Consider the following 57,671-nt stretch of genomic DNA (forward strand, 5'->3'; position numbering starts at 1 on the left):
AATCCTATCGAGAAGAAGTGGGCACAAGCTAAATTTCTACGCCAAGGATGGATGGAAAATAATCTGCCTAAACTATTTCATGATATGGGCTGTATCGATTTTATATTAAACTTACTATATCAGGAAGCATCTAAAATTAGAGGAGAAGATTTTAAAAAATTGGTAAGAGAAGGTAGAGGCGAGACTGGTGGTAAAACATATATATTTGAACGAATGTTTGCTTTAAGGAATAAGTGTGGATATAGCTTTAAGAGGGATACAAACGAAATAACAATAAACAATGCAGCTGTATTTAGATCATAGATCAATACAATTGTCGACTACTTAATTAAAAATCCAAAAACGTCTTCTAGAACCATAGAAAGCATGAGTATTGAAAATTTTTTAACAGATTTGGAAACTTGTGGGTTTGCACCAAACGCTACGAATACCAATGCTACGAATACCAATGCCACTAGTGCAAACTTGAGGTATAGTGTAAAAAATAGGCCTACACTTAAAAGAAAGAAGATTCCACCAGCTTTGAAGAAGCTAATTGATGAATGTTATAACTTGAAAGAAAATGATTCTGCGAATGCAAAAATTGCATTAACACGTATATCTTTTGAATGTACTTTAAAGTTTGTAGTAGAAAATACTAAGAACTCAAATGGTCAGTTTATGAAGGATTCGAGCTACTTTGATCCTGCCTTTAGAAAGGGGAGATTTACTAATTTCGAAGAGTTGAAAAAAAGATTTACTAGTCTCGTGATAGACACAGGTATCAAGACAGCTTTAAACGATTTTGATCTTCAACGTTCACATCAAATAATACATAATTATCATGTGGGCGCAATTCCAAATGATGCAAAGACTTTGTGTGATAACCTAGTAGTCTTAATCGATTTTATGCTAGAAGACGAATCAGTTCTGATAACCTCACTTGATATGAGTAAGTTATAAAATGTATTATTCTCCCTTAAGATATCCTGGAGGTAAGGCAAGGCTATCTGCTTTTATCGCTAAAGTTTGTATGGATAATGAAATTACAGGTCATTATGTAGAGCCTTATTCTGGAGGAGCAGCAGTAGCTCTTTTCCTACTTATGGAAGGTTATGTTGAAAAAATAACGATAAATGATAAAGATCGTTCAATTTATGCTTTTTGGCATTCAGTATTGTATAGAACAGATGAGCTTTGCAATTTAATTGAGAACGCTAAGCTTGATGTAGATGAATGGAGAAGGCAAAGAGAAGTTCAAAATAATAAAGCCGATTCAGATTTGTTAGATCTAGGGTTCTCCACTTTTTACCAGAATAGAACTAATCGTTCAGGGATTATTCAAGGTGGATTGATGGGAGGTATCGATCAACAAGGTAAGTATCCTATGGATTGTAGGTTTAACAAAGCCGACTTAATTAAACGTATAAAAAATATAGCTCAACACAGAGAAAATATAAACTTGTACGGGCAAGACGCTGTAGATTTAATTGACAAGATTGAGTTAGAGTCTGCCAATGATAACGTTATATTCTATTTCGATCCTCCGTATTATAATAAAGCTAGTACTTTGTATATGAACCATTATAAAGATGATAATCATAAGACAGTAAGGGATAAAATTAAATCGATAGATAAGATAAAGTGGATTGTATCTTATGATAATGTCCCTGAAATACAGCAATTGTACTCTTCTTTTGAAAGGAAAGAATTTTCATTTAAACATACAGCCCATACAACCAAAGTTGGCAAAGAAGTCATTTTCTTTAGTGATAACTTAATTCAGCCAAGTATCAAAGAGTATGAACCTTCTAAATTTAAAAAATCTAAAAAGAATAAAGAAATATTGTATAAGCTGGATTAGAGTTTAACAAAAAAGCAGCCTCCCAGACGAGCGCTGCTTTTTTTTATATTAAACCTAAAATCTATCCCTTCACATTCACCACATAACGCCCAACCACTTTACTCGACATAAAGCGATCTAAGTATTCCGGCGTTTGCTCAAGCGTAATCTCTTCGCCATAGCTCTCTAGATTAGGCAGTTTCATATCGGTGGCGACACGCTGCCAAATGGCTTCTTTATCAGCCAGTGGAATATACACCGAATCGATACCCAATAATGACACCGCGCGGGTGATAAAAGGTATCACTGACATCGAAAACTCAGCGCCGCTGGCTAAACCACAACTGGTCACTGCACCGCCAGATTTGGTTTGCTTTAGCAGGTTTGGTAAGTAGTCGCCGCCAATGGTATCAATAGCATTTGCCCACAGCTCACGACCGATAGGCTTGTTACCGATTTCATTGATGGTATCGCGATGACGCACTTCGCTCGCACCTAGTTCTTTTAGGTGCTCGCTTTGCTCTGGCTTACCTGAGAAGGCAATCACCTCATAACCCAGCTGACTCAAAATAGCGATGCTGATCGTACCGACGCCGCCTGTTGCACCAGTTACCGCGACTGGACCATCACTGGGTTTTGCACCCATTTTTTCTAGTTTTTGGATACTGAGTGCTGCGGTTAAGCCGCCCGTACCGTAAGTCATTGCTTCTTTTAACGTCAGCGTTTCTGGGCAGGGCAATGCCCAATCGGCAGGGATAGAGATCATCTGACCCAGACCGCCATCCGTATCCATGCCCAAATCATAGCCAAATACCAATACTTCTTGCCCTGCGGTAAACGTGCCAGATTTGTCGCTGACAACGACGCCTGCTGCATCAATACCGGGAGTATGCGGATATTGTTTGGTGATTCTTTTATTGCCCGATGCCGACATCGCATCTTTGAAATTTAACGAGGAATAATGCACTTCTATCAACAAGTCATTTTCTGGCAAGTCACTGACGTTGCGTTCTTGAATACTTTTGCTAAAGGTGCCGTCGGTATTTTCTTCGACGACTAAGGCTCTAAAGGTTTTATTATTAGACATCATATTATTCCTATTGAGGTTATTTGGTGTGTGTTTTTACTTGCACGTACATCATTTGCAACTACATCGATGTATGTAAGACCGTCATTTATGCTTTTAACAACACCTTACCATTCTTACTTGCCTGCAATTTACCATCGACGGCCTTGACGATATCTGCCAAATCAAATGTTGCTTCAACGGGCAGTTTTAAATTGCCATCGTTAGCACGTTCGATCAGCTCATCAATCAAACGCTGTTTGTTTTCAACGCTCATTTCTTGACTGATTTTGCTGCCCCAAAAGCCTTTAATCGTCGCTTGTTTAAAAATAATATGGGTTGGATCTAGTATCATTGGTTTGCCTGACATGATGCCAAACGATGCCAATGTGCCACCATGACCCAGTAACGCCAGCAGATCATTACTTGAGTCACCACCGATAGAATCAACCGCGGCACTGATTTTCTCATCACCAAGGATGGCTTTTACTTGATCGGTCCAGTCGTCATCTGAGGTGTTGATATTATGCTTGATACCCAGTGCGTCTAATTCCTTGATAGCATCGTCACTTCTCACGACATTAATGGTGTTAATACCACGCGCGGCGGCTAGCATGGCGAGCGATTTGCCGACCGCGCCATTGGCAGCATTATGGATCACCCACTGACCACTTTTTAGTGCTAAAAACTCAATCAGCATCAGCGCGCTGAGTGGCATCGCAATGAGCTGCGCCGCCATTTCGTCCTCTAAGCTATCAGGCATGACGAATACCATGTCTTTTGAGGCGACAAAATACTCTGCCCATGTCGCTTGCACGCTCGCCGCTGCCACGCGCTGACCCACTTTTAAGTCTTTGACATCCTGACCGACGGCATCGATAATGCCGACCGCTTCGCTACCACCAACCGCTGGCAGCTCAGGTTTAAAGCCATATTGACCGCGAATGGTTAATAAGTCATGGTTGTGGATAGAGGCGAGTACCATTTTGACTCGGACTTCATTGGCTTTTGGTTCAGGAATAGGCGTGTCACCTAAACTGAGGACGTCAGATGGTTTACCGAAGGTACTATAAGTTGCGCTACGCATAATCATTGCCTTTATTTATTTTTAGGTGGTGAGCAACAGTAACAAGTTTGTCTCCGTACCCTCAATGTTACTTTAGTTAAGGAATGTTATGCGTTGCACGTATCGCGTATAGTAAAGTATAAGTAGTAATGCATGATAAGTCACAGCGTGAACGTCTACTGAGAGGCTTTATCCTTTTCACTTATGTCGCCGACGATGACTGTAAAATCACCGTCTACCATCTCTGTGAGTAATGGCTCGCCTTTGTCATTGACGCGAAACAGACCATATTCAGCCGCTTCAAACGCCTCAGCATGACCTTCTTGAAAGAAGAACGCATTGGTCGCCAATTGCACACTGCCGTTACGGATGCGGTAATAAATGGGCAGCTCACTTTTAGTTAAATTTTCACGACTATTACTATCTGCTAAGCGGACAAAATGCCCCACATTATTGTCATCGATTTTCACAATGACATAACCGTCGCTTGGCTCATAAATACGAAAATCTGTATCAAGCTCGTCTAATTCTACATCTAGTTCTGAGCCTAATTCGTCTTGTGTTGAATGAGGGTGCTTTGGTCGCATGGCATCAAAAATATCGCGCTCCAGTGCATAGCTTAACGCCATATAATCGCCTTGCATAAAACCGCGTGGATCGATAGGTGCCAGCGCTAATAATACCGTTTTGCCAGTGGTGAGATGGGTTTCGTATTTGATGATGTTCATCGTCATTACAATCAATATCAAGGCTAACCCCAGTAGGGCAATCGTAATCGTAACGGCTCGTTTTTTTAGCCAATGCGTGGATGGTGACGTGTCATCAATCAAGCGCTTAGTTAAAATTTTATTTTTCATGAGTGGCGCTCCTGACGATCGTTGGCGCTCATTGTCAAATCAGTATCGTCGATAAGGCAGTGAGCGAAATAGCGTTTAATCAATAGCCAACGCCCCATCAGCATGGTCAGTCCGACGATTAGCATTGAGAGAGATTTGATTAGCAACGAAGTATCGAGCTGATAGTAATACCAAAATACATAGCTGACCAAGGCGGTGACGCCCAAACCTAACAGCACCCGTTGGCTATTGGCGATCGCAATGACAATGATAAGGCTGGTCGCTAGCAGTCCTGAGACGTAAATGGATATTATCCCAAGCAATACAATCGCACCACCAATGAAGAGTCCCGCTGCCGATAGTAATTTAACGTCGTAACGTTTTAGAATCAGATAAGCGGCATAAAGGCTGGCAAGTGTAAGCAACCCTTGCGCCAAATAGTAATTGTAGCGAAAAGTGTCGCCATAATAAGAAGCAAGACTATGACTATGTTCAGCGGCGATAAAGTACACAGAAACGCACAACAGTATCAGCGCGCTGGCGTAACCAATGGCTTTAATAATATCGAAAACATCCGCGCGCCATTTACTAGGTATACGCTGCAATAGAGAATAACGTGATAAGTTGCTGCCAGTCGTAATCAGCGCCAATAATCCCAAGCTAACCTCAAGTAGATGATAATAGTTAAGCAGATAAACCGTCAAACCTAGCGTCATTATGCTGCCCAATAGGCGATAGATACGGTTGGGCATAATGACCGTCATAACGGCTTGCACGATTAAAAAAAGCCAAACATCTATAGGATGTGACAAATTATTATCAAATAAAGCAAAGGCAATGTAGGCTTGCCCAGCCGAGCTAATAGCCAATGCTAGGCTACTGATAAAGATATTATCACGGCTTTGCTTGTTTCTAAACAGCACAAAACCTGCCGCGCTGAGTACTAGACCTGTAATTAACAAGGCAATCACGCTGTCAAAGCCATCGATGCCGAACAATAACAAAGACAGAAAGGCGATTAGAAACAGACTCGCTACAATACCGCTAAGACCAAAAAGTATTTGTATAAACCAAGGAATATCGTTTTGAGAGTGATTATTCGCTATCGTTGCCTTAGCGCTGGTCTCACCAGTACGGGCATCAATCATATTTCCATCAATCAATCCAAGCTGTTGCAGCTGTAAAAGGACATTGTCTGAGTATTGATTATTCATATCATTACTCATAATTGCCTCCTTTGACGACAGCACTTGGGAGATTGTTTTCGCTGTTTAAACGTGCCGCATGACGCAGCCAAACAACCGCTGCTGAACTCATGCCAATCAATAATAGGGCTAAGATGAGAAAACCACCCATATCAAAATTGTCTAAAAACAACTTACCCGCCCAAAACATCACCACGACAATGACAGAGCCACATAAATAGGTCAGCATTAATAGATTGATGCGATACCAATAAAATCGCCAAACCATAAATCCGCACCAGCTCATCCATAGCAGCAAAGCGATCAGCGTCATTAAAATATTGGCGTCATCAAAGACATAAAGAATGGCAAGGTAGGTAATAAAATGGCTGCTGAGTAAACCGACGACATAAGCGCTCCAATCCAGCTCGGACTTAAATCGGCTGAGTGTGACTGATGGTGGTTGACGGTCGATAAACACGAGCCACAAGTTTAGCGCCACAAAATTAACAGCGGCAAGCACGCCTATTTGTAAGACACCTTCATAGAAGTAACTGACAAAGGTAAAGTCCATAACGCCGAAATATAAGATGAGACCAGTATTGACGAGCCCAAGCCATAATAACCATAGCGCAGGGAAGCGGGCGATGATTACCCAAGGAATAATCAATATTGCCCAACCGAAAAACAGCTGCCACGTATCAGCACCCGTTTGATAAACCTGCCCGAATAGCGCCAATAAGCTACCCGTAATCACGCTGGCAATTAACAATAGCATCTGCCGAATAAGCTGAAACCGTCGCCTAAAAGACAGTGCAACGTACAAGGCAATAGTGACAACCAATGCCCCTTCGACCAAAGCGAACTTGCCCATTTTGCCCATATTTACCCAGTTATAGGCAATAAAAAATACCAGCGATAATACCAGCGCTATCGCCCCGATAATCAGCATGGCTTTATCAAAAAAGACCAGCCATGAGCGTTTGCTAGGATAGACTTGCAAATGAATCGCTGCATCGTTGGCATGCGTCAATGGCAGTATGCCTTGCTTGAGTAAATGCTCGATAGTACGCCGTGGTTGGCTCATAGCGTCCTCTAAATAAAAAAATGATGTTGCTTATCTTAGCTTTTTTGTGAGAGGCAGATGTACTAAAGTTTATAGTTTTTTACTCAATAAAACTCAATAAAACTCAATAAAGCTCAATACGACTGAGCAAATGCTTTTGGATGAGATAGGCGCAAATATAAGCGCTCGGCCACGCGACTATACAATCAAAATTTCATCAAGAGATCAGCATTATCAGCTTTATAAAAAGGAATTAATAGTGATATTGGTAGGTATTTATTCTAAATTTAGTGATTTTTATCATGGTCTTACTCAGCTATTACAAAAATAAGTAATTGCAAAAATCAAAAAAATGTACGATTTTGAATAGCGAATAAATCTGGTTTTGAGTGTCGAAAACACCACACTATTATTCATCAGCATCGGCTTAAAGATTCTAGTGAATGATTAGTTATTAATAATAGTCTTATAAATAAAATTCATCATATCTACTAGGGTTTTATTGCTTGATAGCATTGATTTCATTCACTTGACAGTGATAATTAGTGATTTAGAAACTGAGATTTGTAGTAATAAGACAGGTTTCGAATGAGCGGTAGTATATTGCTGATGAAAGGTAATAAGTAGCTATAAAAATTACTAAAATAATAGTAGTCTCATCTGATTTTTGGTCGTTGAAACTGCTTTGACTGCAAGCTTATTTTGCTTGTTAGTATCGGGGAGGAATTAAAACTTATTGACATTTGTATCGTTTTTAATTACTAATAGTTGTCTACAATATGACCAATAGTTAGTCAAAGTATTGTTAATAAACATAGTCAATATACGGATATATTAACTCGAATCACTACTATTTAGTTGATCTGCCCAGCCACTGACCAGCAAGGATAGCTATTATATGATGCGCACTCCTAATCACCTTTTGTCCTCTATATTTTTGCCTACCTCTCTTGCGCTCGCCATGTCTATGACTGGCTGTAGTAGCGATAAGTCTGGCACTGACAGCCAAGCAGCTGCCGTTGATCCTAATGTACTGGCTGATACTCAAGCGCTCGTCGTCAATAATGGCACTGAACCTGAATCACTTGATCCACACAAAGTATCGGGTGTACCAGAATCTACCCTTGGCCGCCAGATGTTAGAAGGTTTAACCAATACGGATGCCGAAGGTAAGACCATTCCAGCAATGGCAACCAGTTGGGAAAGCGAAGACAATAAAGTATGGACCTTTAAGCTGCGCGATGCTAAATGGTCAAATGATGATCCAGTAACGGCAGAGGATTTTGTCTACAGTATGCGCCGCTTGGTCGATCCAAATACTGCGTCGCCGTATTCAAGCTATTTGGTCGATGCCAAAGTAGTCGGCGCTGATCAAATCGTTGATGGTAAGGCTGGCATTGAAACCCTTGGCGTAAAGGCTATCGATGATAAAACTTTGCAAATTACGTTATCAGAGCCAGTGCCTTATTTCCCAGATATGTTGATTCATAATTCAGTCAAGCCCGTTCATAAAAAGACCGTTGAAGCCTTTGGTGATAAGTGGACAGCTCCTGAGAACATCGTGGTTAACGGTCCTTACAAGCCTACCCAGTGGCAAATTAACGACAAAATCGTTTTAACGCGCAACGCTTCTTATTATGACGATGCCAATACGACTATCGATACCGTCACTTTCCTGCCGATTCCTTCTAGTACGACTGACGTCGCACGCTATCAGGCGGGTGAAATCGATGTGACCTACAATGAGATTCCAACTGAGCAGTTCGCTTCGCTTAAAGAGCAAGTGGGCGATCAGCTAACCGTATCTCCTTATCTTTGTACTTATTATTACGAGTTTAATACGGTCAAGCCACCGTTCAACGATCCCAACGTACGCCGCGCTTTAGCCTTAGCTTTGGACCGCGATACCATTGCGGATAAAGTTATCGGTCAAGGACAGACGGCCGCTTATCAGTTGACACCCCCTGCCACCAATGGCGATATTGCAAATAGTCCAGAATGGTCGACTTGGGATCAAGAAAAGCGGGTTACTGAGGCCAAAAAACTGCTCACTGAAGCAGGCTACAGCGATAGCAATCCGCTGACTTTTGAGCTGCTATACAACACCAATGACAATCATAAAAAGACTGCGGTCGCGGCTACTTCACTATGGAAGCAAGCGCTCGGCTTCGTCGATGTGACTTTGACCAATAAAGAATGGAAAACCTATTTGGATACTCGCCGTAATGGTAATTATCAAATTGCGCGTGCTGGCTGGTGTGGTGATTATAACGAAGCGTCAGCTTTCTTAAATATTGCCAAATCTGACAATAGTGGCAACTACGGTAAATACAATAACGCTAACTTTGACAGTTTAATGGCGCAAACGCTGAAAGCTGGCGTTAGCCCTGAGCAGCGTGCCAATCTATACAAGCAAGCTGAAGCTCAGCTCGATCAAGATATGGGTTTACTTAACATTTATCATTACGTCAGCCCGCGTCTAGTAAAACCTTATGTCATTGGGTTTCCAACTAAAGATATATTAGACAATTGGCAGGTAAAAAATCTCTCAATTGCTAAGCACTAATCGTTTGACTGATCGCTGAATAATTCTATTGATTAAATGTCTGAGAGCGGTAAAAGCAGCTGGTTTCATTTATCGCTCTTATCAAATAACGCTGATAGCGTCATTAGTTTCATTTTTCACAGCCACTCTTATTAGGCGTGTTAGATGAAACTTTTGTTATTTATAAACGACGATTATCAATATTTTATTTAAAACCAAGTCATTGAATATTGCTAGTTGAAAGATAACTGGGCGTTAGGTTTGTGCTAGTTATCTCATTTTAATTTAGCTGAAAAATAAGCATCATTATAAAAGAGGCATTATGCTAAAACTGATTTTTCGGCGTATCTTAGAGGCCATTCCGACCTTATTTGTATTGATCACGGTCTCCTTTTTTATGATGCGTTTGGCGCCAGGCAGTCCGTTTACGGGTGAGCGTAGCTTGCCACCTGCGGTACTGGCCAATATCGAGGCCAAATACAATCTCAACGATCCTATGTGGCTACAGTATGTTAATTATCTAAAGCAGCTAGCGGTAGGCGACTTTGGACCGTCTTTTAAGTATAAAGATTATACGGTTAACGAGTTGTTGTCGCAGTCGTTTCCTGTCTCTATGGAGTTGGGTTTATACGCTTTTATATTGGCATTGGTCTTAGGACTTATCTTCGGTGTGATCGCAGCCCTTAAGCAAAACTCATGGATAGACTACGTACTGATGGCCTTTGCTATGACAGGCGTTGTGATTCCAAGCTTCGTTAAAGCGCCATTATTAGTGCTGGTTTTTGCCATTATTTTGCAATGGCTACCAGCTGGTGGCTGGAATGACGGGGCACTCAAAAACCTTGTATTACCAGTCGCCGCCTTAGCGCTCGCTTATGTTGCGAGTATTGCTCGTATCATGCGCGGCTCGATGATTGAGGTGATGAATAGCCAGTATATCCGAACGGCTAAGGCGAAAGGTTTGCCGATGCACCAAATAGTGATGAGGCATGCGCTGAGACCCGCACTACTACCCGTTATCTCTTATTTGGGCCCAGCCTTTGTCGGTATTATTACAGGCTCTATTGTGATTGAGACTATCTTTGGTTTACCTGGTATCGGACAGTTATTCATTAACGGCGCACTCAATCGTGATTATGGGGTAGTGCTTAGTTTGACCATTTTAGTCGGGGTATTGACCATTGCCTTTAATGCTATCGTCGATATTTTATACGCGGTAATTGATCCAAAGATTCAGTATTAAGGCGACCATTTAAGCGCATTATCATTCCAATACGGTTTGATAGGTATCATTCATTATTATTATGCTAAATAGATTATTAAAAGGACGACTATGAGCCTTACCGCAGACCAGACAACTGACCTAGCAGAAATAGGGGCTCAGGAAATCAAAGGCCGCAGCCTTTTGCAAGATGCTAAGCGCCGTTTTTATCGCAACAAGGCCGCCGTAGCCAGTCTTTTTATCTTGCTACTCGTGGCTGCCTTTGTCATCTTTGTACCGATGTTAGCACCTTTTGGCTATGCCGAAACCGACTGGAATTTTATGCAGTCCGCGCCAGCCATCGATAATAAGCACTACTTCGGTACTGATTCACTCGGTCGTGATTTGTTAGTGCGAACCGCAGTAGGTGGTCGTATCTCCTTGATGGTAGGCGTCGCCGGCGCTACGGTTGCAGTGATTTTCGGTACGATATACGGTGCAACGTCAGGCTATCTTGGTGGCAAAGTCGATACCGTTATGATGCGTGTATTAGAGATTTTAAGCGCCTTCCCCTTTATGTTTTTTGTGATTTTATTAGTCACTATCTTTGGTCGTAACCTTATCTTAATCTTTGTGGCGATTGGACTGGTATCGTGGCTGGATGTTGCGCGTATCGTTCGCGGGCAAACACTAAGCCTTAAGAGTAAAGAGTTTATTGAAGCTGCGCACGTAGGCGGCGTATCAGGCTTTAATATTATCTTACGCCACATCGTGCCCAATGTACTCGGGGTAGTGGTGGTTTATGCCTCTTTATTAGTGCCAACGATGATTTTGTTTGAGTCATTTTTAAGCTTTTTGGGACTTGGTGTTCAAGAGCCGATGACCAGTTGGGGAGCGCTGTTGCAAGAAGGCTCAAAAACCATGCAGGTAGCACCTTGGCAGATTTTGATTCCTTCAGCTTTTTTGGTCATTACTTTATTTTGCTTTAACTTTATTGGCGACGGTCTGCGTGATGCGTTTGACCCTAAAGACCGCTAAGAGGGTGACATCATGAAAAACCAAAGCATGAAGGATAAAAGCATGAAGGATAAAAGCATGGAGGGTAAAAGCATGGAGGGTAAAAGTATGGAAGATAAAAACATAGCAACTCAAAAGATTCATAACGCCGCCAACGCGCCTAGTGCTCCTGAGAAAATAGAGTCTAATACTAATACCTTTAATATAGGTACTGATTCAGCGCTCGATAAGCCACCTAACGCAGAAAACACCTTGTTAGCAGTCAAAGATTTATCGGTACAGTTCACGACCGAAGAGGGTCTAGTAACGGCGGTTAATGGCTTAAATTTTAACCTACATGAAGGCGAAACCTTAGGTATCGTTGGTGAGTCTGGTTCAGGTAAGTCGCAGACAGCGTTTGCTATTATGGGGTTATTGGCAAATAACGGTTATGCCAAAGGTTCGGTACGCTTTGAGGGTAATGAGCTACTAGGATTGTCACAAAAAGCACTAAATAAGATTCGTGCCGAGCAGATCGCGATGATCTTCCAAGATCCGATGACCTCATTAAATCCTTATATGAAGATAGGCGACCAGCTCGCTGAAGTATTGATTTTACATAAAGGCATGAGTAAAAAAGACGCTTGGGCCGAATCCATACGAATGCTAGACGCAGTTAAGATTCCAGAAGCTAAAAACCGTATTGGCATGTATCCGCATGAGTTCTCAGGTGGTATGCGTCAGCGGGTTATGATTGCGATGGCATTATTATGTCGCCCTAAGCTGTTGATTGCTGATGAGCCAACCACCGCGCTCGACGTTACTGTTCAGGCGCAGATTATGGTTCTATTAAACGAGCTAAAACGTGACTTTGGCACCACCATTATTATGATTACCCATGATTTGGGAGTTGTAGCGGGTATTTGTGATCGAGTGCTGGTGATGTATGCTGGGCGTACTATGGCGTATGGAGAAACTGAAGAGATTTTTTATGCCCCAAGTCATCCATATACTATCGGGCTACTAAAAGCGATTCCTCGTTTAAATAACGATATGGGCAAGCTTGAAACCATTCCAGGTAGTCCACCAAATTTATTAGATTTGCCTGCAGGCTGCCCTTTTTATGAGCGCTGTTCTCATGCGATGGAAATCTGCCTTGATACACCGCCACCGTTGGAATTTTTACCGAACGAGCGTCAACGCGCTTGTCATTGGCACCCTGAAACACCCGTTGATCACTCACTATATAGCTCAGCAGATATCGATGCCAATAATCAATCAGGGATGGAGGGCTAGCTCATGATGATACAGAATTTAGATAGCGCCAAAAGCAATAATCCAGCACCGTTATTGCAAGTAAAGGACATTCATACCACTTTTAATATCAAACAAAAAGGCACTTACTTTTGGCAGAAGCCTGTCACTCTAAAAGCAGTTAATGGGGTATCGTTTGAGCTATTCGCTGGTGAGACTTTAGGGGTGGTGGGCGAATCAGGCTGCGGTAAATCAACACTCGCTCGTACTATCATCGGATTGATACAAGCTGACTCTGGCAGTATCAAGTTTTGTGATGAAGAGATGGTGGGTGCGTCCAAAAAGACCATGAGATTAAAGCGAAAAGACATTCAAATGATCTTCCAAGATCCGCTGGCATCACTTAACCCGCGCATGACGGTAGGGGATATTATCGCCGAGCCTCTTCGCACTTATTATCCTGAAATGAAGAAGCCTGAGGTGCAAAACGAGGTACGCGCCATCATGAAAAAGGTGGGGCTACTGTCCAATCAAATTAACCGATATCCGCATGAGTTTTCAGGTGGTCAGTGCCAGCGAATAGGCATTGCTCGAGCACTGATATTAAAGCCCAAAATTATTATCTGTGATGAGCCAGTCTCCGCCCTTGATGTCTCGATTCAGGCGCAGGTCATTAATTTATTGCAAGATGTGCAAGAAGAGATGGGATTAGCGCTTATCTTCATTGCCCATGATCTTTCTGTGATTAAGCACATTGCTGATCGAGTCTTGGTCATGTATTTAGGCAACGCCGCCGAACTGGGTTTGAACAAAGCCGTATACGGCAATCCGACTCATCCCTATACCAAAGCACTGATGTCTGCTGTACCGCTACCTGATCCTATTGCTGAGCGTAACAAGGTCATTCAGTTATTAGAGGGTGATTTACCCAGTCCGATCAATCCGCCGTCAGGTTGCGTTTTTCGCACCCGTTGTCCACTAGCTGATGAAGAATGCGCACAGATTAAACCCGTGTTAGAAGGCACCATAAATCACCGAGTGGCTTGTTTAAAAAATAAGGTCGAGGTGGCTTAAAAGTGGTTTTTGGTTCATGGATATTGACTGTATTAAAAGCAGGCGGACTTATTGAAATGCTCTTAATACAATCTAATACTTTTACTCATTGGTTTTAAACGTCAGCAGTTAGCATCAATCAATCAGTTTCACCGATATCAAGAGCCATTTCATTAAGTAATGTTGTTAGCTGACCACGATGATGGGCTTGGGGGTTGATTTATTACGGGAGTAATTAGGAAGATCATTAAAGCCTCTTATCCAGATCCAGTCACTTATCATAAGATGACTCAACGTGCCTAATATCCAATCAAAAAATACCCTTTTATCTTCGCATAAAATACCTTCAGCAAGGCTGTGTATACGACCACGGATTTCTTAATTCATAGCGGCATGATGATTTACCATCAACTCACAGCAATGCTTCATCATGGCATTCTCATACTTTGACTTCTAGCTGGTTCAATAAAACTCAATACGACTGAGCAAATGCTCTTGGATGAGATAGGCGCAAATATAAGCGCTCGGCCACGCGACTATAAAGGCATATTTCCATGAGTGAAACAGCGTGATAAAGAACCCATCGACGAATCCTACATTGATCAGTAGTAATGCAGTTGAGATAATCGTGGACATCAGCAGTGCCATTAAAAAGGTAAAAATAAGCCGGTAGTACTTGCGCCGTGTGCGTATTCTGATGGTAGGGAATTTTGCCATAGTGTGGAGGTGTCCTACATGGTGATGGTGGCGTTTGATGAACGATGAACGATGAACGATGTTGCGTAGCGTCATGAGTCGTCATTACCAACCATGATATCGTATGTTGATAAGTGGATAAAATCGTTATTATCAATGGTGACATTCGTTATATTTTAATGACTGTTGTCTCATGCATTAAAATAAAAATTCCTGAAAAATAACAAACTAAAGATGATTAATTTTGCTACGATAAAATCGATTACAACCCACAAATAAGGCAATAAAATGACCGTGCACAAGCAGCGAACATTGGGCATCATCGGTGGTATGAGTTGGGAGAGTAGCGAAAGCTATTATCGGCTGATAAATGAGGGTGTCAAGGATAAGCTGGGTGGATTACATTCAGCAGATTTATTCATACATAGCGTGGACTTTGCGTTGATTAATAAGCACCAAGAGCAAGATGAATGGGCAGCGCTGGGTGTAATCATGGCTAGCAGTGCGCAGCGTTTGCAAGCCGCTGGCGTACAAGGACTCATGATTGCCTCTAATACAATGCATAAATTACTCGATGATGTGCAAGCCGTGACGCATTTACCCGTTATACATATCGCTGATACCACTATTGCCGCCATCAAAAAACAGAATCTGTCTAAAATTGTTTTACTGGGCACTGAGTTTACGATGACGGAAGATTTTTATAGGCAGCGTTTGGTGGATGCAGGGCTTCAAGTATTGATACCAGAGAGTGATGCACGAGCAGAGGTACATCGAATTATCAAAAAAGAGCTGTGCGTCGGTCAATTTAAAGACAGCTCGCGCCAGTATTATCAGCAGGTGATTAAAGATTTAGCGAATCAAGGCGCAGAGGGCGTCATCTTAGGCTGTACAGAAATTGGACTGCTCATTAAGCAAGCAGACAGCCCAATTCCGGTATTTGATACCACGGTGATTCATGCAGCGGCAGCGGTGGATTTTTTATTAGAGTAGCGCGGACTGATAAAAGCATTTAAGCCTATAACGTTTTGACCAAGCGCTCTAGTAACTCAATCGTGCGCTCTTGTCTGACCAAAGCGACGCCTTGTCCTGCCCATAAAGACTGATACTCCGGGTCAAGATTATTGGTCGCATGACCACGCAAAAATTTGGTCATCGCATTTAATTGTGGATAGGGCGGTAGCTCATGCGCGCTTTCAAATTGAGCAAAATCACGCAAATAATTATTTAATAAACCACGAGCCTGCTTACCTGAAAACAGTCTCGTTAAGCGTGTCTCAGTGCTGCGCTTATCTTCACTAGCGTCGAGTAATGCTTGCTTATAAATGTCATTAATGCCGCATTTATCTGTGGTCAAAAAAGCCGTTCCGATTTGCGCCAGCTCAGCGCCAGCCGTTTGCACCGCTTTGATATCTTGCCCAGTCATGATGCCACCTGCTGCAATTAATGGAATGTCGGTACACGCGCGCGTTTGACTAATTAGCGTCAATAATCCCAATGGATCGGTTTCACTTTGCGTGAGCCAGCCACCGCGATGCCCACCCGCTTCGACCCCTTGTACACATACCGCATCAGCACCAATATCGCTCCATGCTTTTGCTTCTAATGGATGATTTGCCGTCCCGATGACGCGCGTGCCTAGACCTTGCAGATGCTGAACTTGCTCGGCGCTAATAATACCAAAAGTAAAGCTAGCGACAGGAACAGGATTGTCATAGAGCACTTGTAGCTGATCGGCAAAACTTAGCGCTGGGCGTTCAGGTAGGGCACATTCGATATTGTTTTCTTGATAGTAATGACTTAGCCAAGCAGGGATTTCGGTATCAAAGGTGCTCGACTCATGCTCAGAGAGCACCATTAAATTAATCATAAAAGGGCGATCGGTGAGCGATTTAATGGTGTCAATATGGCTATGCAAAACCTCTGGCGGCGTCATGCCCGATCCCAATGAACCCAATCCACCAAAGTTACTCACTGTCGCTGCCAGCTCAGGAGTGGTTGCGCCTGCCATCGGCGCTTGCACGATAGGATGGGTTAAATTAAGGGTATTCAGTAAGGTCATGACTGGCGTCCTTTTGGTTTTGTTAGGTTTTTTATCTCACTTACTTTAACAGAGGTAAGCAATGAGTATGTTGGATAGTGTTTATTTAGTTGCTGAATATGGGGATGGATTTTGACTACGATTTTGTAGTTAAGATAGTTGACTATAAAACTGTAGTTAAAGCTTGTTAATACATATATTTGATATTATTAAATATCTAACCAAAGAAAGTTGAAATAAATAATGAATAAAATATCTCAAATTACTCGACGTGATATATTTGATATCTTAAAAATAGAGGAGATTTGGTGGGCAGGAAAGCTAGATGAAACGGAATTTTTATCTAGACTGTACGATTTAGAAAGTATGCCTTCTAGAGACCCCAGATTTTCGGATGCAGCAGGTGATATTTGGCAACACAGAATTAATAATGATGATTGGGAAGATAATTGGATATTTAATGATGAAAGATTTAATTTATTAAAATGTAATGATGCGTCTTTTTTAAATTTTTTATGTGAAATGATACACCCAGTGGTAAGAGGATATTTACACGAAGTGGATAAGTTTCATCGTATATTCAATGATAGCCTGAGTAATGATGGGTTTGAAATTATCGAGAGAACACGTATCTCTAATAGACCAGTTTTTAGCGGTAGAATGAAGTTTACAGGCAAATCATCGATCGAGAAAAAGGGTAACGAAATTAAAATTATTTTTAACGCTGATTACGTTTCTCAACAGATTAATTTAATGGAATCGTCAATTGAAACTTCTCCTTATCAGGCTATAGGAGTAGCGAAGGAGTTGATTGAAACTGCTTGTAAATCAATATTCAAAAGTAGGCAAGAAGAATACAATAAAAACTGGGACTTGTCTAAATTGATGAGAGAAACTACTAAACTGCTTAAAATTGCGCCTGATGATATATCTAATGAAGCAAAAGCGGCGAAATCAATAAGACAGATTTTAGGTAGTTTATCCGCAGTCGTTCAAGGAATTGCAGAGGTTAGAAACGAATATGGTAGTGGTCATGGTAAAGATAGTAGTTTCAAAGGTCTACAACCTAGGTACGCTAAGTTAGCCGTTGGAGCATCATCCACTTTAGCCATATACTTATTAGAAACAAATGAAATGAGAAAGGATTATTAAAATTTAGCCGTTAAAGTCATTGTGCTTACTTAAAAGATGAAAAATAGGTCAGCTCCTAAACCATCAAAATGATGAATTAGAAAACTGACCTATTTTTATAAACTTATAGCTTAAATTTAACGATTAATTCAACTGCAAAGAACCCTTCGCATTCATCAACAGCTCAACCACATCATCACCACTGATCACTTCAAAGCGCTTATCGATGGCTGATTCTTCGACACCATTATGTTTCATGCAAGCGCCGCAGACCAATACTTGACCGCCTTTTTCGATAAAGGCTTCTAGCAATTCGCCCGCAGGTTCAAATGGCGCGCCAATATTGACCTTATCTAATGCGTTCGGTAATGCCAAATGTACCGCGTCCACCATCAATATCACTGAGGCAGAATGACCTTTTTTAAGTGCTACGCCAGCCATAGTGAATGCTAAGGTGATTTTACTTGGATTTGATTCACTATTATCAAATAATGTACCGACATAATCCGTGGTGTTAGCCATATTATTCTCCTTATAAGACTATTTTAATTAGATAGTATTTAGTTGAGCTGAGCATGATGCTCACTACTATCCTAACATTTAATATATATATTTATATAATGTATTGTTAGGAAATAGTAGTTATAAGGTTAACTGATTGTGAATAGGTGTTTGTGACTTATGAATAAACTTAAAAAATAAATGCTAACTTTGCGGTGGCCATGGGCGATCAGCATCACTGACGATCCATTCTGCGACATAGCCAGTTGGCGGTAGTTGCCAATCTGCTTGCCCCAATGAGGCTAGTACATGTGCTGTTTCTATCACCTTACCTTTTTCAGTCACGCCCGTACGCAGTAGAGCAGAGGAGCAAGGTTTGCCCTTTACCCACATCGACTGCTCGATGTATATCCAACGCTCATCAAAGCCGACGATATGCGTTTTCATAGTGACCTTATCAAAAGCGCGAATCCGCTTTCGATATTGGATGGTGCTGCCAGCGACGACCAAACCCCAACGCTGCTTGAGCAGTTGGCTACCAAGCCCGCTACGCACCGCGAAGTCAGTACGACCCATATCAAAAAGGGTAAGTACGCGACCATTATTCATCTCCAAGAAATTATCAATGTCCGTCAGACGACAGCGAAAGCTAATCTCACTCGTATCTTTAAACGTTAAGGTATTACCTTTTTTGACTTGTAGCGCGGCGTGGGCGATGGTGCTGGCATAACGGATAAAGGGATACATAGTGCAATCTCAAAAGAGTAAAGGGTAAGGTGAGTATTCTTATTTTAGGGCTTATTAGATGCTACACCGATATGATTAAAATAAGCACTGACAGTTTCAGGTATCCAGTTGATATCAAATCTGGATTTTTTATAAAGATGCGGCGATTTGTCTTTATCAGAGCGATAGCGAATAAAACCTACATGCCCGCCATGCTCAGTGTCTAAAATAGTGACACTGTTAGACACATCGTTTGGCGTGGCGGTAAAACCAAGGAAGGGGTCGTCTTTGGCGCTAATTAACAATAAAGGCTTCGTCACTTTTATTAAATAAGGCAGGGCTGATGAGGCTTGATAGTAGTGATTGTTAGAGCGGTAGCCATGACGCGGCGCGGTAAAGATATCGTCAAAATCACTGATGCGATTGACCGCTTTGATCGAGTCAATCTCCTCTTTGCTGATGTCATTGGCTAAGGCTTTTTTGATAATGGGGTTGAGCAAATAAGGGGTGTAAATTCGATGGCTCAAAAAACTGTGCATACTAAGGGCAGCGGAGGACATATCGACGGGAGCGGAGATGACCACAGCGCCTTGGCAGATTGCTTTATCACCATATTCGCCCATGTATTTCGCCAACGCGTTACCACCCAGTGACACCCCAACTGCATAAATATTGGCGTACTGTTGACTTAGGTTTTGCAGCGCGTGATGCACCTCATCGGTATCACCCGCATTATAAAAAACTCGACCATTAGCAGGAATGCCGCCACAACTGCGGAAGTGCGCCACCACAAAGTGCCAGCCCTGAGCGTGCATCTGATGCGCCAAAGCACGTGCATAATGGCTGTCGCTGCTGCCTTCCATACCGTGAAACAGGACGATTAATGGCGTTTGCTCACGTCCGCCATTTTCTACGGTTTCGATAGAATGCGCATCATAAAAGTCATAAGCAATATCACTTTCATCCAACGAGTCTTTTTCGACCACACGGCGATAAGTGGGCGCTTTAGGGGCAAAAAACTTAGGAAGGATACTTTGCAGGTGCGGATTGGTCAGCCAAAAGGGCGGTTTAAAAGGCGCTGGAGAGAAGGGTTGGCTCGGTTTTGACGTTGGCGAATTTGAGGTTGGCATAAAGGTTTCTTATTTAATGGGCGTTAAAATCATCTTTAACAATCAGTGCCTTATCATACCCATGCCAGTTATCAAAACCAATAAGATTTAGTGAATGCTCAGTGAACGCATGATTACTCATTCACTTTTTCGATTCATCTAATACGCGCCCATCCATCGCCAGACGTTCTTTTAAATGCTCGATATCTGCTTCAGCAAGCGTCACGGTCAATGTCACTTGTTTACTATAAGCAACATCATCGATACTGCCATTTAAACTGTCGACCACATAGCGGCATTGCGCTTCGGTGGCAAATTCTGCCAGTATTTGTACTTGCGCCATTGGCACATAGGGCAGCAATACCATCTCATCGACTGCTGCTTGTGCTGAACCTGCATAAGCACGGGTCAAGCCGCCAGCACCGAGCTTGATACCACCAAAATAACGCACGACGATGATAATGACGTTACCGATCGCTTTATGCTGCAACACATTTAATATCGGTCGACCTGCCGTACCATTTGGCTCGCCATCATCATCAAAACCAGCACTGGTGGTGTTATTGGGGTCACCAATGATATACGCCCAGCAGTGGTGGCGCGCATCGGCATATTGCTCGCGCAGTTGTTCCACGTGAAACATTGCCTGTTCACGCGAGGTTACAGGATAAGCGTAAGCAATAAACTCGGATTTTTTAATTTCTAAGCGCGCAGTGACAGCACGTTTTAGCGTTTGATAGCTCATATTTCATCAGGTCTAGGTTGGATATGGTAAACTTGTCTAACTTTCACTGTCGTCCACATTGGGTACAGTGTTCATTTAATTTTTTATTATAGTACCACTTCTGACCCATGAAGATAGCGGACAAGCTCAGTGCGAGTGCTGGTGTCGTTAGCTGCTACGGTAAAGTAGGTATCATCAAACGAATGGTAGGCAATATATGCGTCTAGATAAATTTTTGAGTAAAGCCACTGAGCTATCGCGTAAAGAATCCAAAAAAATTCTGCACGCTGGTGAAGTAACGGTAAATGATCAGGTCATCAAAGACCCAGGCGTCCACGTCGATGTGGTCAATGACGACGTGATTTGGGCAGGCGAGCCATTATCGGTCGCTGCGGGCAGTCGTTATATTCTATTACATAAGCCTGAGGGCTTTGAATGTACGCTGAAAGTGAAAGAACATCCTATCGTCACTGAGCTGATTGCGGTACCAGAGCTTGGTAGCTTGCGTATTGCAGGGCGTCTGGATGTTGATACGACTGGCGCATTATTGATGAGTGATGATGGTAAATGGTTGCACCGTGTCACTAGTCCTAAACACGAACATGCCAAAATTTATGAGCTGACTTTAGCAGATGCGATGGATGAAGCAGCACAAGCTAATGCTGTCAAAGAAGTCGCTGAAGGTATTCTTTTAGAAGGCGACCACGAAGAAACTAAGCCTGCTGTGCTTGAGTTCATTGATGAGACGCATGCACGTTTGACCCTTGAGCAAGGTAAATATCATCAAGTAAAACGTATGATGGGTTACTTTGGCAATCGAGTGTCTGAGCTGCATCGCGCCAGTATTGGTCATATTACTTTAGACGGCTTGGAGAAGGGCGACAGTCGTTTTTTAACGCCTGAAGAAGTCGCTAAGTTTTAGATTTTTCATTTTAAAATAAATTTACAAGCACATCTTAAAAATTAGCAGCCATTAAAACTAAAAGTGCGCTGCTTTTTTTGTGCCTACTATTTCTGCCAATCATACTTCTTATTTATTTGTTTCAGTCATCATTAATACCTGGCTGTGTTGCCCATCTCTTAAAGCTGGGTAGCAGTTTTGCAAAATTCAACCGCTAAACCTTTGTGAAAGCTCTTGTTATGTTAAAGTCCATATAATTATTAATCTACTTTTTTGCATAATGTAATTAGCCGCTATTACATGCTTTTATTAAGAACCAGATAGGACTGTCTCTGTGAAATCATCTCTATTAAAATCTACCGGATTAATTGGTGCTATATTATTAGCAACCACAGCCTGTGCTCAGCCCATTGATACGACTGCTAATAACCAAAAAGCCAGCCAGAGTACCCAGAATGTAAAAGTGATTGGCACGGTTAGTAAATCTGTTGACAGTCGCTTGCGCCAATTGCTTACTCAGGCAGGGATCAAAACACAAATCAGCTCTATTGTGCCGTCCAACTTACCCAATATGTATCAAGTCAATTTGGCGGGGCAGTTGCCTTTGCATATCACTGAAGATGGCAAATATGTCATTCAAGGCGAGCTACAAAAGAATCCAAGCAAGCGTGTAGTCACCAAGACGCCAGCGCGTAGCACCAGTGTGCAGGCAGGCAAACCTGTCAGTGCGAGTGTCAAATCTGATATATTGGCAAATATGGATGCGCTGAAAAATATGAGCACTAAGACGCCGTTCTTTTATACCGCAGTGCCAGGTGTGATTTGGGGTGCGACATTGGAAGGCGTGCCTTTTTTACTATCGGATGATGCACAATATATTACTGATGGCGAGATATCTGTCATCGAAAACGGTCAATTCATCGGACTCGATGAGCAGTTTGAAAAGCGTAAAAATCAGTCTGTGTTTGCGACTTTAGATGAAAGCCAGCTGATTAATTATCCAGCGACAGGCCCTGAGAGAGCGGTTATTTATGTGGCAAATGATGTCAATTGTCCTTATTGCCGCCGCTTGCATCAACAGCTACCGATGCTTAATGCCAAAGGTGTGACGGTCAAAACCATTGGTTATCCGATATACGAGCAGTCCCCTGAGCAAATGCGTGGCATTTGGTGCCAAGGTGACGAGGGCAGCCGCCGTAAAGCTTTTGATAAAGCAATGTTGCAGGGTGAGATGACACCTGCACCAGCAAGTTGTAAAGCCGATCATGTAACGCCCAATCGTGAAAAAGCAGCAGGGCTTGCGGTGATGGCAACGCCTGCTATCTACCGTGAAGATGGCGTGTTGTTTCAAGCGAGCTTTGAGAGTCCAGAGTTTTTAGAATTTTTGGGTGTGCAGTAGCTCACATAGATGTTTAATCTTGCATAGATGTTTAATAAAGTTATAAATAAAAAATGTATTAAGAGATGATATTCCTTAATATTGATAAAAAAACCGCCACATAAGTAATCTATGTGGCGGTTTTTTATTACCTCTAACCGTTAGGGATAGCAAGTCTATTGTGGCAACACGATATCAACGATTTTCCAATCAATTAAGCCGTTACGCTGCATCTCTATTGTCAAAGGATAACCTTTCACCTGACCGCTAATAGTGAAGCAATTAATACCGCAATAGCCCAATGTTGGCTTGTCACTGTCAGACCCTTGCGCTACCTGTTGCTCCAGTTCAGCGGCTTGTTTTTCCATGATTTGCTGCATTTGGCTTTTGACCACTGCATCTACATCACCGCGCTGGATGATAAGATTTTGAATCAAATTTTTGAGATCGACTTGATTACTGGCGATTGCCCATGCGGCGGCCAGCTCTTTGGTCGCGGTGTTGGCCTGACCTTGGGTATCGATGACTTTTTCGATATTTTGTGGCGTGATAGCACCATCTACCGCCTGCGTTATAAAGCTATTGGCGGCTTGGGTCAATGGTTCGCCGCCCAACTCAGCGACCAATGGATAATTGGCCATAGTCGCCGTAAACTGACTGGTGAGTTGGTTTTGGATACTAGGTCGCACTTGCTCATAGTCGATCGCTGCGGCGATGGTCGCGCCGTCTTTGGCATCGTAGGCGTTTTTAAGCTGATAAGCGCTGTAATAGGGCGAGCCTGCATAGGCAGCGACGGCAATGACGATTAATAAAATAATCAGCTTCTTCATAAAAATCAAACCCTTATCGCAAAACAAAAACGTAATGATGGGCAAATTTAATACTGGTGAGTATAAATTTAAAACCCCAAAAATATAGCGATAAATATTAGCATGGCTGAGCCTTTTTAAGGTATGAAAACCTTTGTTCATTCCTTAATAAAACCTTTTTGTATGGCTAAGCGCACTATAGTGGATACTTTCCCTGCCTAATCGCTTGATAAATCACCATAGCATCTCCATAAATAGCGCAAACTTTTAATAATTGATTTGGCTAAGCAGCATCCCGCCGTATTCGCTTGTAAGATTCATAGCAGTATCACCTCTTTTCTCTCACTATTTATGATGTTTCATGTGAAACATTTGAGTGCCATAGTGAGTCGTATTAAGGTGGTGGTTGACTAGAACTACTGAATCGACTGTCCGGTGGACTGTAAAGACGATAGGAGAGCCCATGAGTAAGCGCGATTTTTATGAAGTATTAGGTGTGAGCAAGACCGCTGAAAGCAAAGAAATTAAGCGAGCTTACCGCAAGCTGGCTATGAAATATCACCCTGACCGTAATTCTGATGATCCAGATGCTGAGGATAAATTCAAAGAAGCATCCATGGCTTACGAAGTACTAAGCAGCGAAGAGAAGCGCTCTGCTTACGATCGCATGGGTCATTCAGCCTTCGAAAATGGTATGGGCGGCGGCGGCTTTGGCGGTGCAGGTGGTGGCAACTTCCAAGATATTTTCGGTGATATCTTCGGCAACTTTGGCGATATCTTCGGTCAGCAGCGTGGTGGCGGCGGTGGACGTTCGCGCCGTGGCTCAGATTTGCGTTATGTGATCGAGCTGACTTTAGAAGAAGCGGTACGTGGCTGTAAAAAAGAAATCAGTTTCACAGCGCCTGCGCCATGCGACACGTGCGATGGTAAAGGGGCAAAAAATGCCTCTGATATCGTGACTTGTCAGACCTGTCATGGACAAGGTCAAGTGCGTATGCAGCAAGGATTTTTTGCCGTGCAGCAGGCCTGCCCACATTGCGGCGGCACTGGTAAGCAAATCAAAAACCCATGCTCTGACTGTCATGGTAATGGCGTTAAAGACAAATCACGTACGCTAGAAGTGTCTATCCCAGCTGGTGTTGATGATGGTGATCGCGTCCGTCTAGCAGGCGAAGGCGAAGCGGGCGGCGCGGGCGTCCAAAACGGCGACTTATACGTTGAAGTACGCGTAAAACCGCACAACGTCTTTACCCGTCAAGGGGCTGATCTATATATGGACGTACCCGTTAGCATCACCGATGCAGCACTGGGTAAAGAGGTCGAAATACCAACCCTAGATGGTAAAGTGAAAATCAAGGTTGCAGAGGGCACGCAAAGTGGTAAGTTGCTACGTGTACGCGGCAAAGGCGTGACGCCAGTACGCACCACCATGAAAGGTGATTTGATTTGCCGTGTGGTTATCGAAACCCCAGTGAACTTAACTCGCGAGCAAAAAGACCTGTTGCGCCAGTTCCAAGATACGCTCGACGGTGATAGCAAGCATCAGCAGTCGCCACATAAGAAGTCATTCTTTAAAAAGATTGGTGACTTATTTGATTAACTGAGTTGTTTTAATCACTCGTTTGGTTAAATGACTAGATACAAAACCCCCAGTGTTTCATGTGAAACACTGGGGGTTTTTATTGACGCTATAAAAAACCATTCAGGTGGTGATATTTGCTAAACTTAGTATCATAACATTTAAAACCTTTCTTATTAATATAGAGCTTTTAGGGTAAAAATATGAGCCAACAGATAACAGCGCAAGAAAATACAAATAAACAAGCCATCAAAGTCGGGGTTATTGGTGCTGGTGGTCGTATGGGGCGCATGCTAATAGAAGCGGTACAAGATAACTCGCAAACGGCATTAAATGCCGCGATAGAACGTCAAGGCTCAAGCCTTGTTGGTGCGGATGCTGGCGAAGTCGCCGCTATCGGTCGCTTAGAGGTACAGATTGTCGATGATTTAAAAGTTGTCATTAATGACATCGATGTACTCATTGACTTTAGCTTGCCTGATGCTACTGAGCAAAATATGCAGATTTGTGCGGCAAACAATGTCGCGATGGTCATTGGCACCACAGGATTCAATGAGCAGCAAGAGCAAGTGTTGGCAAAAGCCAGCGAGAAAATTGCGATTGTCTATGCTGGTAACTATTCAACAGGTGTTAATCTGTCATTAAAGTTGCTCGGCATGGCCGCGAAGGCATTTGGCGAGGATGCCGATGTGGAAGTCATTGAAGCCCACCATAAGCATAAAATTGATGCGCCATCAGGCACAGCATATATGATGGCAGAAGCCGTGGCAGAAGCTCGTGGACAGAATCTAAAAGACGTCGCTGTTTATGGCCGCGAAGGACAAACGGGCGAACGCAAAGCAGGTACTATTGGTATTCATGCTATTCGCGGTGGTGAAATCATTGGCGATCATACCGTGATGTTTATTGCCGATGGTGAGGTGGTTGAAATTACCCATCGTGCCCGCGCGCGTATGACGTTTGCCGCGGGTGCTGTACGTGCCGCGACTTGGGTTATCAAACAAGAGGTCGGGCAATATAATATGCAGGATGTGTTGGGCCTAAATGACTAATGTTTGAGCCATCTAACGTAATTGAGGTTGATATGGAAAATAATGCCAGTATCACTATCAAGAATTTTAAAAGTTATAAAGAGGCGACTTTGCCGCTTTCACCTCTGACTTTACTGATAGGGGCGAATGCGTCAGGTAAAAGTAACGCTATCGAAGCCTTTCGATTTTTGAGCTGGGTGGCTGGTGGCGAGCGTCTATCTACACTCAAAAATAGAGTGAATGATAGTGATAAAGTCGTTCGAGGTAGTGTTTTTGATTTGGCACTAAATGATAAAAATTTTACTTTATCAATGGAGCTAAACGAGGCAAATTATAAAATTGATTTTATAGTCGACTTAGATGAGTTATATATTCTAGACGAATGCTTGTCATTGAATATATCAAATAATATACAGAAGCTTTATATATTGAGGGATGCACTGCTAAATAAAGAATACTTAAAGACTTTAGACTTGGAAAGCTTTATATATGAAAAATTCTTGTTAACAAATAACGAGGAGTACAATGTATTCATTACTCATAATAATAGTTTCATAGGTCTAAGTTCAATTAAGACAGAATATTCTAAAGATTTAGCATTTCTTCATACTCTTGTAGAGTTACATGACAAAATCTATCACAATAAGAGTTTTGGAAAGGATATTAAAGAATCTATAAATAATTTTGAAAACAATATTCATGAGATTGATAGTAAGTTCAGATTAACTCGTTTCTTTGACTTTCAACCAAGTAATATGAGAAAAGAGAGTATTGTGAGTAAGGAGCTTAATTATAACGGTTCTAATGTTGCTGGTGTCTTATCTCACACATTAGATAAAAACAGTGACTATAAAAACAAATTATTAAATTTCATTAAGCATATACCTGAACAAAACATTGTTGATATTAGATTTTGCGTAGATAGCAGACGTAGAGTTGAGTTCGTTCTAATAGAAAAATTTGGCAGAAACAAAAGAGAATGCCCAATGGATCTATTATCTGACGGCACTCTAAAAGTATTAGGAATAGCCGCAGCGCTATTATCTGTACCAGAAGGGTCAACCGTAGTAATAGAAGAGATTGATAATAGTATTCATCCTACGCGAGCTCATGAAATACTAAGTTTGCTGCGCCAGTATGCCAAAGAGCGTCAGCTTAATTTATTACTATCAACACATAACCCTGCGCTAATGGATGCGCTACCTGATGAGGCGTTGGCAGATGTGGTATTTTGCTATAGAGATCCAAAACAAGGTGATAGTAAGCTAGTCCGCTTGGGTGATTTAGATGATTATCTGGGTTTAGTCGCTCAAGGAACGCTTGGCGACTTAGTGACGCAAGGTATTGTTGAGCGCTTTGTTAAGCATCCAACCACGCCAGAGCAGCGTAAAAAACAAGCATTGGACTGGCTAAATCAGCTACAAGGAGCTGATTAAATGGCAGATATTTGTATATTGGACACTAATATAATATTAAATATATTAAATGTTCCGAGCAAGAGCCAAGATAGAGTTAAGGTTCTAGACGAATTTAAAATCTTTGCTGAATCAAATTGTCGATTTATTATACCGTTAGTAGTCGCGGTAGAAGTCGGTAATCATATTAGTCAAAATGGTGATGGAGATACACGCCGAGAAATTGCTAAACAGTTCGTTGATATGATGCAAAAAACGTTTGATGGTAGCTCGCCATTTGAGATTAGCAATTTTGACCTAAAGTTAGAATGGCGTAATTGGATTAATGAGTTTATTGTCAGAGCTGGCCAAAATAAAACTGCTACTAAACCGAATGAAGGTATGAGCCTGACAGATTTATCTATCATTAAAGAATACGAAGACATTCAAGATAAAAACAAAGCCCATAGAAATAAGCACGTGCAGGTATTTATTTGGTCACTTGATTCGGACTTAATACATTATGGTCACTCCTACTAAAGCAATAAAAGTAGTTCTACTAAGCGTTATTGTGTTCTCAACGCTCAATATCTCAGCACAAGCAGCTACTTTTCAAACCTACGTCATTCATACCTATGGTGGCGATGCATTATTGCCGTCAGTTCGTCAGCAACTAAATAATAGTCGTGACGGCGGTACAGTTACTACCTATCAAGACAAGTTAGTGTTGCATACGACAGCCGCTAACTATCAGGCGGTACAGCAGTTATTGACTCAGATTGACGGTCAGCCACAGGCATTGACGGTCGCTGTGCGTGTTGGCAACAATAGCAGCGTCCAAGGTAATATTCAGCAAGGGCAGGTCATTATTAGCAATCGTGGTATTCAAGGGTCAGGGATTATTCATCAGAGCAATAGCCAACAGCAAACAAATAATTTATACCAAGTACAAACCTTGTCAGGTAGTGCCGCCAGCATCAGTACAGGGACGCTTTATGCGCTGAATCAAACCTACGATGTAAATAGTTATACAAATTATAAAAGTCCCTCAGTACAGATTGTCATTCAGCAGCAGGTATTGCTACCAACGACGCAAGGCATCACGGTTACGCCAAGATTATTACCGACTGGTCAAGTCGAAGTAACATTGTCACAAGTTGAAGAAACACTCGCACGCTCTTATCCGTCTTCTCAGAAAAATAGTAATCATGCCATTCAAGGTCAACGATTAGACACGACCATTATTATCCCACGTGGTCAATGGGTAACTATCGGACAAATCTCTCAAAGTAGCCAAAATCAACGCGCAAGTTATGGTAGCAATCGTGCCATTGATAGCACTAAAAACACACCAATTTGGATAATGGTGCAGTAGCCTTGCATCGATTATTATTATCTTTGGTATAAAAAAGCGCGATACTGCTCATTACAGTATCGCGCTTTTTATCGATAATAATTTATTGCAGATTAGTCAACGTAGATCACTTCTAACGGTGGAAAACCATTGAACTCAATAGATGAATACGAGTTAGTATAAGCACCCGTGGTCAACCAAAAGATTTTATCACCAATCTCCAGCTCTTCTGGCAATTGATAGCCCGCTTCTTCATACATGATATCGGTCGAATCACAAGTAGGACCTGCCAGTACCACAGTGCCTTTGCTGGTTGACGTTTCCATCTTAGGCGTATAAACCGGATACTTGATGGCCTCTCCCAACGTCTCGATTAAGCCTTGGAATAAGCCCACATCGGTATACACCCAACGCGTTAAATCCGTGTGCGACTTACGCGAGATAAGCACCACATCACTGACCAATACACCTGAGCCGCCAACCAATGAACGACCTGGCTCAAGGATAATATCAGGCATGTCCTCTTCACTATAGTCATCTGTCAAATAACGAGTGATCTCTTCAGCGTAGACTTTTATAGGGTTCACTTCACTAATATAGTTGGCTGGAAAGCCGCCACCCAAATTGATCATTTGTAGCTTAATATTTTCTTCGTTTTTCATCCAGTCAAACATGTATTTGACCTTGGCTAGCGCATCATCCCAAGCGGCAACGTCTTTTTGCTGACTACCGACGTGGAACGAGATCCCATAAGGCACTAGACCCAAATCACGAGCTTGAATCAACAGCTCAATTGCCATATTGGGATGACAACCAAACTTACGAGACAATGGCCATTCAGCGGTCTCAGAGCCTTGTACTAAGATACGCACAAAGATTTTTGAACCAGGGGCGTGCTTGGCAATATTTTTTAAATCAGCTTCTGAGTCGGTCGCATACAAGTCAATACCTTTTTCAAAGGCGTATTTGACGTGCTCCGCTTTTTTAATGGTATTGCCATAAGAGATACGCGATGGCTCAACGCCGCAGTCTAGTACGCGATCAAGCTCATAGATGGAGGCACAATCAAAGTTCGAACCAAGATCAGCAAGCAAGTTAATCACTTCAACAGCAGGACTGGCTTTCATTGCATAATGGATTTTAGCATTGGGAAAAAACCCAACCATTTCATGATATTTGGTTTTGATACGGCTAAGGTCCACGACCAAAAATGGCGTCTCGCGACCTTCAGCAGCTTGAGTGAATTTCTGCCAGCCGGCAGGGTCAAAATATTGGTCAATTTTGATCATGGTCATGGTAGGAAACCTTTAATAAAGACAGTAGGTGTTAAAGAGTAAATGCTCGCATCACGTTATTGTCATTTCACGTTATCATCATCACGCATTCTACAAGTCAAAAAACCTTGTGTTCATACTGATTAAATGACGTAAAAATAGCTTAGATGATGAATGGACTAAGAATGGCTGGGTTGCGGCTGTTTATCCGCCATTTGTTCGCCTTGTTTTTCGCGTATTTTAACGATTTTACGCACTTTATCGCGAGCACGAGTTTGCTTGAGACGTGATAAATAATCGACGAATATGACCCCATTTAAATGATCCATTTCATGTTGGATACATACCGCGAGTAAGCCTTCTACTTCTTCATCGATTTTTTGACCATTCTCATCTAAGGCTTCAATGCGCACTTTGTTCGGGCGCTCGACACTGTCATAGACTTCAGGTACAGACAAACAACCTTCTTCATAGGGCTGTTTCTCTTCTACCAATGGTGTCACCTTTGGGTTGATAAAAACTCTAGGGCTATTTTTATCTTCAGACAGATCCATGACGATGAGCTGAATATGGCGATCCACTTGGCTTGCCGCCAAACCGATACCTTGTGCCTCATACATCGTCTCAATCATATCAGCGATTAAGGTTTTGATTTCAGCAGTCACTTCCTTAACAGGCGTAGCAATAGTACGCAGGCGCGGGTCTGGGTAATTTAAAATAGGGAGTAAAGCCATAACGCTCACCTCAATGATAGGGATAAAATAGGGTTGATATTATAGGATAAATGGGGACAAAAGTAATGCTTATCAATACTTTCGCACAATTATTGCTTTTTATCATCGTAAAAAATCAAGGAGGTCGCTTTTATTATAGGCATAAAAAAGCCCTGCAATTCGCAAGGCTTTTTGATTTATATAAGCTAGATTAGATGTAATATGACTTGCATAAGTAGAGTTGCTTTTTAGTAAATTAAGTCACTTCTGAGTCATTAAAGTCACTTGGGGCAGCTAAAACATTTGAGCAAAAGTGCAAAGTTATACGCCACGTTTGCTCATAATCATCTCATAGATAAATAACAGGATGATCGCACCGATTACTGAGAATATCAAACCAGTAAAGCCGCCATCAGCATTGATACCGATAAGACCAGCTAAGAAGCCACCTAATAAAGCACCGACGATACCCAATACAATCGTCATTATCCAGCCCATCGGGTCACTACCTGGCTTGATAGCTCGTGCCAATAAACCTGCAACCAGACCTACAATAATCATCCAAATAAAGCTCATATTATTCTCCTAATTTATTATCATTTATAATAGTTAATCAATTTTGATAAGCTCATTGTAAGCACTGTATAGACGTAAAGGTAAGCGCGAAATGTTACCAGTGTATGAGCTATGTGAGGAAAATCGTAGATTTGCTAATATGCAGGTAGAATAGGTAAATGAAAGGTTACAAAGGTAGTGAAGTCGAAAACACCGTTTATATATTAAGGCATTTTTGGATATCGACGCTCCCTAATACTGATACTCTCTAATATCGACGTTCCAATAGTCATCGTAAGTAATCAGAAAAATTTGATCATAAAAAAACGTTGCTCATTTATAATAAGCAACGCTCTTATTTGACACCAGAACTAAACCAGCTAGATTATTTGTTGCGTAGCTTTATTAAGTGGCTTTATTAAGTGGCTTTATTAAGTGGCTTTATTAAGTGGCTTTATTACGTAGCGCAGTTAGTAAGCGTTGATGAATACCTTCAAAACCGCCATTCGACATAATCACAATGGCGTCACCCGCTTTTGCGTGCGTGTCGATATGCTCGATGATAGCATCGATACTAGAGAGCACCTGTTGGTTGCCCATGTTAGGATTTACGCTATTGGCATTTTCAATCACTTCTTTTAAACCCCACTCCAGTCCTGTCGGCTCATACCATAAGGTATGATCGGCGAGAGCAGCAGACTTAGCCAAGCTGTCTTGATGGATACCCATTTTCATGGTGTTACTACGGGGTTCAATAATCGCCCAAATTCGTCTGTTCGCCAGCTTCTTCTTGGCACCGTCTAAAGTAGTAGTAATGGCTGTAGGGTGATGGGCAAAATCATCAAAGACTAAGATATCATTGACATCGCCAATCAGCTCCATCCGACGTTTAATGCCCGCAAATGCTGATAAAGCCGCGCACGCAGTTTTGACACTGACGCCGATGTTATAAGCTGCTGCGACAGCAACCAAGGCGTTATTCACATTATGCATGCCGCTCATCGACCAGTCGACGACGCCCGTGGCTTCTTCATCAGCAACATCAGCCGCAAAACTAACCGTAAATTGACCACCATCTTCGCTGATAAGTTCAGCTTGCCAATCACTACTATCTTTTGCGTGGGTATTATCTGTTGCATAGGTATTATGTGCCGCTGAATCCAATACGGCTGTCCGCCAAACGGGTGTCCAAACCCCTTTCGCCAACGTCTCCTCTAAGCTGGCAGTCGCTGTAGGCATAATGATTTTGCCCGTGCTTGGAATCATGCGCACCATATGATGGAATTGGGTCTGAATAGCCTCAAGATCCACAAAAATATCCGCATGATCAAATTCTAGGTTATTTAAAATAGCCGTACGCGGACGGTAATGAACGAACTTTGAACGCTTATCAAAAAATGCAGAATCATATTCATCTGCTTCGATAACAAAATAACCAGTATTTACCGAATCGTCATTATCAATTTTGTCAGCACCCAAATAACTGCTGTGAGCGAAGACGTGCTGTAAATGCTCGTCAATGGTATCAACCAGTGGCACACCGCCGATTAAAAACCCAGTGTCGATACCCGCATAGTGCAATATCCAAGCGAGCATAGTCGTCGTCGTGGTTTTACCGTGAGTACCGGCAACGGCTATCACATGACGCGATTGCAATACCTGCTCAGATAAAAACTGTGGTCCTGAAGTATAGCGTAGACCTGTGTCCAGCATATATTCGATGACATCCATACCGCGCTTCATGGCATTACCAACGACGACTAAATCTGGTGCTGGTTGTAAATGCTCTATCAGATAGCCTTGCTCAATGGTCACGCCCGCGTTTTCCAGTTGGGTGGACATCGGCGGATAAACGTTGGCATCTGAGCCCGTGACCGTATGCCCAAGCTCGCGCGCTAGCAATGCCAGTGAGCCCATAAAAGTACCACAAATACCAAGAATATGAATATGCATAGACGTTCCGTACGAGCTTAAATTAAAAGAATAAAAATGGAGCATTATCCCAAAAGTTACCGATATTAACCGTGGTGTATTCTAGGATACGCTCAACCTAATGATCATCAGTCTTGGCTATAATTAAAATATCATAAATGGTGACGGCGTTAACCGTGCTTCATGTACCAAACGTACTATTGACGCCCGCTTGCCTTATCTCTACTTTATATTGCTTCGACCCTATATTCTGTTACAAAAACAGCATAGGATCGCCAAATAGCAGCGTCGAAAACAAGCACTTATTGTAAAGTAAACACCGCATGATGACCAATAAAAAACGCCCAACAAGTAGGCGTTATTAAAAGGATGGTCTGGCTCATTGAGCATCACTATATTCAGAGCACCTAAAATTTAGAGCACCTAAAATTTAGAGCCTCTAAATGTTTATGCCGCTATTTTATTATTTGCGCGACAAGGTATAGTCATTGTTAGGTTTTTTATGTTCATCCATTAAGACAAGATGATTGTCTTGAATATGATACGCTTCAATGTTTTTGTCTTCATAGACAATCGTAATCATATCATTGTCTTGACGATAAACACCAGGCTCAAACAGGGGTGCATTCGGCATTTCGGGATTGTTATCTATACTGGTTTTTAGCACTGAACCATCAGCGAATAAATTCAATGTAATATCAGTGCTATCACAAGATTTACAGGGTACCATGCCACCATAATCGCCCATTAACGTGGCTTGTAATGTGCCATTACCCGGCTCTGAGCGTGTCAGCGATTGATGGGGATGTGCACCGTTACTCGATTGGGCAGCCGCAATCAGCGATTGTCCTTCTGACACTTTATCTAGCTCACTACCCGCATTTAATAGATTGGTCTCTGACAAGTTCTCTGCGCTAGCTTGTGCGCTGTTCTCTTCTACATGATCGATAGGGGCGACCTTAGTCGTCATACCTTTATCGCCGCTAGACGAGGTACTATCACAGCCGATGAGCAGCACACAGAGGGGCAGCGCTAGCAAACAACGACCACCGCGTTTGAGAATAGTCAGCGTGTTAGAACAAGTAGGCGAAAAATATATCATGGTCACACCAAAAAACAGTTTTTTAATAGTCATTCCAAATGATTATCGACACTATCGACAACTCAATACGTTGTCAAAAAGGAAAGATAATAGGAAGTATAAATGTTTAAATTAGAGTAGAAGACTACGAGACTACAAGTGCCATCTGAGGCTAGGCGGCGAGAAGAAGCTATCGGTAGCCTATCGCCAATCAGTCAACAGTGATGGATATTTAAAACGCTATTTTACCCATCAAAAGCAAATAAACTGTGTCAAGATATCAAAGGTTAAAGATATCTCTGTGGCCTTTTTGTTATGATAGGTTTAGCCATGAGCTAAGAATAATGGTTTAACATTGATAGATATGACGAACCAAAATTATCGGAGATATTTAATAGTGGCTCATTAAAGAACAGACGTTTAGTAATAAACACGCCTGTTCGTTTGGAAAAATGGATCTAGCAAAAACAAAGGGTATAGCAAAAAGCAACGTAGGGGCTAATTCGCTATCAAGCAAGACGGTTAGGGGCAACAGGTCGTAAAATGCGCCATAATATCAACCCGTGTACCACCAATAGCAGACTAAATAGAATCAAAGATTGTTCAGGAATACTTAGACCCATAAATGTCCACTCAACAGAGGCACATTCGCCAGAACCTGCAAAAACTTCTTTAAATACTTGCAAAATCGGTAGCGTATCTAACCAATAATCCAGCCCTGGACCACAAGAAGGTACTTGGTCGGCAGGTAGATGCTGTAGCCAAACATGACGTCCAGCCACGGCGGTCGCCCAACCGATACCTGCTAAGCTACCAAGCCACAATACCAGTCTAACTGCCTTAGATTTAGGGTTGAATAATGCCGCTATCAAAGCAAAACTGCCCATGATTATGAGGCCAATACGCTGAAAAATACACAATGGGCAAGGCGAAAATCCCATATAGCGCTGTAAGAAAAACAGCGCAAAACTCATACCTATTACGGCTATTATCACCAAAAATATTTGCAAATTGCGGTAAGTGGTCAGCTTTAGCATCGGGCAGTTACTCTTATAAAGTAGTCATCTATACACGTTAAGTGGCGGTTAGTATTTATTATTCAAAACTCAGCAATAAAAGCTCAGCAATCAAAACTTAGCGATATTGCTGTAAAAATTCCATAAAATCTTCAGTTTCGGCTTTTTCAATCTCAGCTTGCTGTAATATCGATTTTTCTGCCAACACTTCATATTTGGCTTGGGTGTTCGGACTAAGCGTTTGCTGTAATAAAGACTCACGATGCTGCTGCGCCAAGGTAAAGCCAAGCTGCCATAAGCTGCCTAAACGCTGACTATCAGAGTTTACTTGTGCTGAAATGGTTGATTCAGAGTGCCCTGCTTTGCCTTGCATTAACGCGACTGCTGCACGGTAATCGTTGCCGCCATAATGCGCATCAAGTAGCGCGGCAAGTGGTTGCATGCGTTCTAAATGCACCAGCATCCAGCTCTCAAGCAGTTGCTCTTCGCCGTTGTTTATAATGTGTAAGCCTTCGCGGCGACCTTCGTTTACCACGCGCTCAAGATTGATGGCTAAGGTCTCTTCTTCCTCAGGTAATAGATCAGGTGAGTCGCTCAGCAGACAGTACAGCGCCATGACCTCTAAGAAACAAGCGCTAGACAGACGAATACCGACATCGCTATAAGGGTCTAGATCGATTGCACGGAACTCAACATAGGCGATACCGCGGCGCTCTAATGCTTCGGTCGGTGTCTCGCCGCTCATCGCGATTTGTTTGGGACGAATAGGGCTATAGTATTCATTTTCTATTTGTAAAATATGATTGTTGATTTGGATAGGGTTGCCATCGGCATCATCTAAGCCAAGCTCGGCAAAGCTTTCGTGCGGAGTCTGAATCGCACGGCGCAGTCCATCGACATACTCTGGCAGATAGTTATAACGAATATCGAGCTGTTCTTGCACACTATTGGTATAACCAAGCTTGCCCATACGTAGGCTGGTGGCAGCAGGCTTATAGTAGGTTGAGTCGTTTAGCAGCTCTAAATCATGCTCACGACCAGCTAAGAAACAAGGGCAAACGCTAGGGCTAGCACCCAGTAAATACAGTACCAAACTGGTCAGACGCTTAAAGTTACGGATAAGCCCTAAGTACTTTTCATTTTTAAATTCTGTCAGCGTTTGCGCTTGTGCAGCAGGTATTTCAGCTTGCCAGACTTCAAATAATCCGTCACCAAAAGACAAGTTATAATGCAAACCTGCAATCGTTTGCATGCGGCGACCATAGCGAATACCAAGCCCGCTACGGTATAGCGTCTTGAGCTTACCCGTATTAGAGCTGCCATAATCAGCCAGTGGGATGTCTTCATCATTCGATGACAGCATACAAGGCATAGACAGCGGCCACATCAGCTCACCTTCAGGCATGGCTTGATAGACCAATACATGCAACTGACGCAGCATGTTTAGCGTCTCTTTTGGTGAGGTTTTAGGGTCAGTAATTAGCTCAAGTAGGCTTTCTGAATAATCAGTTGTGATAAACGGATGGGTGAGCTTTGAGCCAAGTTTGGCTGGATGCGGCGTCTGAGCCAAGTAGCCATCGGGTCTTACGCGCAGACCTTCTTTTTCGATACCGCGGAGCATGCCCGTTAGATGCTTGCTATCAAACCAATTAGGAATGTCAAAATTCACAAAGCTACTCGCAAAATTACTCATAATAGTCATCTATTGTTATTTATTATGGCGGCTCAAAACACGACTGGCGTTTGACCATAATGAAGGTAAATATTGGATTAAGAATGCCGTCAGTTTAGCTCAAAGCTGCCCTGAAAACCACGGACAATTACAAATACGATAAGCTTTACAGGCGCTCATTCATCTTGATTTTAATAGGTATTTCAATAAAAAATTTTATGCACAGCGCGTTACTTTTTTCTAAAAAACGCATAAAACAAGAAGCATCTACCTAGGAGATAGATGCTTCAAAAGTACGACGTTAAGCGGTTTATGATAGCGTTGACTAACGAGGAAGGTATCTTGATCAAAAGTCATGCGTCTCGCCAACTTAAATAGAGAAGGATGAGCCACAGCCACACGTGGTGGTGGCATTTGGATTGGTGACGATAAAGCGTGCGCCCTCTAACCCCTCAGTATAGTCAACGGTAGAGCCTTGTAAATACTGATAGCTTAGTGAATCGACGACCAAGGTCACATCGTCATTGTCAAAATTGGCATCGTCTTCATTCAGCTCATTGGCGAAGTTAAAGCCGTAAGAAAAACCTGAGCAGCCGCCGCCCGTCACATAGACACGTAACATCAGATCGCTGTCGCCTTCTTCTTCACGTAGACGTCGCACCTTTTGTGCAGCGCTATCGGTTAAGCTTAAAACAGTTGGGTCTACTGGCTGGCTGGCGCTTGGATTAAATTGGTTGGCTGATTCGTTCATATCTACCTCAGTTGCTAGGATCAAATGCGGTCGTCCAGTTAGGGTTTGCAATGAAATAGTTGCAAATAAAGATACGCACGGCGTTTGATTCAATTGGGTGCTGTTATTATAGCGCTGCTATTGGTATGACTAATGGCGCATTATAAATATGATATCTGTGTCATTACAACGATTTGGTTGATAACGGGCACTTATCTCATAGCAGTATATCATAATGGGGGTATTGATTCGTTTGTCAAGAGTGACGCTACTGGCTGAAGGTGGCTGATTAATACTAGCGGTTATTATCCCCATAAACTCATGCTAAGAGAAAGACTTTTTGTGCGAATAAACACTTGGTTTTGAAATAGTTATTTAATCGTTTGCCTATGGGGCAAGCGTTTGAAATAATAGCCGCCAGTTAACATGCCAGATGTGTGTTTTTTATTGCCTTATATTTATATTACTGTTGAGTTGAAGAGATTATATGATCGAATTTAAAGACGTTGGTGTTCGCCGTGATGGTCGTGAGTTGTTTGCAGGGGCAAGCTTCCAGCTACATCCGGGCCACAAAGTTGGCTTGACGGGCAACAACGGCACCGGCAAATCTACCTTATTTGCCTTATTGTTGACGCGAATGGGCAGAGGAGATACCGAGGTCACGCTTGATAGAGGTGAAGTCAGTATTCCTGATAGCTGGCATGTGGCGCATATGGCGCAGGAAGTTGGTGCTACGACGCAGTCTGCGATTGATTATGTATTGAGCGGTGATGAGCAGTGGTATGAGATTAATGCTTCTTTGAATGATTTGAGTAGCGTCAGTGATGAGCAGATCGGGGTATTGCATCAGCAGTTCGATGAAATTGATGGCTATCGTACGCCGACTAAAGCGGCACAAATCATGGCAGGTCTTGGTTTTAATACCAGCCAGCATGAATTACCCGTAGAAGGGTTTTCGGGTGGTTGGCGCATGCGTCTAAACCTTGCCAAAACCTTGATGAGCCGTGCGGACTTAATGTTACTCGATGAGCCGACCAACCATTTGGATTTGGATGCTATTCTTTGGTTAGAGACTTGGATCAATGCCTATACTGGTCTGGTCATCGTCATCTCGCATGACCAAGCCTTTTTGGATGCCACCGTCGGTCATATCTTGCATGTCGAACAACAAAAAATCACCCTTTATACTGGTAATTATCAGCAGTTTATTCGCACCCGTCACGAGCGTATGGCACAGCAGCAGCAAGCGTTTGAAAAACAAGAAGCGACTAAAGCACATTTGGATGACTTTATTCGTCGTTTCCGCGCCAAAGCCAGTAAGGCAAAGCAAGCACAGAGCCGTATCAAGCAGCTTGAGCGCATGGCTGAGCTGTCACCGATGATGGCGGACAACCCGTTCTCTTTCCGCTTCTATGAGCCAGCAAATATGAGCTCACCACTGATTGAGCTGACCAAAGCGGATATTGGCTATAGCGATACGCCACTTCTATATAATGCCAATGTGCAAGTGACGCCGGATACGCGTCTTGGCTTGCTAGGTATGAATGGCGCAGGTAAATCAACACTGATTAAAGCACTGGTCGGCGAGCTTGGCGTATTAACAGGGACGTATCGTGTTTCGGATACCCTGAAATTAGGCTACTTTAACCAGCATCAAATGGATATCTTGGATGCCAAGGCAACACCGATAGAGATGTTGCGTCGTCTAGCTGGTAAAACCTCTGATGCGATGCTACGCTCGTTTTTGGGTAGCTTTGACTTCCGTGGTGAGCGTATTGATACGCCGAGTGAGCTATTCTCTGGTGGCGAGCGAGCGCGTTTGACGCTGGCATTGATTGTTTGGCAACGTCCGAACGTTCTGGTACTCGATGAGCCAACCAACCATTTGGACTTACAAATGCGCCAAGCGCTGACCATCGCCTTGCAAGGATTTGAGGGAGCAGTGGTACTGGTTTCGCATGATCGTGAGTTGATTGCCAACGTCTGTGATGAGCTGTTTTTGGTACATGATGGTCAAATCGAGGAGTTCGATGGTGACATCAGCGACTACGGTAAGTGGCTGGCAGAAAAGCGTAAGCAAGAGAACTCATCAGATAAAAGTACCAGTAAGAAGAAAAGTAAAAAAGAGAGTAAGAAATTCGTTTCACGTGAAACGGATAAGGGTCAAGTGAGTAATAAAGCACCTGATCATTCATCAAAAAGTAAAGCGACGACGCCTACGCTTAGTAAAGATGCTCAGCGCAAATTGGCGGCTGAACAACGCAAACTCACCGCGCCTATTCGCCGTGAGATAGAAGAAATAGAAAAAGCATTGGCTAAAATTGATGGACAGCTTGTGACGCTTGAAGAAAAACTGGCTGATACGGATTTGTACGAAGAAGGTCGCAAGTCTGATTTGCTGTTATTACTTAACGAGCAAACGGCATTGCAGCAGCAGCACAGTGACAATGAAGAAAAACTATTACTTTTGATGACGACATTAGAAGAAATGGAAGCGGGTTTTGAGTAGAGAGCTGTTTGTTACAGTAAATAGTAGGTTTTGATTGTTTTTTAAGCTATTTTTACTTGATTGAGACAGTCACAAAAAAGGGAGAGCGCTGGCTCTCCCTTTTTTATTACGTTATTCCTTACGGTATTTACCATCACCATAAGACAGTATTTCCATCGTGGTCGTACATAACTGACAGTTTATTTGACCAGCAGCAGCTTTCGATAAATCCAAAATACGACCCCGAATGAAAGGGCCTCTATCGGTAATTTTTACGATTACACTCTGCTTTGTCTTCTTGTTGGTCACTTGTACCTTCGTACCAAACGGCAACGTGCGATGCGCAGCGGTCAAAGAGTTCATGTTGAAGATACTACCACTAGCAGTGCGTTTACCGTGGAACTGACTACCGTAATAACTGGTGTTTCCAGCAAAAACGGTGGTACTCAGCAATAGTGATAATGTGATAACCAAAGACTTGATTAAATAAGACATTTAATACCTTTAAGCAATTTATAAAATAGACAGATACACTTGCCTATGTTATTCATACTCCCTATGAGTATAAATAATATATTCATTTTACAACACATACTTTGTCATATTCTTACGGTTCTGTAAAAGAACTACCAAGGTCAAAACGCTCATTTATGCACGCTAGCTATTAAATACCAGTGATCTGTATGTAATTGTTTTAAATAATGATTTACATTGTTAATGGTATTTTTGGCTTGACTCTCTATTTTTTCCTTAGGGCGAGTGTTAAATTGATATGAGGTCTGTGGTTCTCAAAGAATAATAATGCCAGAATCATAGAGAAATATGCCAATGCAGTGACAAAGGCGAATCATAATGTATTAAGTGCCTCAAACAACTTAAACACTGCTGTTGTTCGGCACTATTACTGGTAATATTTGTATAACGGTATTGAATTTTTATATTACTATCATTATTAGATAGACTATCGTTACCACCTGTTATGTCGCAGTTGAATAAATTTCCGTACCATATCGTTTAAAATGGGCATACCAGTATCATTAACATGCTTTTATGTTGAGGACAAAAACATGGCAGAGAAAAATTACTATGACATTTTAGGGGTCAAAAAAGACGCGTCAGCTGCAGATATTAAAAAAAGATACCGTAAGCTTGTCCGTCAATATCACCCTGATGTGAGCGATGATCCAGATGCAGACAATAAGATTGCTGAGATTAATAATGCTTACGAAACCATTAGAGATAAAGAAAAGCGTGCCGAATATGACGCCATGCTAGACAATCCCTTTGCTGGTCAAAGTGGTGGTTTTGGTGGTCAATCTGCAAGTGGCGGGCAAGGCGGCTATCGCTGGGAAGATATCAAAGATCAGTTTGGTGAAGGCGAAGCTTATGGCGATGGTGGCTTCCGCTTCGATGACATCTTTTCGGCATTTGGTCGTGGTGCACGTGGTTCAGCTGGTGGACAATCGCAGCGTAGTGGTTTTGGCTCGCAAGATAGCAAAGGTCAAGATCAACATGCAGAGATTACGGTTGATTTGGCGTCCGTTTATAATGGCGACGACTACAGCATTAAGTTGAATGTGCCCGTTCGCAAGCCAGATGGCAGTATGGATTATGATAACAAAACGCTAAAAATCAAAATTCCTAAAGGCATCACCGATGGCAAGCAAATTCGCTTAGCAGGACAAGGTGCAGCGGGTAGTGGTCAAGGTAAAAATGGCGATTTATTTTTAAAGGTTAAAATTCGTCATGCGGGCAATATTCGTATCGAAGGCGCTGATGTTTATCAAACCGTCAATATAGCGCCATGGGAAGCTGCGTTGGGTGAAAAAATCAACGTCAGTACGCCAGCTGGTACGCTTGCTGTGACTGTGCCTAAGAACAGCAAGTCTGGTAGCAATTTACGTCTAAAAGGTAAAGGTATCCCTGCTAAGCAAGCGGGTGATTTGTATCTAACCTTAAACATCGTGAACCCTGATATCAGCACTGAGGCTGCGACCCAAGCTTATGAGCAACTAAAACAAGCCTTTGCCGATATCAATATTAGTCGTTAATGGCCACCAAAAATTACTCACATTGAAACACTGTAATAGAGATGAAGACCATACGATAACGATGAAATAAAGAGCAAACGAGGATAATAGCTATGAAACACTCGCCTGAATTTACCGACATTATCATGAGCTTGGATGAGCTGGTATCTGCCTGTGGCCAAGAGCGCCAATGGGTCATCGAATTGATTGAAGAGGACATCATCGAATATGATGTACCAGAACGTGAGCAGTTCACTGGTTATCAGCTGACGACAGTGCGCCGTGCCTCGCGCCTTAGCCGCGACTTTGAAGCCAGTGTTCCTGCGATTGGCTTGATACTTGAGCTATTGGATGAGCTCGAACAATTACGCCAATTTAAACGCCAATTAGACATGCAGACACCAGTGATTGAAATTGAAATCGATCCTTTAAAATAATTTATTTCCCCTTTATTCAGTACATAAAAAATCAGCACAAAAAAAAGGGTCTCTAAAATGAGACCCTTTTTTTGCAAATAATATATTTAGCGTTTAACGCGCATATTTTGGATCAGCTGCTGCGGTAAACAGTACATCCGTTGAAGAGTTCAACGCCGTTTCTGCCGAATCCTGTATCACACCAATAATAAAGCCAATCGCTACCACTTGCATAGCGATATCGTTTGGAATGCTAAATAAGCTTGCTGCCAATGGAATTAAGAGTAATGAACCACCAGCGACACCAGAGGCACCGCAGGCACTAATGGTTGCAACCAAACTGAGTAGCAGTGCTGAGGCAAAGGTCACTTCAATACCGAGTGTATGCGCGGCTGCAAGCGTTAAGACGTTAATCGTAATCGCCGCGCCTGCCATATTAATGGTTGCACCCAGTGGAATCGTCACCGAATAAGTATCTTCGTGTAGACCCAGTTTGCGGGCAAGGTTCATATTGACGGGAATGTTGGCAGCCGAGCTACGCGTAAAGAATGCGGTAATCCCTGACTCACGCAAGCATTTGAATACTAGCGGATAAGGGTTTTTGCCCGTTTTGATCAGTACAATAATAGGGTTAGCAATCAAAGCGATAAATAACATACAACCAACCAGTACCATCAAGATACGCGCATAACCTGCCAAAGCCGCAAAGCCTGTCTCAGCGACGGTGTTGGCGACCAAACCCAAGATACCAAAAGGTGCTAGGGCAATGACCCACTTCACCACTTGGGAGATGGCGTCAGAAAAATCACCGACCACAGTGCGTGTGGTATCACTGGCTTGGCGCAGTGCGAAACCGATGATAATTGCCCACGCTAAAATACCAATATAGTTGGCTTCAGCGATGGCATTAACTGGGTTTGCGACCAGATTTAGTAGTAGATTGGTCAGTACTTCTTTGAGGTTGGCTGGTGGGACTTGCTCAATCGTGGCGTTGACCAATACCAGTTCTGTCGGAAATAAAAAGCTCGCACCGACAGCTGTCAGTGCGGCTAAAAAAGTGCCAAACATATACATGATAAGCACAGGCTTGACGTAAACCTCATTACCGCTGCGATGCTGGCTAATGGCCGCCATGACCAACACAAATACCAGTATCGGTGCGACGGCTTTTAGTGCTCCTACAAATAAGGTACCCAATAATCCTAAGGCAATACCGATATCTGGTGCCAACCAACCTATCAATACGCCCGCTATCAAACCGATAATAATAAGTGGTACTAGACCAATGCGCTTATACATCGCAAAAAATGAATACATCCTTACCCCGACAATCTAATGAATAATAAAAGAGATCAAGCCATTTTATGTTTTTTGCTTTACTAGTCTCATACTCGTATAAAGGTAAGATTCGTAAAACAGAATAAAAATGGGTAAAGTATAACCAAAAAAAGGGCAGTTAAGCCCTTTTTTTATTTTTATACCTATCAATTAAGGTGATTGGTTTGTTATGGTCGTTTTAAAGAGACCCAACATTAGCGTGCATATTTTGGATCAGCAGCGGCAGTAAACAAGACGTCTGTTGATGAGTTCAATGCGGTCTCTGCCGAGTCTTGCAGCACACTAATAATAAAGCCAATAGCCACCACTTGTAGCGCAATATCATCAGGAATATTGAATAAACTGGCCGCCAAAGGAATGAGTAGTAATGAGCCACCAGCGACGCCAGAGGTGCCGCCAGCACTAATTGTAGCGACTATACTTAGTAGTAATGCTGAGCCAAAGGTCACTTCAATACCGAATGTATTCGCGGCTGCAAGGGTTAACACATTAATCGTAATCGCGGCACCTGCCATATTAATAGTGGCGCCTAATGGCAGGGTGACTGAATAAGTATTTTCATGTAACCCTAATTTGCTAGCAAGGTTCATATTGATAGGAATGTTGGCAGCAGAGCTACGGGTAAAAAACGCAGTAATACCAGATTCGCGTAAGCAGGTGAATACCAGTGGATAAGGGTTTTTACCCGTTTTTAAGTATACGAGGAGAGGGTTAGTCACCAAAGCAATAAACAACATACAGCCTATCAGTACTAGCAAAATTCGTGCATAGCCCAATAACGCAGCAAAGCCAGTATCAGCGACGGTATTGGCGACTAATCCCAAAATACCAAAAGGTGCTAGCGCGATGACCCATTTGACTACTTTTGAGATGGCATCTGCAATGTCATTGACAGTGCTGCGAGTCGTCTCGCCAGCTTGTCGTAGCGCAATACCAATAATAACGGCCCAAGCTAATATACCGATATAATTAGCATTGGCTAGGGCAGCAACTGGATTGGCGACGAGACTGAGTAATAAATTGTTCAATACTTCTTTTAAGTTTGCTGGCGGTACTTGCTCGATGGTCGCATTCACTAACGTCAATTCGGTTGGGAATAAAAAGCTGGCACCAACAGCGACCAAAGCGGCTATAAAAGTGCCTATCAGATATAAAAACAGCACCGGTTTTACATAGACCTTATTACCGCTACGATGTTGGCAGATAGCAGCCATCACTAAGAAAAACACCAATATAGGGGCAACGGCTTTTAGGGCACCTACGAACAGAGTCCCCAAAATACCTAAGGCAATACCCACACTTGGCGCCAGCCATCCTATCAAAGTACCTAGTATTAAACCGATAACAATCAGCGTTACCAATCCGATTCGTTGGTACATCGCTATTAATGAATGCATTTTTACCCCTTTAGTCCATTTGGAAATAAATATTAGCTTAACAACCGAAGGATGTTAGCATTTTTTGTGATAAGCGCCTACTGACAGATTTTATAAGGCAGTAGGCAATAACGTACTTATAAGCCTCTAAGAATTTTAAAAGTCAAAATTTAAGCACAAAAAAACGCCATGACTGGCGTTTGATTTTGTAATAGAAGATTAAACTTTGAAATGGGTAAGCTCATACCCTAATTGCTGGTAGTGCTTATATTTAGCGCGTCCTGCCTCAGTGCTGACTGCATCAGGTTTGATAAGCTCTAAAATACGAGTTGGCAATGTATTGCTGGTAGCATTTATAAAGTCATTAACGGGACGTATCGTAGTATTGAGTACGATCCCTTTAAAATCGGCTGGCATATAGCTGGCAAGCAACACTGGTGCTAATAATTGATTATTAATATCAGTATGAACACCGTCAATATCAGCGCTTTCAGGATTAGAATCTAAAAGGCGTTGATGCGGTATAAAGCTCGTATCGTCTTGTGACCAAAGGGCTTGATCAAGCGTCGACAGCAATGCATCGTCTTTTTCGATAAGAATCAATAACGACTGGCTGCTCTTGTTGAGCGCCGTCTGGGCCAGCTGACAAATAAAGCCCAAGAAATCTTGAGCTTTATTCTCAGTTAATACATAAAAGCTAACTTTCATAGAGTGGTTTTCATTGAGTAATGATTCATCAATAGATTATGCCATATTTGCACTATTTTTTAGGTATTGCATGAATAATGGCACAGGACGACCAGTCGCGGCTTTGTCTTGACCTGAAATCCATGCCGTACCAGCGATGTCTAAATGCGCCCATGCTTGACCTTCTTCGATGAAGCGCGATAAGAAACAGGCAGCAGTCACAGCGCCAGCACCTTTACCACCGATATTTTGAATATCAGCAATAGGCGAGTCAATCTGCGCTTGATATTCGTCATCCATTGGCATGTGCCAGATTAGATCGCCTGATAGGTTACTGGCGTTTTCTAAGTCAAACAACACATCTTCGTCATTACTAAAGACTGCCGAGCGTACATGACCCAACGCGACCACACAAGCACCAGTCAAGGTTGCGACATCAATGATGGCTTTTGGCTGATAATACTTCTGCACGTAGCATAAGGTATCGCACAATACCAAACGACCTTCAGCATCGGTATTTAGAATTTCAACGGACTTACCATTCATTGCTATGATGATATCGCCAGGGCGCGTTGCCTCTCCTGATGGCATATTTTCAGCACAAGCTAGTGCACCGACGACATTAATCGGCAGACGCGCTTCACATAATGCTTTTAGGGTACCGAGTACCGCAGCAGAGCCACCCATATCAAATTTCATCTCATCCATCGCCGCACCCGGTTTGATTGAGATACCACCTGAATCGAAGGTCACGCCTTTACCAACAAGCACGATAGGGGCATTATCGTGTGCACTTTGGGCATTGTCTTCGCTATTCTGTTCAGCATTTTTAGCGGCTTTTTTGCTAGCAGCTTTGGTTGGTAATTTATCAGCCAAGGCTTTGAGACCGCCAGCTACTTTTGCGCTGTTGGTAATGGTTTTGTTAGTATCACCATCAGTATTGACGCTAAAATTAGACTTGCCGCGATACTCCATGAGTACCAACTTACCTTCTTTGGTTGAGCCTTGCGCGACCGATAAGAAGCAGTTCATACCCAGTGCTGACATCTCGTCTTCGCCAAGTACCGTTACTTTTAAGAGGTCAGGATAAGTGGCTGCCAATTCCTGTGCTTGCTCAGCCATATACGCTGGGAAACAGATATTACCCGGCTCATTGGCGACATCACGGGTCAAGCTTTGACCAGTAAAGACCGCTTGTGCAAAGTCTAACGAATCTTCTAAAGACGACTCTGCCAATAAGTAGATATCCGTTAAAACAGGCGTTTGCTGCTCAGATTTGTACTTGTCAAAACGATAGCTTGCTGCCAGTAGGCTCAGCGCAAATTGGCTAAACTGGTTTTCCTCTAAGCTATCACCTAACGCCACAGTGATAGAGTCGACGCGTTTTTGAGTGCTCTTATAAATGGTATTGGCAATTTTTTCTAGAACGCTATGACGCAATTTATCAACATTACCCACACCGACCAATAATAGCTGTACTGGATTTTCTTTGGCGGTTTTCTTATCACCCGCTAGCGCATAGTCAGCAACCGTTTCACAAGCTTTGCCGTTAAAGTGTGATACTTCAATCAATTGTTCAATACGGGTTTGATAATCGCTCAATACTGACTCAGCTAAGATGTTTTTCTTATCATCGATTAAGACGACAAGGCAGGCCGCGTCTTTACTTTTGGCTTCTTTTTTGAGAATTTTTTGCGTATGAGTTTTTGGCAGTGTTTGGGTTAATTTAATATTCATATATTTATCCTTATTGGGGTTATGACATTATAGTTATGACGTTAACGCTATGAAAATGGCAGATTTTTTTAATTGCTGATACCTGTTAAATTATCAGATTGTTTGGCCAATCAAGCAATCGCAATAGTGTAGCATATTGCGAGGTGAGTGCGCAGTGAGCAAGGTTTAGGTCATGGGTTTGAACCATTTATTAGATATTAACTAACTCATCGGTTGCTACTAAAGCGGCAAATCTATCTTGCAGTGCTGCCATCGCGGTAGCATGCATGATATCAGCGCTGATTTTCTCTTTTTTATAGTCAGGCAGGTCGCGAGTGGCACAAGCATCATGGCAAACAAAACTGTCAAAGCCTAAATCAAAGGCGGCTCTCACGCTTGAGCTAACACACATATGACTCATAAAGCCTGCAAAAATAATTTGCTGTTTTTGCGCAGCTGAAATAAGCGCTCGAAGCTGGGTATCATGAAACGCATTGGGATTTTTTTTGACGATGACGGTTTCGCTATCCTTTGGTTGTAATTCAGCGATAATCTCGACGTTAGATGATAAGGGGTCAAAAACGTTGCCATTATCTGCGCCGTGATGGGCGATATGAAAGATAGGGACGTTCTGTTTACGAGCTTTGTCTAGCAATAGACGCGCATTTGTAATGGCGTTCGTACCAGCTTGCCCCAATGGCATCGCACCATCGACATATTCGTTTTGATAGTCAATAAAAACCACGGCGCAATTTGACCAATCGAGCGTATCAAATTGACCGCCAGCAAGTTCAAGTAAAGTAGAAGGGGTAGAACCGAGTTTATTTGTCATTAATATTCTCCATTGGGCGAGATAATTAGGAATTTTTAGTTTTCTCAGTTTAACAAGTAATCCTAATGGTGCGAGGGCAGTGATACGAATGACACACAAAGGTTTCCAAATGACATCAAGTAAAAGCGTTATGCAAAGACTTAATAAAAAGGCTTTTTAGATAAGACAAACTAATGAGTTAAATTCTAATTGTTCTTTTCATATCTTATCTATTATTAGTGAGCCATACAGCGTTATAGCAAGAGGGGTGCAATATTTGCAAACACATTTCACAGCCATTTTTGAGCAAAATATGCTAGGATTAGCGGTTATCTTTACCGCTAATTTTTACAGCATGTCGCTAACCCGTCTCGCAGATATTTTCATATCTTTTGCCGTTGCTTTTAGGGCTGTTTAAGTATCTGATTGAGCAGCACGGTCTTGTATTTCTATTGTTCAGTTATCGGTATCCGCTATTGTATTTAGAGCTATCCATAATTGTCAGTGTTTGCCAATAAAGCTGCGATAAATCGTGCGACTATCAACCTTTTTAAAAGAGTGCCCATTGTGATATTACGCCGCTATATTACTCAACAAGTTGCCTCAACGACCGCATTGGTTTTGGGGTTTTTAGTGGTGATGATGCTGGGCGGTCGTTTGATCCGTTACTTTGGTATTGCCGCAGAAGGCAATTTAGATATCAGCTTATTATTTACCATCATTGGTTATAATTTGCCCTACTTTTTAGAGCTTATCCTGCCATTGGCATTTTTTATCGCTCTCATGCTGGTATTCGGGCGGCTGTATGTCGATCAAGAAATGGCAGTGATTAATGCCAGTGGGGTGTCGCGTGGTAAACTTGCCCGTTTGATGACGCCGTTAATATTGGCATTGTTCGTTGGAGAAGCGGCTTTATCTATCGTTGGTAAACCGTGGGGCGTACGCTCATCGGAAAGTGTCTGGCAACAGCAAGCATTGACCAGCGCTTTTGATTTAATTCGTCCCAATGAATTTATTAGTAGTGGCAATTATCATTTGTATGTGGGCAGCTTGAGCGATGATAAAAAGCAATTGCAAGATGTGATATTGATTCAATCTGAGCCTGAAAAAAAGGGCAGTGCCGCTAAAAACAACACTGCTAAAGAGGCTGCCGTCGATGTTAAAAACACCATCGATCCAGAAACAGCTGAGCAATTAAATATTTCAGATATGCCAAATATGCCAACGGCGATTACTAATAATACCAACATCAGCAAAGATACTATTACGTTGGCTAAGCGTGCCGAGCAAGTAGACACGGGTAATAGCGGTGTGACCCAATTGGACTTGTTCCAAGGGCGGCGTTATGAAGTCGGTGCTGGCAGTCTGAAATACAATCAAGTGGGCTTTGATCGTTACCGCATTACTTTGACCGAATCCTCAAAAGAAGTCATCACCGAAGATAATATCGAAACGCAAGCGATTGGACCATTATGGCAAGCCGCGTCGGGTGGTACAGCAAGTAGTGGCAACTCGCTGCGTGTGGCACAAAGTGAGCTTGGCTATCGTTTGGCATTGCCGTGGTTGATGATCATTGCACCAATGCTCGCTGTACCACTGGCGCAAGTACGTCCGCGTCAAGGTCGCTGGTTGCGCCTATTCCCTTCTATTTTATTGTTTGTCAGTTGTGCGCTGGGTATTATTTCACTCAAAAATGCTGTTAGCAAAGGCAGTGTGAGCGTTTGGGCATATGCTTGGCTCATTTTAGGGTTTATGGCATTGGCGCTTTATATGAATTGGGGCAGCCGTGTGCAGCATCGACTACGCTTTCGCAAACCGAAGAACACGCCTTTAACGGTTGCCGATCATCAGAGCAGTGGCTCACAAGGAGGGCAGTCCTAATGAGTGTCTTATCTTCTAAACCATCTAATCCTGACTCGCAAAACGCTCATGCTAAGTACGCTCGCAAACCTGCCAAACTAAAAGTGCTGAGCCGTTACGTCAAGCTGAACGCTTTGCTCGCAATCGTCGGAGCTGTCATAGGCTTGTGGGCATTACAGCTGGTATTCTCTTATTTGTCTGAGCTGGATTCGTTAGATGATAGCTATACGATGGGCGAGGCGATTAAGTATATTTTTTATCGCTCGCCTTATTTTTTAGAGCAATTTATTCCCACTGGCGCATTGCTAGGTGCAGTGGTCGGCTTGGGCTTGCTTGCCAATAAAAGTGAGCTGGTCGTGATGCGTGCCGCTGGCGTCAGCGTTTATCGTATCGTCGGTTGGGTATTGCAGCCTGCTTTGATTTTTGTGTTGCTCGCATTGATTATCAATCAGTTCGTGCTGCCGCACTCTAATCAATTGGCAAAAGAAATCAACGACGAAGACAGCAGTTCATTGGTCACATCGGTACGCGGTTATTGGACGTTGCAGCCACGCTTTGAGAGTACAAAAGACGGCAGTGCCAAGCCAGATGGTAGCGATATTTTGTATATCGATTATGCTGATGTGCAAGGTAATATCGGCGAAGTTAAACGCTGGCATTTAGACAATAATGGCAATCTGCAAACGGCCATTCACGCTGAGGGTGGTAAATATATTGGTCGTGAACCTGTTAATCCTGCCAGCAGCAAACCGAGCGAGCAATATCGCTATGAGTGGCAGCTGAACAACATGACCAAGCTGATGATTAACCAAGGCTTTGAGAGTAGCCAAGCCATCTCACCGTCAGATACCTTAAGCCTGCCCTTTGCCCCTGAATCGGTATATCTGCTTACCCGTAAGGCAGAGGATTTATCATTGACTCAGCTGTATGAGCATCGTCAATTTATGCGCCAACAAGGCACACGCTCGTTAAGTCATGAGCTGGCTTTTTGGCAAAAACTGCTCTCACCGCTATCGATTTTATCGCTGGTGATTGTTGCCTGCTCATTCGTCTTTGGCTCACTGCGGACGCATAGCTTAGGCTTGCGTATCGTCGTAGCATTATTGTTTGGCTTGCTGTTTAGTTATGTGCAAGACTTGGTTGGCTTTGTCTCATTGGCGACTGGATTTTCGCCATTATTAATGGTGATATTACCGATTATCGCCAGTGCGATATTGGGTGGCTATTTGCTCAAACGGCAGATGTAATTTTAGAAATTTAGCCATAAAAAAAGCCCGCTAGATCATGACGATTTAGCGGGCTTTTTGTTTACGCAGCTTTTAATACATAAGCTTTTAAAGCTTAGTCTTTGGTCGCCATGGTAATGGTATAAGTTTTACCTTGTTTGATCTTTTCGCTGTTGCCAAACACTTCGGTAAACGAGCGCTTCATAAACTGACGCAAGCCATTGATCGTCACCACGTAAAAACGCCCACCTTTACGCATGCGTGCATAAGCATCGAGGAAATACAGATAATGCTGCTCCTTACCTACTTTGGCTGGTAAGTTCGACATCACAAGGCTAAAGTCTTTGTCTTTTGCTACGTGATTGAAGCCATTTGATAAATGCACATCGACGTTTTTTAGACCGTTTTTCTCACAATTTAGGCGTGCATATTCTACCGCCATAAAATCTTTATCAATCAAAGTATGCAGGCCGTTTGGACATTCACGCGCTGCCGTCATACCGAGTACGCCATAGCCACAGCCCAAATCGATCGAGTCGTCATCCGCTTCAAAATCAATATAATCAAGCAGCATCAAGCTACCATCATCTAGCTTTTGCGGTGAAAAAATCCCCCACGTGGTCGCAAAATCAAATGGCTTACCCAGTACGTCTTGGCGAAAATTAATGTCTTCGCGCCAATGTTGGGCGTTTTTTAATAGGTCAGCAGGTGGTCTATGGCTCATGAGATTCTCGGATAATAGATAAGTAAAAGGCGGTGCGTTGCTCAGTTATGCAGCGTGCACATCATACGCGTATTGTAGCGAGAAAAGGGTAGGTTTGCAGCATGCTATTGTGGGAATTATATGGAAGCCATCACCTGCAACAGCATAGCATTACTATCAGGGCGAAAAATTAGCTTGATTCAGGTATTCTTGTTGAACTGTAATAGTAAAAATATAGAGAAATTCAGGGTGCACCCATCGCATTTTAGATAAGTTAATGTCTAGCATCAGTGTGTATTTTACAAGAACCAATATAAGATATAATTGTAAAACCGCACAAAAATAGGGTTTTATACATACCCCAAGGAAGATTTTAAATATGTCGGAATCTTACCTTAGAACACATTAAAGGGATGCACTATGAAAAAAATATTTCTAGTTTTTTTACTATTAAGCCAAGTTAATCCAGCATATTCATATAGTGATGGTGAATTAAGCGAAAGAATTAAGGCATTAAACTATACCTTTATGCTTCAGTCTAGCAACTTTTTTAGCGAGGTTGATAAGCTGAATAATTTAGCAGAAAATCCTGATGCAAATCCAGATAATCTTTATATGCTGTATATAACATCTTCCCAGTCACTATGCATATCAGTACTATCTTTAGAAAAGACTCAGAGTCTTATTCAAGAGAACTCATATGACATAGAAGATATTTTAACGAGGGGTGATATAAAAAATATCAACGATACAGCAGATATATTCAATAGATATTTAGAGGAGTTTGAGTTAGATCATCAACAGTGTAAAGACATGGTGCCAAGCGCTTATCAATCTATTATTAATACTTAAAGTAATAATAATAGAATCACGGTAGATAATGCATTAATTCACCACATACTTATTTGGTTCAAATGATAGATTATGCTATGACTACTCTTCCTGCTAGATTTTTTTAAGTTTAGCCTTGGTCTATGCCACTATTTAAAAGATTGGCTAGACTGAATATTTGCAGTTTGGTTTCAATCAGCTGAAGCTTAGATATGGTTTTTCAAATATTATATAGACAATCCCCTTCAAGGGATTGTCTCTTGCGAACCTAACGAAGCAGTGCTTCGTTTTAACGATTTTCACCCACGCGGATGATGCTCAGCATGCAATTTCTGCAGTCTCGCGGTCGCTACATGGGTATAAATTTGCGTGGTGGACAAATCACTATGTCCTAATAGTAACTGTACGCTACGCAAGTCTGCGCCATGATTCAGTAGATGGGTGGCAAAAGCATGACGTAGGGTATGCGGTGATAGTTCTTTATCGATACTGGCAACTTTGGCGTATTTCTTAAGCAAATACCAAAAGTTCTGCCGTGTCATATAGCCACCTTGCGCGGTCAAAAATACCGCTTGGCAATTTCCTGATTTCAAATGTGCAATTAAATCACCACGAGCATGCGTTAGATAATCTTCTAGCGCATCACTGGCATATTCGCCGAGTGGTACTAAGCGCGTTTTATTCCCTTTGCCCGTGATTTGCAGCCAGCCAGCGTTTAGATTCACTTGCTCTAGTGAGAGGTTAATCAATTCGCTCACCCTTAGACCGCAGGCGTATAGCACCTCTAACATGGCTTTATCACGCAGTCCGAGCGCGGTGCTGGTATCGGGTGCGGCAAGCAAATTATCGACATCAGCTTCGGCTAAGTCTTTTGGTAACGGTCGTCCTAGCTTTGGGCTTTTGATACGCTCGCAAGGATTGTCTTCACGCAGATTACTGGCAATCATCCACAGATAAAACTGACGCAAGCTTGAGAGCATGCGTGCCTGAGTACGTGGGGTTTTGCCTTCTTGAGTAAGGGTTGATAAGCAGTGCAGCACGTCATCAGGCTGCCAGCGTGTCAGGGCAATAGGATTGGTCAGCTCGCAAGAGCGCAGGTCGCGGACATAAGCATTACGAGTACGCGTCGCTAGACCACGTGCCAGCATGGCTTGGCGAAACTCAGTCACATAACTAGGTTCGTCATCTACTGCCAGCGCCTTAGGTTGGCGCTGTTGCACGGCACGATCACGGCTCATAACTCAGTACTCGGTGGGTGAATGTTAGATAAGCGTTAGACACCATAACGAGGTAACTTCAGCACTGCGAGCGACATATAGAGGATCCGTATCATCTTGGCTGCGACCATGCTTAGGTTGGGTGTCCAGACGATATTTTACGGCCAATCCAGCATCGGCAAACAAGCTTAGTAACTCATCACGGGTGCGCAGTTGCAGGTGCTCAGCTAAGTCCGACATGATCAACCAAAGCTCTCCGTGCTTAGCTAAGTGCTGTTTGGCACCTTGTAGAACGCCACGTAGCATCGCGCTCTTGGCATCATAGACGGCGTACTCAAGAGACGAGCTTGGCTTAGCAGGTAACCAAGGCGGATTACAGACAATCAGATTGGCGAGTGGTGCATCAGTCGGATACAAATCGGCTTGCTGCAGTTGTACGGCAGGTAATTCTAAGCGTGTAAAGTTCTCATTGGCACAGGCCAAAGCACGTGGATTCAAATCCGTTGCGATCACTTGTGGAACACCGCGCTGCGCTAAGATAATAGCCAGCAATCCCGTTCCGGTACCGATGTCATAGGCGACATCATGGCTCGCTGGTAGCGGTGCATCGAGCAATAGCTGTACATACTCATGACGGGTTGGTGCAAAGACGCCATAATGCGGGAAAATTGATAAGCCTAAGCTGTCTATTGGGACACCTTTTTCGCGCCATCCTGCTGCGCCAAGTGCGCCTTGCAAGTCACGAAACGACAACACACAAGACTCATCCATCGCCTTATCTAACGGGCCAAAAGCGGCTGTGCAGGCTGCACTGACATCGGGCGCGCGGCGTAGCTGGCTGACATAATTGGCATCGAGCTCTAGTAGCAAACGGCTCAATATGCGCGAACGCTGGGCTTGCAGTTGGCGCTGCTGATGAAATAGATTGGGTATTTCTTTAGAGTTGCTTGAATCAGGTTCTATTGTAGATTTAGCCGCTTTTTTTGCTTTTCGCAGCTCAGAGCGCTCATTGGTACGATCTATGCGACGACCGAGCGCTTGTAGCAACTGGCGTGCATTATGAAAATCACCGCGCCATAGCAGTGAGCTGCCTTCGCACGCCAAGCGGTAAGCATCATCTGCGGTCGTTGTATCATCGACCAATACAATGCGCGCAGGTGGCATATGATTGCTTTCAGACAACCAAAGCGCATTGCGTAGAGTTTCGTTTTCTTGCCATTGTACATACTGCTTTTCTGTTTGTAACACGTAATAGCCTACCTTCTGTGAATGATAGTTTGCTTAGAATGCAAAGATATCTTTATATTGTTTATTGCGCTGTCATTGTTTTACTGTGATTAATGCCTTGCTGTGATCAATGCTTTGATGCGTTAACCTGAGTACATTTAAGCGCTTTTTTTCTTAACCAGATAACGATAAAGCGTGGCGCTGATTGGTGCATCCTCATCGCCAGCGACCATTATTTCATCGGGATCGACGTTTAGATTTACATTTTCAGCAAGCGTTTCTTGCTGCACAAGCTCATGTCCCAAATGACGACAAAAATTAGGAATGTCACGAGTGGTGGCTGGGTCGGTGGCGAGTATTTCAATCACCTCGCCAGCATCAGCGTTACGCATGGTTCGATGCAGCATCATGACTGGCTCAGGGCAAATCAGCCCTTGAGTGTCTAAATGATGATTGATCGTCGTTTGTATGGTAGAAGTGCTCATAATAGTCATTTAAATCGATAGTATAAGGTAAAAGTTTTTTGCGTCATTTATAAGTATGCTTTACGCTTCTTCAGCGATGTCAGTGTCTTTTTTTGCTTCTAGAAAATTAAAAAAGCGTTTAAAGCTCACTTTAAATAAAAACGCCACACCTAGCCAACAAGATAAGCCTAACCAGGCGGTATCAGCGAATAATAAGCCACCAACCAATATGATGGTCGATACGCCAATGCTCATGGCAATCATCGACGCTTGGTTTAAGCGATAACGATAAATCACCAGCGCATCATAAATAGTAATAGGAATCGTAAGCGCAACCAAGGCATAAGGCAAGTTATAGAAAAGTTGATAAAGCAGTTGATTGTCATGAAAGGCTTTGATACTGGCAATGGTGCCAAAGACCATAAAGGCGAGAATAGCGGCATAAATGAGATAAATCGCTATTTGATTCGCTCGCTGTGCGCCTTTGATACGGGCGATGGCAAGCGGCGTAAAACCATGTTGCGATTTGTTTTGCAGGGAGTGGTCTGAGACAGTGGTCATAATAATCAGGTATTTATCCGTGTAGAGTGACGATATGTCAGAATTGGCAGTGTTTTAATTAAGAGTGCTTTAACAGCAGGTTTATCGCTGATTTAATCGGCTTTGATAGCGTCGATGGCGATACTGCTACTGGGGTCAGCGAAATAAGTCGACATCAAAATGCAGGCAGAGATGTCGTCAATTGGGTCGCGTTCATGCTTAATCCAACCATTATCCCACGCGATCTCACGCGCTGCCACTGAGGTTAGGCGCTCATCACACAGGCTCACGACCACTGGTAGATG

The 57,671-nt window shown here is 42.7% G+C and carries 54 protein-coding genes and 1 pseudogene (1 of these 55 running past the window's edge); 23 read left to right on the forward strand and 32 right to left on the reverse strand.

Annotated features, from left to right (window positions below):
• From ACP7AE_RS06030 to ACP7AE_RS06040, 3 genes and pseudogenes are all read left to right on the forward strand, one after another.
• Nucleotides 1-303 (forward strand): annotated as a pseudogene (locus ACP7AE_RS06030) (hypothetical protein); the annotation flags it as partial.
• A 63-nt stretch (nucleotides 304-366) separates the two neighbouring features.
• Nucleotides 367-942 carry a hypothetical protein gene (locus ACP7AE_RS06035; protein WP_426241963.1) on the forward strand — a complete coding sequence of 192 codons (576 nt, stop codon included), beginning with the start codon at nucleotides 367-369 and terminating at the stop codon, nucleotides 940-942.
• 1 nt (nucleotide 943) lies between these two features.
• Nucleotides 944-1,843: a DNA adenine methylase gene (locus ACP7AE_RS06040; RefSeq protein WP_426241965.1), complete on the forward strand. Its 900-nt coding sequence runs from the start codon at nucleotides 944-946 to the stop codon at nucleotides 1,841-1,843.
• 61 nt (nucleotides 1,844-1,904) lie between these two features.
• On the opposite strand, the gene ACP7AE_RS06045 is transcribed toward ACP7AE_RS06040, so the two are convergent.
• The 5 genes from ACP7AE_RS06045 to ACP7AE_RS06065 all read right to left on the reverse strand — a co-directional run bounded on the left by ACP7AE_RS06045 (nucleotide 1,905) and on the right by ACP7AE_RS06065 (nucleotide 7,061).
• Nucleotides 1,905-2,909, reverse strand: coding sequence for a YhdH/YhfP family quinone oxidoreductase (locus ACP7AE_RS06045; RefSeq protein ID WP_201540981.1), 1,005 nt, complete (start codon nucleotides 2,907-2,909; stop codon nucleotides 1,905-1,907).
• A gap of 88 nt (nucleotides 2,910-2,997) precedes the next feature.
• On the reverse strand, nucleotides 2,998-3,975 hold the full coding sequence (locus tag ACP7AE_RS06050; protein WP_426241968.1) for a zinc-binding dehydrogenase: 978 nt from the start codon (nucleotides 3,973-3,975) through the stop codon (nucleotides 2,998-3,000).
• 155 nt (nucleotides 3,976-4,130) lie between these two features.
• Entirely contained in the window at nucleotides 4,131-4,811 is a 681-nt protein-coding gene (locus tag ACP7AE_RS06055) for a GDYXXLXY domain-containing protein (protein WP_426241970.1), read from the reverse strand.
• A complete protein-coding gene (locus ACP7AE_RS06060; RefSeq protein WP_426241972.1) occupies nucleotides 4,808-6,016 on the reverse strand; it encodes a DUF4401 domain-containing protein in 1,209 nt (402 codons plus the stop codon). Before ACP7AE_RS06060 ends, ACP7AE_RS06055 begins: the two co-directional genes overlap by 4 nt.
• Nucleotides 6,009-7,061 carry a DUF2157 domain-containing protein gene (locus ACP7AE_RS06065; RefSeq protein WP_426241974.1) on the reverse strand — a complete coding sequence of 351 codons (1,053 nt, stop codon included), beginning with the start codon at nucleotides 7,059-7,061 and terminating at the stop codon, nucleotides 6,009-6,011. The genes ACP7AE_RS06060 and ACP7AE_RS06065 overlap by 8 nt, the downstream gene beginning before the upstream one ends.
• An 877-nt stretch (nucleotides 7,062-7,938) precedes the next feature.
• Between ACP7AE_RS06065 and ACP7AE_RS06070 the strand changes: the two genes are divergently transcribed.
• The 5 genes from ACP7AE_RS06070 to oppF all read left to right on the forward strand — a co-directional run bounded on the left by ACP7AE_RS06070 (nucleotide 7,939) and on the right by oppF (nucleotide 14,110).
• On the forward strand, nucleotides 7,939-9,606 hold the full coding sequence (locus ACP7AE_RS06070; RefSeq protein ID WP_426241976.1) for an ABC transporter substrate-binding protein: 1,668 nt from the start codon (nucleotides 7,939-7,941) through the stop codon (nucleotides 9,604-9,606).
• Nucleotides 9,607-9,907: 301 nt separating this feature from the next.
• Complete coding sequence (gene oppB / locus ACP7AE_RS06075) at nucleotides 9,908-10,828, forward strand: oligopeptide ABC transporter permease OppB (RefSeq protein WP_426241978.1); 921 nt, start codon at nucleotides 9,908-9,910, stop codon at nucleotides 10,826-10,828.
• Nucleotides 10,829-10,918: 90 nt separating this feature from the next.
• Nucleotides 10,919-11,824 (forward strand): oligopeptide ABC transporter permease OppC, encoded by a 906-nt coding sequence (oppC, locus tag ACP7AE_RS06080; RefSeq protein WP_060490135.1) that lies wholly within the window; start codon nucleotides 10,919-10,921, stop codon nucleotides 11,822-11,824.
• Nucleotides 11,825-11,836: 12 nt separating this feature from the next.
• A complete protein-coding gene (gene oppD / locus ACP7AE_RS06085; RefSeq protein WP_426241980.1) occupies nucleotides 11,837-13,078 on the forward strand; it encodes an oligopeptide ABC transporter ATP-binding protein OppD in 1,242 nt (413 codons plus the stop codon).
• Between the two features lie 3 nt (nucleotides 13,079-13,081).
• Nucleotides 13,082-14,110, forward strand: a complete 1,029-nt coding sequence (gene oppF / locus ACP7AE_RS06090) for a murein tripeptide/oligopeptide ABC transporter ATP binding protein OppF (RefSeq protein WP_087814920.1) — start codon at nucleotides 13,082-13,084, stop codon at nucleotides 14,108-14,110.
• Between the two features lie 441 nt (nucleotides 14,111-14,551).
• On the opposite strand, the gene ACP7AE_RS06095 is transcribed toward oppF, so the two are convergent.
• A complete protein-coding gene (locus ACP7AE_RS06095) occupies nucleotides 14,552-14,806 on the reverse strand; it encodes a DUF2798 domain-containing protein (protein WP_045442930.1) in 255 nt (84 codons plus the stop codon).
• Nucleotides 14,807-15,073: 267 nt separating this feature from the next.
• Here ACP7AE_RS06095 and ACP7AE_RS06100 point away from each other — a divergent pair, with 267 nt between their 5' ends.
• Nucleotides 15,074-15,778, forward strand: a complete 705-nt coding sequence (locus ACP7AE_RS06100; protein WP_201540907.1) for an aspartate/glutamate racemase family protein — start codon at nucleotides 15,074-15,076, stop codon at nucleotides 15,776-15,778.
• Between the two features lie 25 nt (nucleotides 15,779-15,803).
• Here ACP7AE_RS06100 and ACP7AE_RS06105 read toward each other — a convergent pair whose 3' ends face one another.
• Nucleotides 15,804-16,847, reverse strand: a complete 1,044-nt coding sequence (locus ACP7AE_RS06105; RefSeq protein WP_426241983.1) for an NAD(P)H-dependent flavin oxidoreductase — start codon at nucleotides 16,845-16,847, stop codon at nucleotides 15,804-15,806.
• A 222-nt stretch (nucleotides 16,848-17,069) separates the two neighbouring features.
• On the opposite strand from ACP7AE_RS06105, the gene ACP7AE_RS06110 reads away from it, so the two are divergent.
• Nucleotides 17,070-17,978, forward strand: coding sequence for an abortive infection family protein (locus ACP7AE_RS06110; protein ID WP_426241985.1), 909 nt, complete (start codon nucleotides 17,070-17,072; stop codon nucleotides 17,976-17,978).
• A 123-nt stretch (nucleotides 17,979-18,101) separates the two neighbouring features.
• On the opposite strand, the gene ACP7AE_RS06115 is transcribed toward ACP7AE_RS06110, so the two are convergent.
• From ACP7AE_RS06115 to ACP7AE_RS06130, 4 genes are all read right to left on the reverse strand, one after another.
• Entirely contained in the window at nucleotides 18,102-18,479 is a 378-nt protein-coding gene (locus tag ACP7AE_RS06115; protein ID WP_426241987.1) for a DsrE family protein, read from the reverse strand.
• Between the two features lie 183 nt (nucleotides 18,480-18,662).
• The gene (locus tag ACP7AE_RS06120; protein ID WP_201540903.1) at nucleotides 18,663-19,205 is read right to left on the reverse strand and encodes an acyl-CoA thioesterase; all 543 of its coding nucleotides are present in this window, start codon (nucleotides 19,203-19,205) and stop codon (nucleotides 18,663-18,665) included.
• Between the two features lie 44 nt (nucleotides 19,206-19,249).
• Nucleotides 19,250-20,314 (reverse strand): YheT family hydrolase, encoded by a 1,065-nt coding sequence (locus tag ACP7AE_RS06125; protein WP_426241989.1) that lies wholly within the window; start codon nucleotides 20,312-20,314, stop codon nucleotides 19,250-19,252.
• Nucleotides 20,315-20,435: 121 nt separating this feature from the next.
• Complete coding sequence (locus ACP7AE_RS06130; RefSeq protein WP_426241991.1) at nucleotides 20,436-21,038, reverse strand: YigZ family protein; 603 nt, start codon at nucleotides 21,036-21,038, stop codon at nucleotides 20,436-20,438.
• A 196-nt stretch (nucleotides 21,039-21,234) separates the two neighbouring features.
• On the opposite strand from ACP7AE_RS06130, the gene ACP7AE_RS06135 reads away from it, so the two are divergent.
• Together ACP7AE_RS06135 and ACP7AE_RS06140 are read left to right on the forward strand one after the other, a co-directional pair.
• The gene (locus tag ACP7AE_RS06135; RefSeq protein WP_426241993.1) at nucleotides 21,235-21,939 is read left to right on the forward strand and encodes a pseudouridine synthase; all 705 of its coding nucleotides are present in this window, start codon (nucleotides 21,235-21,237) and stop codon (nucleotides 21,937-21,939) included.
• Nucleotides 21,940-22,252: 313 nt separating this feature from the next.
• Nucleotides 22,253-23,317 (forward strand): disulfide isomerase DsbC N-terminal domain-containing protein, encoded by a 1,065-nt coding sequence (locus ACP7AE_RS06140; RefSeq protein WP_426241995.1) that lies wholly within the window; start codon nucleotides 22,253-22,255, stop codon nucleotides 23,315-23,317.
• A gap of 155 nt (nucleotides 23,318-23,472) precedes the next feature.
• Here ACP7AE_RS06140 and ACP7AE_RS06145 read toward each other — a convergent pair whose 3' ends face one another.
• Nucleotides 23,473-24,126 carry a DUF2939 domain-containing protein gene (locus ACP7AE_RS06145; protein WP_201540899.1) on the reverse strand — a complete coding sequence of 218 codons (654 nt, stop codon included), beginning with the start codon at nucleotides 24,124-24,126 and terminating at the stop codon, nucleotides 23,473-23,475.
• A gap of 442 nt (nucleotides 24,127-24,568) precedes the next feature.
• On the opposite strand from ACP7AE_RS06145, the gene dnaJ reads away from it, so the two are divergent.
• The 5 genes from dnaJ (at nucleotide 24,569) to ACP7AE_RS06170 (ending at nucleotide 29,484) form a co-directional block, all read left to right on the forward strand.
• Nucleotides 24,569-25,705 carry a molecular chaperone DnaJ gene (gene dnaJ, locus ACP7AE_RS06150; RefSeq protein WP_087814909.1) on the forward strand — a complete coding sequence of 379 codons (1,137 nt, stop codon included), beginning with the start codon at nucleotides 24,569-24,571 and terminating at the stop codon, nucleotides 25,703-25,705.
• A 182-nt stretch (nucleotides 25,706-25,887) separates the two neighbouring features.
• Nucleotides 25,888-26,736, forward strand: coding sequence for a 4-hydroxy-tetrahydrodipicolinate reductase (dapB, locus tag ACP7AE_RS06155; protein WP_201540898.1), 849 nt, complete (start codon nucleotides 25,888-25,890; stop codon nucleotides 26,734-26,736).
• A 32-nt stretch (nucleotides 26,737-26,768) separates the two neighbouring features.
• Nucleotides 26,769-28,151: an AAA family ATPase gene (locus tag ACP7AE_RS06160; protein WP_426241998.1), complete on the forward strand. Its 1,383-nt coding sequence runs from the start codon at nucleotides 26,769-26,771 to the stop codon at nucleotides 28,149-28,151.
• Nucleotides 28,152-28,649 (forward strand): PIN domain-containing protein, encoded by a 498-nt coding sequence (locus ACP7AE_RS06165; protein WP_426242000.1) that lies wholly within the window; start codon nucleotides 28,152-28,154, stop codon nucleotides 28,647-28,649.
• Nucleotides 28,633-29,484 carry a hypothetical protein gene (locus ACP7AE_RS06170; RefSeq protein WP_201539360.1) on the forward strand — a complete coding sequence of 284 codons (852 nt, stop codon included), beginning with the start codon at nucleotides 28,633-28,635 and terminating at the stop codon, nucleotides 29,482-29,484. The genes ACP7AE_RS06165 and ACP7AE_RS06170 overlap by 17 nt, the downstream gene beginning before the upstream one ends.
• A gap of 92 nt (nucleotides 29,485-29,576) precedes the next feature.
• Here ACP7AE_RS06170 and ACP7AE_RS06175 read toward each other — a convergent pair whose 3' ends face one another.
• The 8 genes from ACP7AE_RS06175 to erpA all read right to left on the reverse strand — a co-directional run bounded on the left by ACP7AE_RS06175 (nucleotide 29,577) and on the right by erpA (nucleotide 38,457).
• Nucleotides 29,577-30,752 carry a type III PLP-dependent enzyme gene (locus ACP7AE_RS06175; RefSeq protein ID WP_426242153.1) on the reverse strand — a complete coding sequence of 392 codons (1,176 nt, stop codon included), beginning with the start codon at nucleotides 30,750-30,752 and terminating at the stop codon, nucleotides 29,577-29,579.
• Nucleotides 30,753-30,916: 164 nt separating this feature from the next.
• A complete protein-coding gene (gene def / locus ACP7AE_RS06180; protein WP_045442956.1) occupies nucleotides 30,917-31,471 on the reverse strand; it encodes a peptide deformylase in 555 nt (184 codons plus the stop codon).
• A gap of 300 nt (nucleotides 31,472-31,771) precedes the next feature.
• Entirely contained in the window at nucleotides 31,772-32,026 is a 255-nt protein-coding gene (locus ACP7AE_RS06185) for a GlsB/YeaQ/YmgE family stress response membrane protein (RefSeq protein ID WP_055125583.1), read from the reverse strand.
• Between the two features lie 423 nt (nucleotides 32,027-32,449).
• Nucleotides 32,450-33,958, reverse strand: coding sequence for a UDP-N-acetylmuramate:L-alanyl-gamma-D-glutamyl-meso-diaminopimelate ligase (gene mpl / locus ACP7AE_RS06190; protein ID WP_426242003.1), 1,509 nt, complete (start codon nucleotides 33,956-33,958; stop codon nucleotides 32,450-32,452).
• A gap of 442 nt (nucleotides 33,959-34,400) precedes the next feature.
• On the reverse strand, nucleotides 34,401-35,039 hold the full coding sequence (locus ACP7AE_RS06195; protein WP_201539362.1) for a copper resistance protein NlpE N-terminal domain-containing protein: 639 nt from the start codon (nucleotides 35,037-35,039) through the stop codon (nucleotides 34,401-34,403).
• Nucleotides 35,040-35,527: 488 nt separating this feature from the next.
• Nucleotides 35,528-36,055 carry a disulfide bond formation protein B gene (locus ACP7AE_RS06200; RefSeq protein ID WP_087814904.1) on the reverse strand — a complete coding sequence of 176 codons (528 nt, stop codon included), beginning with the start codon at nucleotides 36,053-36,055 and terminating at the stop codon, nucleotides 35,528-35,530.
• A 97-nt stretch (nucleotides 36,056-36,152) separates the two neighbouring features.
• Complete coding sequence (gene gshA, locus ACP7AE_RS06205) at nucleotides 36,153-37,727, reverse strand: glutamate--cysteine ligase (protein ID WP_426242006.1); 1,575 nt, start codon at nucleotides 37,725-37,727, stop codon at nucleotides 36,153-36,155.
• A gap of 349 nt (nucleotides 37,728-38,076) precedes the next feature.
• Complete coding sequence (gene erpA, locus ACP7AE_RS06210) at nucleotides 38,077-38,457, reverse strand: iron-sulfur cluster insertion protein ErpA (RefSeq protein ID WP_045443732.1); 381 nt, start codon at nucleotides 38,455-38,457, stop codon at nucleotides 38,077-38,079.
• Nucleotides 38,458-38,923: 466 nt separating this feature from the next.
• Here erpA and ACP7AE_RS06215 point away from each other — a divergent pair, with 466 nt between their 5' ends.
• Nucleotides 38,924-40,945, forward strand: coding sequence for an ABC-F family ATP-binding cassette domain-containing protein (locus ACP7AE_RS06215; protein WP_426242008.1), 2,022 nt, complete (start codon nucleotides 38,924-38,926; stop codon nucleotides 40,943-40,945).
• Between the two features lie 111 nt (nucleotides 40,946-41,056).
• Here ACP7AE_RS06215 and ACP7AE_RS06220 read toward each other — a convergent pair whose 3' ends face one another.
• Nucleotides 41,057-41,419 (reverse strand): septal ring lytic transglycosylase RlpA family protein, encoded by a 363-nt coding sequence (locus ACP7AE_RS06220; RefSeq protein ID WP_045442968.1) that lies wholly within the window; start codon nucleotides 41,417-41,419, stop codon nucleotides 41,057-41,059.
• A 572-nt stretch (nucleotides 41,420-41,991) separates the two neighbouring features.
• Here ACP7AE_RS06220 and ACP7AE_RS06225 point away from each other — a divergent pair.
• Nucleotides 41,992-42,975, forward strand: coding sequence for a DnaJ C-terminal domain-containing protein (locus tag ACP7AE_RS06225; RefSeq protein WP_426242010.1), 984 nt, complete (start codon nucleotides 41,992-41,994; stop codon nucleotides 42,973-42,975).
• A gap of 92 nt (nucleotides 42,976-43,067) precedes the next feature.
• Nucleotides 43,068-43,391: a chaperone modulator CbpM gene (locus tag ACP7AE_RS06230; protein WP_060490155.1), complete on the forward strand. Its 324-nt coding sequence runs from the start codon at nucleotides 43,068-43,070 to the stop codon at nucleotides 43,389-43,391.
• A gap of 93 nt (nucleotides 43,392-43,484) precedes the next feature.
• Here ACP7AE_RS06230 and sstT (ACP7AE_RS06235) read toward each other — a convergent pair whose 3' ends face one another.
• From sstT (ACP7AE_RS06235) to ACP7AE_RS06255, 5 genes are all read right to left on the reverse strand, one after another.
• Nucleotides 43,485-44,687, reverse strand: coding sequence for a serine/threonine transporter SstT (sstT, locus tag ACP7AE_RS06235; protein WP_055123716.1), 1,203 nt, complete (start codon nucleotides 44,685-44,687; stop codon nucleotides 43,485-43,487).
• 215 nt (nucleotides 44,688-44,902) lie between these two features.
• Nucleotides 44,903-46,105: a serine/threonine transporter SstT gene (gene sstT, locus ACP7AE_RS06240; protein WP_426242012.1), complete on the reverse strand. Its 1,203-nt coding sequence runs from the start codon at nucleotides 46,103-46,105 to the stop codon at nucleotides 44,903-44,905.
• 198 nt (nucleotides 46,106-46,303) lie between these two features.
• Nucleotides 46,304-46,792 (reverse strand): DNA polymerase III subunit chi, encoded by a 489-nt coding sequence (locus tag ACP7AE_RS06245; RefSeq protein WP_426242014.1) that lies wholly within the window; start codon nucleotides 46,790-46,792, stop codon nucleotides 46,304-46,306.
• A gap of 36 nt (nucleotides 46,793-46,828) precedes the next feature.
• Nucleotides 46,829-48,508, reverse strand: a complete 1,680-nt coding sequence (locus ACP7AE_RS06250; RefSeq protein WP_426242016.1) for a leucyl aminopeptidase — start codon at nucleotides 48,506-48,508, stop codon at nucleotides 46,829-46,831.
• Between the two features lie 190 nt (nucleotides 48,509-48,698).
• Nucleotides 48,699-49,319 carry a cysteine hydrolase family protein gene (locus ACP7AE_RS06255; protein ID WP_426242018.1) on the reverse strand — a complete coding sequence of 207 codons (621 nt, stop codon included), beginning with the start codon at nucleotides 49,317-49,319 and terminating at the stop codon, nucleotides 48,699-48,701.
• A gap of 546 nt (nucleotides 49,320-49,865) precedes the next feature.
• On the opposite strand from ACP7AE_RS06255, the gene ACP7AE_RS06260 reads away from it, so the two are divergent.
• Entirely contained in the window at nucleotides 49,866-51,179 is a 1,314-nt protein-coding gene (locus tag ACP7AE_RS06260; protein WP_426242020.1) for an LPS export ABC transporter permease LptF, read from the forward strand.
• Complete coding sequence (gene lptG, locus ACP7AE_RS06265; protein WP_060490161.1) at nucleotides 51,179-52,405, forward strand: LPS export ABC transporter permease LptG; 1,227 nt, start codon at nucleotides 51,179-51,181, stop codon at nucleotides 52,403-52,405. Before ACP7AE_RS06260 ends, lptG begins: the two co-directional genes overlap by 1 nt.
• Before the next feature lie 94 nt (nucleotides 52,406-52,499).
• On the opposite strand, the gene ACP7AE_RS06270 is transcribed toward lptG, so the two are convergent.
• Entirely contained in the window at nucleotides 52,500-53,108 is a 609-nt protein-coding gene (locus tag ACP7AE_RS06270) for a class I SAM-dependent methyltransferase (RefSeq protein WP_424517483.1), read from the reverse strand.
• Between the two features lie 399 nt (nucleotides 53,109-53,507).
• On the opposite strand from ACP7AE_RS06270, the gene ACP7AE_RS06275 reads away from it, so the two are divergent.
• Nucleotides 53,508-53,939: a hypothetical protein gene (locus ACP7AE_RS06275; RefSeq protein ID WP_426242023.1), complete on the forward strand. Its 432-nt coding sequence runs from the start codon at nucleotides 53,508-53,510 to the stop codon at nucleotides 53,937-53,939.
• 278 nt (nucleotides 53,940-54,217) lie between these two features.
• Here the strand turns inward: ACP7AE_RS06275 and xerD are convergent, their stop codons facing one another.
• From xerD to ruvX, 5 genes are all read right to left on the reverse strand, one after another.
• A complete protein-coding gene (gene xerD / locus ACP7AE_RS06280; protein ID WP_055123707.1) occupies nucleotides 54,218-55,156 on the reverse strand; it encodes a site-specific tyrosine recombinase XerD in 939 nt (312 codons plus the stop codon).
• 24 nt (nucleotides 55,157-55,180) lie between these two features.
• A complete protein-coding gene (locus ACP7AE_RS06285; RefSeq protein WP_426242025.1) occupies nucleotides 55,181-56,383 on the reverse strand; it encodes a methyltransferase in 1,203 nt (400 codons plus the stop codon).
• 137 nt (nucleotides 56,384-56,520) lie between these two features.
• The gene (gene tusA / locus ACP7AE_RS06290; protein WP_426242027.1) at nucleotides 56,521-56,847 is read right to left on the reverse strand and encodes a sulfurtransferase TusA; all 327 of its coding nucleotides are present in this window, start codon (nucleotides 56,845-56,847) and stop codon (nucleotides 56,521-56,523) included.
• Nucleotides 56,848-56,907: 60 nt separating this feature from the next.
• Nucleotides 56,908-57,387, reverse strand: coding sequence for a hypothetical protein (locus tag ACP7AE_RS06295; protein ID WP_426242029.1), 480 nt, complete (start codon nucleotides 57,385-57,387; stop codon nucleotides 56,908-56,910).
• 92 nt (nucleotides 57,388-57,479) lie between these two features.
• Nucleotides 57,480-57,671, reverse strand: partial view of a Holliday junction resolvase RuvX gene (gene ruvX / locus ACP7AE_RS06300; RefSeq protein WP_055123746.1) — the final stretch only. 336 nt of this gene lie beyond the right edge of the window; only the last 192 of its 528 coding nucleotides appear in the window; its start codon lies beyond the right edge, outside the window; the stop codon is at nucleotides 57,480-57,482.

The organism is Psychrobacter sp. TWP2-1-2, from assembly GCF_049896785.1.
Classification (GTDB): domain Bacteria; phylum Pseudomonadota; class Gammaproteobacteria; order Pseudomonadales; family Moraxellaceae; genus Psychrobacter.

Bases quoted from the DNA above. Each gene is read 5' to 3' on its own strand.
- ACP7AE_RS06035 (WP_426241963.1), top strand. From the start codon at position 367: ATGAGTATTGAAAATTTTTTAACAGATTTGGAAACTTGTGGGTTTGCA.
- ACP7AE_RS06040 (WP_426241965.1), top strand. From the start codon at position 944: ATGTATTATTCTCCCTTAAGATATCCTGGAGGTAAGGCAAGGCTATCT.
- ACP7AE_RS06045 (WP_201540981.1), bottom strand. From the start codon at position 2,909: ATGTCTAATAATAAAACCTTTAGAGCCTTAGTCGTCGAAGAAAATACC.
- ACP7AE_RS06050 (WP_426241968.1), bottom strand. From the start codon at position 3,975: ATGCGTAGCGCAACTTATAGTACCTTCGGTAAACCATCTGACGTCCTC.
- ACP7AE_RS06055 (WP_426241970.1), bottom strand. From the start codon at position 4,811: ATGAAAAATAAAATTTTAACTAAGCGCTTGATTGATGACACGTCACCA.
- ACP7AE_RS06060 (WP_426241972.1), bottom strand. From the start codon at position 6,016: ATGAGTAATGATATGAATAATCAATACTCAGACAATGTCCTTTTACAG.
- ACP7AE_RS06065 (WP_426241974.1), bottom strand. From the start codon at position 7,061: ATGAGCCAACCACGGCGTACTATCGAGCATTTACTCAAGCAAGGCATA.
- ACP7AE_RS06070 (WP_426241976.1), top strand. From the start codon at position 7,939: ATGATGCGCACTCCTAATCACCTTTTGTCCTCTATATTTTTGCCTACC.
- oppB (WP_426241978.1), top strand. From the start codon at position 9,908: ATGCTAAAACTGATTTTTCGGCGTATCTTAGAGGCCATTCCGACCTTA.
- oppC (WP_060490135.1), top strand. From the start codon at position 10,919: ATGAGCCTTACCGCAGACCAGACAACTGACCTAGCAGAAATAGGGGCT.
- oppD (WP_426241980.1), top strand. From the start codon at position 11,837: ATGAAAAACCAAAGCATGAAGGATAAAAGCATGAAGGATAAAAGCATG.
- oppF (WP_087814920.1), top strand. From the start codon at position 13,082: ATGATGATACAGAATTTAGATAGCGCCAAAAGCAATAATCCAGCACCG.
- ACP7AE_RS06095 (WP_045442930.1), bottom strand. From the start codon at position 14,806: ATGGCAAAATTCCCTACCATCAGAATACGCACACGGCGCAAGTACTAC.
- ACP7AE_RS06100 (WP_201540907.1), top strand. From the start codon at position 15,074: ATGACCGTGCACAAGCAGCGAACATTGGGCATCATCGGTGGTATGAGT.
- ACP7AE_RS06105 (WP_426241983.1), bottom strand. From the start codon at position 16,847: ATGACCTTACTGAATACCCTTAATTTAACCCATCCTATCGTGCAAGCG.
- ACP7AE_RS06110 (WP_426241985.1), top strand. From the start codon at position 17,070: ATGAATAAAATATCTCAAATTACTCGACGTGATATATTTGATATCTTA.
- ACP7AE_RS06115 (WP_426241987.1), bottom strand. From the start codon at position 18,479: ATGGCTAACACCACGGATTATGTCGGTACATTATTTGATAATAGTGAA.
- ACP7AE_RS06120 (WP_201540903.1), bottom strand. From the start codon at position 19,205: ATGTATCCCTTTATCCGTTATGCCAGCACCATCGCCCACGCCGCGCTA.
- ACP7AE_RS06125 (WP_426241989.1), bottom strand. From the start codon at position 20,314: ATGCCAACCTCAAATTCGCCAACGTCAAAACCGAGCCAACCCTTCTCT.
- ACP7AE_RS06130 (WP_426241991.1), bottom strand. From the start codon at position 21,038: ATGAGCTATCAAACGCTAAAACGTGCTGTCACTGCGCGCTTAGAAATT.
- ACP7AE_RS06135 (WP_426241993.1), top strand. From the start codon at position 21,235: ATGCGTCTAGATAAATTTTTGAGTAAAGCCACTGAGCTATCGCGTAAA.
- ACP7AE_RS06145 (WP_201540899.1), bottom strand. From the start codon at position 24,126: ATGAAGAAGCTGATTATTTTATTAATCGTCATTGCCGTCGCTGCCTAT.
- dnaJ (WP_087814909.1), top strand. From the start codon at position 24,569: ATGAGTAAGCGCGATTTTTATGAAGTATTAGGTGTGAGCAAGACCGCT.
- dapB (WP_201540898.1), top strand. From the start codon at position 25,888: ATGAGCCAACAGATAACAGCGCAAGAAAATACAAATAAACAAGCCATC.
- ACP7AE_RS06160 (WP_426241998.1), top strand. From the start codon at position 26,769: ATGGAAAATAATGCCAGTATCACTATCAAGAATTTTAAAAGTTATAAA.
- ACP7AE_RS06165 (WP_426242000.1), top strand. From the start codon at position 28,152: ATGGCAGATATTTGTATATTGGACACTAATATAATATTAAATATATTA.
- ACP7AE_RS06170 (WP_201539360.1), top strand. From the start codon at position 28,633: ATGGTCACTCCTACTAAAGCAATAAAAGTAGTTCTACTAAGCGTTATT.
- ACP7AE_RS06175 (WP_426242153.1), bottom strand. From the start codon at position 30,752: ATGATCAAAATTGACCAATATTTTGACCCTGCCGGCTGGCAGAAATTC.
- def (WP_045442956.1), bottom strand. From the start codon at position 31,471: ATGGCTTTACTCCCTATTTTAAATTACCCAGACCCGCGCCTGCGTACT.
- ACP7AE_RS06185 (WP_055125583.1), bottom strand. From the start codon at position 32,026: ATGAGCTTTATTTGGATGATTATTGTAGGTCTGGTTGCAGGTTTATTG.
- mpl (WP_426242003.1), bottom strand. From the start codon at position 33,958: ATGCATATTCATATTCTTGGTATTTGTGGTACTTTTATGGGCTCACTG.
- ACP7AE_RS06195 (WP_201539362.1), bottom strand. From the start codon at position 35,039: ATGATATATTTTTCGCCTACTTGTTCTAACACGCTGACTATTCTCAAA.
- ACP7AE_RS06200 (WP_087814904.1), bottom strand. From the start codon at position 36,055: ATGCTAAAGCTGACCACTTACCGCAATTTGCAAATATTTTTGGTGATA.
- gshA (WP_426242006.1), bottom strand. From the start codon at position 37,727: ATGAGTAATTTTGCGAGTAGCTTTGTGAATTTTGACATTCCTAATTGG.
- erpA (WP_045443732.1), bottom strand. From the start codon at position 38,457: ATGAACGAATCAGCCAACCAATTTAATCCAAGCGCCAGCCAGCCAGTA.
- ACP7AE_RS06215 (WP_426242008.1), top strand. From the start codon at position 38,924: ATGATCGAATTTAAAGACGTTGGTGTTCGCCGTGATGGTCGTGAGTTG.
- ACP7AE_RS06220 (WP_045442968.1), bottom strand. From the start codon at position 41,419: ATGTCTTATTTAATCAAGTCTTTGGTTATCACATTATCACTATTGCTG.
- ACP7AE_RS06225 (WP_426242010.1), top strand. From the start codon at position 41,992: ATGGCAGAGAAAAATTACTATGACATTTTAGGGGTCAAAAAAGACGCG.
- ACP7AE_RS06230 (WP_060490155.1), top strand. From the start codon at position 43,068: ATGAAACACTCGCCTGAATTTACCGACATTATCATGAGCTTGGATGAG.
- sstT (WP_055123716.1), bottom strand. From the start codon at position 44,687: ATGTATTCATTTTTTGCGATGTATAAGCGCATTGGTCTAGTACCACTT.
- sstT (WP_426242012.1), bottom strand. From the start codon at position 46,105: ATGCATTCATTAATAGCGATGTACCAACGAATCGGATTGGTAACGCTG.
- ACP7AE_RS06245 (WP_426242014.1), bottom strand. From the start codon at position 46,792: ATGAAAGTTAGCTTTTATGTATTAACTGAGAATAAAGCTCAAGATTTC.
- ACP7AE_RS06250 (WP_426242016.1), bottom strand. From the start codon at position 48,508: ATGAATATTAAATTAACCCAAACACTGCCAAAAACTCATACGCAAAAA.
- ACP7AE_RS06255 (WP_426242018.1), bottom strand. From the start codon at position 49,319: ATGACAAATAAACTCGGTTCTACCCCTTCTACTTTACTTGAACTTGCT.
- lptG (WP_060490161.1), top strand. From the start codon at position 51,179: ATGAGTGTCTTATCTTCTAAACCATCTAATCCTGACTCGCAAAACGCT.
- ACP7AE_RS06270 (WP_424517483.1), bottom strand. From the start codon at position 53,108: ATGAGCCATAGACCACCTGCTGACCTATTAAAAAACGCCCAACATTGG.
- ACP7AE_RS06275 (WP_426242023.1), top strand. From the start codon at position 53,508: ATGAAAAAAATATTTCTAGTTTTTTTACTATTAAGCCAAGTTAATCCA.
- xerD (WP_055123707.1), bottom strand. From the start codon at position 55,156: ATGAGCCGTGATCGTGCCGTGCAACAGCGCCAACCTAAGGCGCTGGCA.
- tusA (WP_426242027.1), bottom strand. From the start codon at position 56,847: ATGAGCACTTCTACCATACAAACGACGATCAATCATCATTTAGACACT.
- ACP7AE_RS06295 (WP_426242029.1), bottom strand. From the start codon at position 57,387: ATGACCACTGTCTCAGACCACTCCCTGCAAAACAAATCGCAACATGGT.